At 42.9% G+C, this 57671-nt stretch carries 53 protein-coding genes; 30 read left to right on the top strand and 23 right to left on the bottom strand.

The features are described 5' to 3' along the window. The first annotated feature begins 193 nt into the window (after window positions 1–193). From dnaA to gyrB, 4 genes are all read left to right on the top strand, one after another. Window positions 194–1849: a chromosomal replication initiator protein DnaA gene (dnaA, locus tag WA381_RS03100; protein ID WP_039228897.1), complete on the top strand. Its 1656-nt coding sequence runs from the start codon at window positions 194–196 to the stop codon at window positions 1847–1849. A gap of 32 nt (window positions 1850–1881) precedes the next feature. Next, window positions 1882–2982 (top strand): DNA polymerase III subunit beta, encoded by a 1101-nt coding sequence (gene dnaN / locus WA381_RS03095; protein ID WP_012516526.1) that lies wholly within the window; start codon window positions 1882–1884, stop codon window positions 2980–2982. A 125-nt stretch (window positions 2983–3107) separates the two neighbouring features. After that, window positions 3108–4196, top strand: a complete 1089-nt coding sequence (gene recF, locus WA381_RS03090) for a DNA replication/repair protein RecF (RefSeq protein WP_156085674.1) — start codon at window positions 3108–3110, stop codon at window positions 4194–4196. 8 nt (window positions 4197–4204) lie between these two features. Beyond that, window positions 4205–6625, top strand: coding sequence for a DNA topoisomerase (ATP-hydrolyzing) subunit B (gyrB, locus tag WA381_RS03085; RefSeq protein ID WP_039234384.1), 2421 nt, complete (start codon window positions 4205–4207; stop codon window positions 6623–6625). Between the two features lie 358 nt (window positions 6626–6983). Here the strand turns inward: gyrB and WA381_RS03080 are convergent, their stop codons facing one another. Genes WA381_RS03080 through WA381_RS03050 form a run of 7 tightly spaced genes read right to left on the bottom strand, consistent with a single transcriptional unit; the run spans window position 6984 to window position 15063 of the window. Continuing rightward, on the bottom strand, window positions 6984–7457 hold the full coding sequence (locus WA381_RS03080) for a type II toxin-antitoxin system death-on-curing family toxin (protein WP_156085675.1): 474 nt from the start codon (window positions 7455–7457) through the stop codon (window positions 6984–6986). Between the two features lie 16 nt (window positions 7458–7473). Then, window positions 7474–8487 (bottom strand): DNA-binding protein, encoded by a 1014-nt coding sequence (locus WA381_RS03075; protein WP_136782395.1) that lies wholly within the window; start codon window positions 8485–8487, stop codon window positions 7474–7476. Beyond that, on the bottom strand, window positions 8480–8689 hold the full coding sequence (locus tag WA381_RS03070; RefSeq protein WP_136782394.1) for a hypothetical protein: 210 nt from the start codon (window positions 8687–8689) through the stop codon (window positions 8480–8482). Before WA381_RS03070 ends, WA381_RS03075 begins: the two co-directional genes overlap by 8 nt. Before the next feature lie 40 nt (window positions 8690–8729). After that, the gene (locus WA381_RS03065) at window positions 8730–10073 is read right to left on the bottom strand and encodes a restriction endonuclease subunit S (protein ID WP_156085676.1); all 1344 of its coding nucleotides are present in this window, start codon (window positions 10071–10073) and stop codon (window positions 8730–8732) included. Further along, on the bottom strand, window positions 10066–11700 hold the full coding sequence (locus WA381_RS03060) for an HsdM family class I SAM-dependent methyltransferase (RefSeq protein WP_136782392.1): 1635 nt from the start codon (window positions 11698–11700) through the stop codon (window positions 10066–10068). Before WA381_RS03060 ends, WA381_RS03065 begins: the two co-directional genes overlap by 8 nt. Before the next feature lie 33 nt (window positions 11701–11733). Further along, entirely contained in the window at window positions 11734–14847 is a 3114-nt protein-coding gene (locus tag WA381_RS03055) for a type I restriction endonuclease subunit R (protein WP_136782391.1), read from the bottom strand. 12 nt (window positions 14848–14859) lie between these two features. Then, window positions 14860–15063 carry a helix-turn-helix domain-containing protein gene (locus WA381_RS03050; RefSeq protein ID WP_136782390.1) on the bottom strand — a complete coding sequence of 68 codons (204 nt, stop codon included), beginning with the start codon at window positions 15061–15063 and terminating at the stop codon, window positions 14860–14862. A 498-nt stretch (window positions 15064–15561) separates the two neighbouring features. Between WA381_RS03050 and WA381_RS03045 the strand changes: the two genes are divergently transcribed. The 5 genes from WA381_RS03045 (at window position 15562) to WA381_RS03025 (ending at window position 21544) form a co-directional block, all read left to right on the top strand. Then, on the top strand, window positions 15562–15939 hold the full coding sequence (locus tag WA381_RS03045) for a helix-turn-helix domain-containing protein (RefSeq protein WP_136782389.1): 378 nt from the start codon (window positions 15562–15564) through the stop codon (window positions 15937–15939). Between the two features lie 167 nt (window positions 15940–16106). After that, window positions 16107–16850: a TnsA endonuclease N-terminal domain-containing protein gene (locus WA381_RS03040; RefSeq protein ID WP_156085677.1), complete on the top strand. Its 744-nt coding sequence runs from the start codon at window positions 16107–16109 to the stop codon at window positions 16848–16850. Next, window positions 16804–18735, top strand: coding sequence for a Mu transposase C-terminal domain-containing protein (locus tag WA381_RS03035; protein ID WP_197044374.1), 1932 nt, complete (start codon window positions 16804–16806; stop codon window positions 18733–18735). The genes WA381_RS03040 and WA381_RS03035 overlap by 47 nt, the downstream gene beginning before the upstream one ends. After that, entirely contained in the window at window positions 18732–19706 is a 975-nt protein-coding gene (locus WA381_RS03030; protein ID WP_136782386.1) for a TniB family NTP-binding protein, read from the top strand. Before WA381_RS03035 ends, WA381_RS03030 begins: the two co-directional genes overlap by 4 nt. Continuing rightward, window positions 19703–21544, top strand: coding sequence for a TniQ family protein (locus WA381_RS03025; RefSeq protein WP_156085679.1), 1842 nt, complete (start codon window positions 19703–19705; stop codon window positions 21542–21544). The genes WA381_RS03030 and WA381_RS03025 overlap by 4 nt, the downstream gene beginning before the upstream one ends. Before the next feature lie 474 nt (window positions 21545–22018). Here the strand turns inward: WA381_RS03025 and WA381_RS03020 are convergent, their stop codons facing one another. Both WA381_RS03020 and WA381_RS03015 read right to left on the bottom strand, forming a co-directional pair. After that, window positions 22019–22846, bottom strand: a complete 828-nt coding sequence (locus WA381_RS03020) for an ImmA/IrrE family metallo-endopeptidase (protein ID WP_136782384.1) — start codon at window positions 22844–22846, stop codon at window positions 22019–22021. Further along, the gene (locus WA381_RS03015; protein ID WP_136782383.1) at window positions 22836–23204 is read right to left on the bottom strand and encodes a helix-turn-helix domain-containing protein; all 369 of its coding nucleotides are present in this window, start codon (window positions 23202–23204) and stop codon (window positions 22836–22838) included. Before WA381_RS03015 ends, WA381_RS03020 begins: the two co-directional genes overlap by 11 nt. Window positions 23205–23291: 87 nt before the next feature. Between WA381_RS03015 and WA381_RS03010 the strand changes: the two genes are divergently transcribed. The 7 genes from WA381_RS03010 (at window position 23292) to WA381_RS02980 (ending at window position 28660) form a co-directional block, all read left to right on the top strand. Beyond that, window positions 23292–23516: a DUF2188 domain-containing protein gene (locus WA381_RS03010; RefSeq protein WP_136782382.1), complete on the top strand. Its 225-nt coding sequence runs from the start codon at window positions 23292–23294 to the stop codon at window positions 23514–23516. 164 nt (window positions 23517–23680) lie between these two features. After that, a complete protein-coding gene (locus tag WA381_RS03005; RefSeq protein WP_136782381.1) occupies window positions 23681–24016 on the top strand; it encodes a YegP family protein in 336 nt (111 codons plus the stop codon). Window positions 24017–24102: 86 nt separating this feature from the next. Beyond that, window positions 24103–24621, top strand: coding sequence for a lecithin retinol acyltransferase family protein (locus WA381_RS03000; RefSeq protein WP_136782380.1), 519 nt, complete (start codon window positions 24103–24105; stop codon window positions 24619–24621). Between the two features lie 13 nt (window positions 24622–24634). Then, window positions 24635–25483: a hypothetical protein gene (locus WA381_RS02995; RefSeq protein WP_156085680.1), complete on the top strand. Its 849-nt coding sequence runs from the start codon at window positions 24635–24637 to the stop codon at window positions 25481–25483. Further along, window positions 25480–26097 carry a hypothetical protein gene (locus WA381_RS02990; RefSeq protein WP_136782378.1) on the top strand — a complete coding sequence of 206 codons (618 nt, stop codon included), beginning with the start codon at window positions 25480–25482 and terminating at the stop codon, window positions 26095–26097. The genes WA381_RS02995 and WA381_RS02990 overlap by 4 nt, the downstream gene beginning before the upstream one ends. A 1064-nt stretch (window positions 26098–27161) precedes the next feature. Beyond that, window positions 27162–27479: a hypothetical protein gene (locus tag WA381_RS02985; protein WP_231506370.1), complete on the top strand. Its 318-nt coding sequence runs from the start codon at window positions 27162–27164 to the stop codon at window positions 27477–27479. A 44-nt stretch (window positions 27480–27523) separates the two neighbouring features. Further along, complete coding sequence (locus WA381_RS02980) at window positions 27524–28660, top strand: hypothetical protein (protein WP_231506371.1); 1137 nt, start codon at window positions 27524–27526, stop codon at window positions 28658–28660. Between the two features lie 67 nt (window positions 28661–28727). Here WA381_RS02980 and WA381_RS02975 read toward each other — a convergent pair whose 3' ends face one another. The 3 genes from WA381_RS02975 to glyQ form a co-directional block, all read right to left on the bottom strand. Then, window positions 28728–29171, bottom strand: coding sequence for a hypothetical protein (locus WA381_RS02975; protein WP_139125413.1), 444 nt, complete (start codon window positions 29169–29171; stop codon window positions 28728–28730). An 84-nt stretch (window positions 29172–29255) separates the two neighbouring features. Then, window positions 29256–31334 carry a glycine--tRNA ligase subunit beta gene (glyS, locus tag WA381_RS02970; protein WP_156085681.1) on the bottom strand — a complete coding sequence of 693 codons (2079 nt, stop codon included), beginning with the start codon at window positions 31332–31334 and terminating at the stop codon, window positions 29256–29258. A 2-nt stretch (window positions 31335–31336) separates the two neighbouring features. Continuing rightward, window positions 31337–32242 carry a glycine--tRNA ligase subunit alpha gene (gene glyQ / locus WA381_RS02965; RefSeq protein WP_014947716.1) on the bottom strand — a complete coding sequence of 302 codons (906 nt, stop codon included), beginning with the start codon at window positions 32240–32242 and terminating at the stop codon, window positions 31337–31339. Between the two features lie 146 nt (window positions 32243–32388). Here glyQ and WA381_RS02960 point away from each other — a divergent pair, with 146 nt between their 5' ends. Continuing rightward, entirely contained in the window at window positions 32389–32997 is a 609-nt protein-coding gene (locus WA381_RS02960; protein WP_156085682.1) for a DNA-3-methyladenine glycosylase I, read from the top strand. A gap of 112 nt (window positions 32998–33109) precedes the next feature. Here the strand turns inward: WA381_RS02960 and WA381_RS02955 are convergent, their stop codons facing one another. From WA381_RS02955 to WA381_RS02940, 4 genes are all read right to left on the bottom strand, one after another. Beyond that, window positions 33110–33571 carry a DUF2489 domain-containing protein gene (locus tag WA381_RS02955; protein WP_039222303.1) on the bottom strand — a complete coding sequence of 154 codons (462 nt, stop codon included), beginning with the start codon at window positions 33569–33571 and terminating at the stop codon, window positions 33110–33112. Between the two features lie 19 nt (window positions 33572–33590). Then, complete coding sequence (gene yihI / locus WA381_RS02950; protein ID WP_014947719.1) at window positions 33591–34094, bottom strand: Der GTPase-activating protein YihI; 504 nt, start codon at window positions 34092–34094, stop codon at window positions 33591–33593. 127 nt (window positions 34095–34221) lie between these two features. Further along, window positions 34222–34923: a class I SAM-dependent methyltransferase gene (locus tag WA381_RS02945; protein WP_156087306.1), complete on the bottom strand. Its 702-nt coding sequence runs from the start codon at window positions 34921–34923 to the stop codon at window positions 34222–34224. A gap of 300 nt (window positions 34924–35223) precedes the next feature. Continuing rightward, on the bottom strand, window positions 35224–35847 hold the full coding sequence (locus WA381_RS02940; protein ID WP_014947721.1) for a c-type cytochrome: 624 nt from the start codon (window positions 35845–35847) through the stop codon (window positions 35224–35226). Between the two features lie 174 nt (window positions 35848–36021). Here WA381_RS02940 and yihA point away from each other — a divergent pair, with 174 nt between their 5' ends. After that, window positions 36022–36657, top strand: a complete 636-nt coding sequence (gene yihA, locus WA381_RS02935) for a ribosome biogenesis GTP-binding protein YihA/YsxC (RefSeq protein WP_014975249.1) — start codon at window positions 36022–36024, stop codon at window positions 36655–36657. A gap of 416 nt (window positions 36658–37073) precedes the next feature. Here yihA and polA read toward each other — a convergent pair whose 3' ends face one another. Beyond that, the gene (gene polA, locus WA381_RS02930) at window positions 37074–39866 is read right to left on the bottom strand and encodes a DNA polymerase I (RefSeq protein ID WP_156085683.1); all 2793 of its coding nucleotides are present in this window, start codon (window positions 39864–39866) and stop codon (window positions 37074–37076) included. A 421-nt stretch (window positions 39867–40287) separates the two neighbouring features. On the opposite strand from polA, the gene elbB reads away from it, so the two are divergent. Both elbB and WA381_RS02920 read left to right on the top strand, forming a co-directional pair. Beyond that, the gene (gene elbB, locus WA381_RS02925) at window positions 40288–40941 is read left to right on the top strand and encodes an isoprenoid biosynthesis glyoxalase ElbB (protein WP_156085684.1); all 654 of its coding nucleotides are present in this window, start codon (window positions 40288–40290) and stop codon (window positions 40939–40941) included. A gap of 265 nt (window positions 40942–41206) precedes the next feature. Next, the gene (locus tag WA381_RS02920; protein WP_014947725.1) at window positions 41207–42658 is read left to right on the top strand and encodes a TrkH family potassium uptake protein; all 1452 of its coding nucleotides are present in this window, start codon (window positions 41207–41209) and stop codon (window positions 42656–42658) included. 114 nt (window positions 42659–42772) lie between these two features. On the opposite strand, the gene trkA is transcribed toward WA381_RS02920, so the two are convergent. From trkA to def, 4 genes are all read right to left on the bottom strand, one after another. Beyond that, on the bottom strand, window positions 42773–44152 hold the full coding sequence (trkA, locus tag WA381_RS02915; protein ID WP_014947726.1) for a Trk system potassium transporter TrkA: 1380 nt from the start codon (window positions 44150–44152) through the stop codon (window positions 42773–42775). 64 nt (window positions 44153–44216) lie between these two features. Continuing rightward, window positions 44217–45536: a 16S rRNA (cytosine(967)-C(5))-methyltransferase RsmB gene (gene rsmB, locus WA381_RS02910; RefSeq protein ID WP_156085685.1), complete on the bottom strand. Its 1320-nt coding sequence runs from the start codon at window positions 45534–45536 to the stop codon at window positions 44217–44219. Window positions 45537–45538: 2 nt separating this feature from the next. Then, on the bottom strand, window positions 45539–46489 hold the full coding sequence (fmt, locus tag WA381_RS02905; protein ID WP_156085686.1) for a methionyl-tRNA formyltransferase: 951 nt from the start codon (window positions 46487–46489) through the stop codon (window positions 45539–45541). 8 nt (window positions 46490–46497) lie between these two features. Beyond that, window positions 46498–47007, bottom strand: a complete 510-nt coding sequence (gene def, locus WA381_RS02900) for a peptide deformylase (protein ID WP_014947729.1) — start codon at window positions 47005–47007, stop codon at window positions 46498–46500. A gap of 216 nt (window positions 47008–47223) precedes the next feature. Here def and WA381_RS02895 point away from each other — a divergent pair, with 216 nt between their 5' ends. From WA381_RS02895 to WA381_RS02865, 7 genes are all read left to right on the top strand, one after another. Continuing rightward, a complete protein-coding gene (locus WA381_RS02895; RefSeq protein WP_014947730.1) occupies window positions 47224–48297 on the top strand; it encodes a LysM peptidoglycan-binding domain-containing protein in 1074 nt (357 codons plus the stop codon). A gap of 39 nt (window positions 48298–48336) precedes the next feature. Beyond that, window positions 48337–49446, top strand: coding sequence for a DNA-processing protein DprA (gene dprA, locus WA381_RS02890; RefSeq protein ID WP_156085687.1), 1110 nt, complete (start codon window positions 48337–48339; stop codon window positions 49444–49446). Window position 49447: 1 nt separating this feature from the next. Next, complete coding sequence (locus WA381_RS02885; protein WP_014947732.1) at window positions 49448–49924, top strand: DUF494 family protein; 477 nt, start codon at window positions 49448–49450, stop codon at window positions 49922–49924. Window positions 49925–50009: 85 nt separating this feature from the next. Beyond that, window positions 50010–50552 (top strand): DNA topoisomerase family protein, encoded by a 543-nt coding sequence (locus tag WA381_RS02880; RefSeq protein ID WP_014975256.1) that lies wholly within the window; start codon window positions 50010–50012, stop codon window positions 50550–50552. A gap of 45 nt (window positions 50553–50597) precedes the next feature. After that, a complete protein-coding gene (locus WA381_RS02875) occupies window positions 50598–51203 on the top strand; it encodes a Sua5/YciO/YrdC/YwlC family protein (RefSeq protein ID WP_156085688.1) in 606 nt (201 codons plus the stop codon). Next, on the top strand, window positions 51200–52132 hold the full coding sequence (gene hemF / locus WA381_RS02870) for an oxygen-dependent coproporphyrinogen oxidase (protein ID WP_052247444.1): 933 nt from the start codon (window positions 51200–51202) through the stop codon (window positions 52130–52132). Before WA381_RS02875 ends, hemF begins: the two co-directional genes overlap by 4 nt. Window positions 52133–52368: 236 nt before the next feature. Continuing rightward, window positions 52369–53049, top strand: a complete 681-nt coding sequence (locus WA381_RS02865; RefSeq protein WP_156085689.1) for an OmpW family outer membrane protein — start codon at window positions 52369–52371, stop codon at window positions 53047–53049. 124 nt (window positions 53050–53173) lie between these two features. Here the strand turns inward: WA381_RS02865 and WA381_RS02860 are convergent, their stop codons facing one another. Then, the gene (locus WA381_RS02860) at window positions 53174–53605 is read right to left on the bottom strand and encodes a group II truncated hemoglobin (RefSeq protein WP_014947737.1); all 432 of its coding nucleotides are present in this window, start codon (window positions 53603–53605) and stop codon (window positions 53174–53176) included. Between WA381_RS02860 and aroE the strand changes: the two genes are divergently transcribed. Next, a complete protein-coding gene (aroE, locus tag WA381_RS02855; RefSeq protein ID WP_156085690.1) occupies window positions 53604–54428 on the top strand; it encodes a shikimate dehydrogenase in 825 nt (274 codons plus the stop codon). The two genes, WA381_RS02860 and aroE, sit on opposite strands and share 2 nt — an antisense overlap. Before the next feature lie 137 nt (window positions 54429–54565). Beyond that, a complete protein-coding gene (locus tag WA381_RS02850) occupies window positions 54566–55510 on the top strand; it encodes a hypothetical protein (RefSeq protein ID WP_156085691.1) in 945 nt (314 codons plus the stop codon). 35 nt (window positions 55511–55545) lie between these two features. On the opposite strand, the gene WA381_RS02845 is transcribed toward WA381_RS02850, so the two are convergent. After that, complete coding sequence (locus WA381_RS02845; protein WP_156085692.1) at window positions 55546–56079, bottom strand: gamma carbonic anhydrase family protein; 534 nt, start codon at window positions 56077–56079, stop codon at window positions 55546–55548. A 176-nt stretch (window positions 56080–56255) separates the two neighbouring features. On the opposite strand from WA381_RS02845, the gene WA381_RS02840 reads away from it, so the two are divergent. Beyond that, on the top strand, window positions 56256–57299 hold the full coding sequence (locus tag WA381_RS02840) for a UDP-N-acetylglucosamine 2-epimerase (protein WP_014977872.1): 1044 nt from the start codon (window positions 56256–56258) through the stop codon (window positions 57297–57299). The last annotated feature ends 372 nt before the right edge of the window (window positions 57300–57671 follow it).

The following is a 57671-nucleotide window of genomic DNA, read 5'->3' as shown; positions in this document are numbered from 1 at the left end:
GGGATCGCCATTTACATTGTGTTGATAAAGTAAGATAATCCACAGCGATTAAAACGATAACTTAATTTCTCGCTGCTACCCAACACTTCCAACGCTATTTTCTTCTAATGGCGCTTTTTAGTGCCTGCTTTCTTTATGCTTGGCTTTTCAGGAGTTGGTTTTTCTAGCGAGTTACGGGAGCTAACTACGTACCATGTCCTTGTGGAACCAATGCCTTGAAAGATTGCGTCAAGAATTACCAACGCAGCAGTTTAGTATGTGGATACGACCGCTTGTTTGTGAAGAACAACAAGGCGTGGTTGCACTCTATGCTCCCAATCGTTTTGTACTTGATTGGGTAAGAGACAAGTACCTGAATAATATTACCGCACTACTAAAAGAGTTTGCCGGAAGTGACGCACCACAATTGCGTTTAGAAGTGATGAATCGTCACAGCGTAAGCCGAAGTCAGCCTGTAAGTACCAGCGGATCTTCACCTGCTCCAAATACGCCTAATAATCAACCAAGTAAGCCTAGTGCACCTGCGGGCGGTCAAGGGTATCAGAACTATAATACTAGTAATCAGCCTGTTCACAGCGGCAGTAATGGGCAGCACACATCGTCTTATTCACCAATGTCGAATAGCGGTATGCCATCATCGGCAAGCCAAGCGGGTGATCAAGGACAAAACAATGCGTTTTCAAAATCACCTTCATACACACAGGGTATGGATCTAAATGATCGCGGTGCGCAAAACCACGACCGTAATGGATATAATGCATACGCAGATCAAGCGCCAAGATCGTCTACACCGCCGAAAGTGATCCCGATCCCTGAGGCGATGAAGCATAAAAGTAATATTAATCCGACCTATCAATTCGACAACTTTGTCGAAGGTAAATCTAACCAGCTAGCACGTGCGGCTGCAACTCAAGTTGCAAATAACCCAGGCGGTTCTTACAACCCACTGTTTATTTACGGTGGTACGGGCTTAGGTAAAACTCACTTATTACATGCAGTGGGTAATGGCATCGTAGCTAATAACGGTGACGCTAAAATTGTGTATATGCATTCAGAGCGTTTCGTGCAGGATATGGTTAAGGCACTACAAAATAACGCGATAGAGGACTTTAAGCGCTTCTATCGCAGCGTTGATGCGTTACTTATCGATGATATTCAATTCTTTGCTAATAAAGAGCGTTCACAAGAAGAGTTCTTCCACACGTTCAATGCGCTTCTTGAAGGTAACCAACAAATCATCCTTACTTCTGATAGATATCCTAAAGAGATTGATGGGGTAGAGGATCGATTGAAATCGCGCTTCGGTTGGGGTTTAACTATTGCTATAGAGCCACCAGAGCTCGAAACCCGAGTGGCTATTTTGATGCGCAAAGCGGCAGAGAACCGGATTCACTTACCTAATGAAGTGGCGTTCTTTATAGCTAAGCGATTGCGTTCAAACGTACGTGAGCTCGAGGGTGCACTTAACCGTGTTATTGCTAACGCAAACTTTACCGGTCGCCCTATCACTATTGATTTCGTTCGCGAAGCGCTTCGAGACCTTTTGGCGCTTCAAGAAAAATTGGTAACCGTTGATAATATTCAGAAAACCGTCGCAGATTATTATAAGATAAAAGTAGCTGATATTTTGTCTAAACGACGTAGTCGTAGTGTGGCGCGTCCTCGCCAAGTCGCGATGGCGCTGGCCAAAGAACTTACCAACCACAGTTTACCTGAACTAGGAAACGCGTTTGGTGGACGAGACCACACTACGGTTTTACACGCTTGTAGAAAAATAGAGCAGCTAAGAGAAGAAAGTCATGATATAAAAGAGGACTATAAGAACCTCATTAGGACTTTGTCTTCCTAACACCACGACCTTAGAGGCGAGATAGCACTGCGATGAAATTTACTATAAGCCGCGAACAATTTTTACAACCCCTACAGTTGGTATCTGGTGCTGTAGAGCGTAGACACACACTGCCAATTCTTTCCAATGTTCTCATCAAAGTAAGTGAGGACGCACTTTGGCTTACTGGTACAGATTTAGAGGTAGAACTAATTTCTAGTGTGAAATTAGAAGGTGAATTCACGGAAGGTGAAATTACTGTTCCTGCTAAAAAGCTGTTTGATATTATTCGCGGTATTTCTGAAGGAACAGATATTCATTTCTCGTTAGACGGCAGCAAAGCACTTATTCGTGCCGGTCGAGGTCGTTATACGCTTTCTACTTTATCTGCCAACGACTACCCAAATCTAGAAGACTGGGAAGGCGAAGTTGAGTTTGAATTATCGTGCAGTGATCTAAAACGTCTTATCGATGCAACGAGCTTCTCAATGGCTCAACAAGACGTACGTTATTACTTAAATGGTATGTCCCTTGAAACGGAAGAGAATATCATTCGTACCGTTGCAACAGACGGTCACCGCCTTGCACTTTGTCGCCTAAACTATGAGACCGCTTTGCCATCTCGTCAGGTAATTATTCCACGTAAAGGCGTGTTAGAAATTTCTCGTCTTATTAGCGAAGATGACAAATCTCTTAAGGTGCAAATAGGCGCAAACCATCTTCGAATTTTCTCAAACGATTTCATTTTCACTTCGAAATTAGTTGATGGCAGATTTCCTGATTATCGCCGTGTTTTACCTCAAAATGGCGACAAGGAAATTATTGCGAGTAAAGCTGTATTAAAAGAAGCTTTTTCACGTGCGGCCATTCTATCTAACGAAAAGTTTAGAGGCGTACGATTAAACTTGTCTTCTGGTGAGCTTAAGATAACGGCTAATAACCCAGAGCAAGAAGAAGCGGAAGAAATCGTTGATGTTCAATATCAAGGTGACGATTTAGAAATTGGCTTTAACGTTGCCTATCTAATTGACGTATTGAATGCGCTTGGATCTGATGGCGTTAAAGTGAGCCTATCAGACTCAAACGCGAGTGCGCTAATCGAAGATGATGCTGATGACGCCGCGTTATACGTTATTATGCCAATGCGACTGTAGTCACTACTACATTAAGTGTTTGCAGCGTTTCGCATATTCCACGTTATTTTGTCATTTAAATTATCAATTCAAGAAGCGATGAGTGTTGATACTCCTCGCTTCTTTTCTTTCATCAGTGTGACCTCATGAAACTGGACCGCGTCCAGATTACACAGTTTCGTAATCTTACTTCCGTATCACTTTCTCCTTCACCAGCGTTGACTATCATTAAAGGCGTTAATGGGAGTGGGAAATCCTCGTTAATCGAAGCACTTTATTACCTAGGCTTTGGACGTTCTTTTAGAACAAATAAACACAGTTCGGTTATTCAAAATGAGAAGGACAGCTTCAGTGTTTTCGCGTCATGCAAAACTGAAGAAGGGGATGAATTAAAGCTAGGTTTTCAACGAAGTAGAAATGAGACATTCACTTGTAGTATTAACGGTGAACATTCAAATAAATTATCAGATTTAGTTAGCTTGGTACCACTTCAACTTTTTACTCCGCAGAGTACTGACCTTATAATTGGTTCGCCTTCCGAGCGTCGACGTTTTTGTGATTGGGGATTGTTTCACGTGGAACATCAGTTTCAATCACTTGCTAATCAGTATGGTAAATTTTTAAAACATAGAAATGCCTTACTGAAACAGCAGGCAAATTTAAGCGCACCACAAAATCAATATTGGGAGTCTCAGTTCTCAGAACTGGGTGAGTCTCTATCGGCTACGCGTCAGAAATATGTGGATACCCTTACGCCTATTTTTAAGCAATATGCGCAAGAATTTCTTCCTAACTTCGATGTGGAATTAAGTTACTATAAAGGGTGGGAAAAAGATGTCGGTTTATCAGAAAGCCTAGTTAAAAAACGTGAGTATGATGGTAAAATAGGACACACCTCTTCTGGGCCCCATAAAGCCGATTTAAGGCTTAAAATGAATGGAGTAAACGCCCAGGAGCTTTTATCGAGAGGGCAGCTTAGAATGGCTGTGGCAGCGCTTCAAATGTCACAGACTAAGCTATTTAATAAGGCAACGCAGCGTAAAAGTATCTTTTTACTTGATGATGTAGGTGCCGAACTAGATGCCGATAAAAGAGAACAATTTATTGATGGGTTGCTCAAAATGGATACGCAGGTTTTCGTTACTGCAATAGAATCCACGCAGCTCGCTTTTATACAAAAATACAACGAAAAGAAAATGTTTCACGTGGAACATGGAAGCGTGAAAGAGGAGTAAAAGCTAGTATGTCAGCAGAGAACAACTACGACTCGTCCAGTATTAAAGTACTTAAAGGATTAGATGCCGTAAGAAAGCGTCCTGGTATGTATATCGGTGATACTGATGATGGTACCGGATTACACCACATGGTTTTCGAGGTGGTCGATAACTCTATCGATGAAGCACTTGCTGGACATTGTTCTGAGATTACTGTGCTCATTCACAGCGATGGCTCAGTATCTGTGTCTGACGATGGACGTGGTATACCAACTGAATTGCACCCAGAAGAGGGTGTGTCTGCAGCTGAAGTTATTATGACGGTTCTTCACGCCGGCGGTAAGTTCGACGATAACTCTTATAAAGTATCGGGCGGTTTGCACGGTGTAGGTGTATCAGTAGTAAACGCACTTTCAAGCCGACTGAAGCTTCGTATTCGTCGCGGTGGTAAAGCGCATGAACAAGAATATCATCATGGTGTTCCACAGGCGCCACTAGCCGTAACAGGCGATACTGACAAAACGGGAACTATGATCCGTTTCTGGCCAAGTTCAGACACCTTCACAGATACGCTTTACCACTACGATATTCTTGCTAAACGTCTTCGTGAACTATCATTCCTGAACTCTGGTGTGTCTATTCGCTTAAAAGACGAACGCGATGGAAAAGAAGACCACTTCATGTACGAAGGTGGTATCAAAGCGTTCGTTGAGTACCTAAATGAAAAGAAAACACCTGTTCACCAGAAAGTGTTTCATTTCAGCAGTGAACAAGAAGACGGTATTGCAGTAGAAGTAGCGATGCAATGGAACGATAGCTTCCAAGAAAACGTGTTCTGTTTCACCAACAATATTCCTCAGCGCGACGGCGGTACTCACTTGGCGGGCTTCCGTGGAGCGTTGACGCGTACATTGAATAACTACATGGAAAAGGAAGGCCTGAACAAAAAGGCTAAAACGAATGCCAGTGGTGACGACGCGCGTGAAGGTCTAACCGCGGTTATTTCCGTTAAAGTACCAGATCCAAAATTCAGCTCACAGACTAAAGACAAGCTTGTATCTTCTGAAGTTCGTCCAGCTGTTGAATCGGCAATGAATGAAAAGCTAGCAGAGTTCTTATTAGAAAACCCAGCAGAAAGTAAAATCATTGCAGGTAAGATTATTGATGCTGCTCGTGCTCGTGAAGCTGCACGAAAGGCCCGTGAAATGACACGCCGTAAAGGTGCGCTCGACTTGGCTGGTCTGCCGGGTAAGCTAGCTGACTGTCAGGAAAAAGATCCTGCACTTAGTGAATTATACATAGTGGAGGGTGACTCTGCGGGCGGTTCAGCTAAGCAGGGGCGTAACCGTAAAAATCAAGCTATTCTGCCGCTTAAAGGTAAAATCTTAAACGTTGAGAAAGCGCGTTTTGATAAGATGCTTTCTTCTCAGGAAGTTGCGACGCTTATCACGGCACTAGGTTGTGGTATCGGTCGTGACGAGTATGACCCTGAAAAATTACGCTATCACAGCATCATTATCATGACCGATGCTGACGTAGATGGTTCTCACATTCGTACGCTTCTACTCACATTTTTCTATCGTCAAATGCCTGAAATCATTGAGCGTGGATATGTATATATTGCACAGCCACCGCTATACAAAGTGAAGAAGGGTAAACAAGAGCAGTATCTTAAAGATGACGATGCGCTAACTAACTACCTAACATCAATCGCAATTGACGGTGCGTCTTTGCACACCAGCGATGAAGACCCAGGTATTAGTGGTGTAGGCCTTGAAAACCTTGTTAAGCAGTACCAATCGGTAGAGAAGATGATTGCACGTATGAAACGTCTTATGCCTGCATCTATCCTCTACAGAATGCTTTACACGCCTACGCTAAACCTTGAAGACCTTAAAGATCAATCTGCACTAGAGCATGTGGCGAAACACTTCGTAGAGCAGCTTACAGAGCGCGAAAACGATGGTGCTACATACCGTTATGAAATTCGCACTGATGCTGAGCTTAGCGAGTACTACATTACAATCATTATGCGTATGCACGGTATCGATTATGAGTACGTTATCGATCATGAGTTTATCGAGTCGTCTGAATACCAGCGTCTTAAAGAGCTTAACCTTGCCATTAACGACATGATGGGCAAAGACGCCTATATTCAGCGTGGCGAGCGTAGACAGCCAGTTGAGTCTTTCAAAGAAGCACTAGAGTGGCTAATGAACGAAGCGAAACGCGGCCAATACATTCAGCGCTATAAAGGGCTAGGTGAGATGAACCCTGAGCAACTATGGGAAACCACCATGGACCCAGAAAGCCGCCGTATGCTTCAAGTTACCATTGAGGATGCCATTGGTTGTGACCAGCTGTTCACTACATTGATGGGTGACCAAGTTGAGCCTCGTCGAGAGTTTATCGAAGCTAACGCGCTTAAAGTGGAAAACTTAGACGTGTAGATTATTTATGTGGGATCTCATAATTGTTTCCAATTTGTCTCACATCGTTTCCATGAGTTCTCATAATTAATGCAAAAGGGCGCCTCATTGCGATGCGCCTTTTTTTATAAACAAGGAAAAGACAAATAGATATATAGTTACGAGGCTAAGTAATCTAAGCAATTATATAACTGGGCGGTAGTTTTTTTCTTGAAGCGCAGAAACGAGATAATTTTCATCGCGCTGATTACTAAAATTGGAATGGCCGCTGGTGTAGATTTACAAAAAAGTATCATACTTTAACGACTGTAACTTATTGATTTTATTTAATCGCTACTTTTAGCAAATAATAAAAATATCATACCTTTGAAGTAACTGCTTAATGATAGTCCTGATTCAATCGTGCAGCAGCCTCCACGATGGCTAGTTTTAGCTCTTCTGAATACTCATCTTCATAAATCAGAGAGCTAATGATTTGATGAAGCAGAGCTTTACTCACAACATTGTCAGCGACCCATACGACGATGTTTTCCATTTCTTTGGCAAAGCGTTTTACCACATAATCAAAACCGTTTAATTCAAGAAAATAAGCGCCTAACACCAACGATGATCTTTTATTGCCATCATTAAAAGCATGGTTTTTATTAATGGAAAATACCAAGTGGGTCAGCTTGTCCTCCATTTCTGGATAATACCAGTCATTTTGTATGTGCTCTATAGGACTTGCTAACTGACCAATATCCTTGGTACCAGCTAGCCCACCAGAATGCTCTATAATCCAATCGTGAACGCTAATCGCATGCGCCACATCGAAATAGAAGAACTGTAAGCCTGATTCTGTAGAGTCGCTCATAGCTACATTCCTTTGCTTATCGATCTTTCAAGCGTTTGAGTACAGCTAATGTTTCCGGATCACTCAATTGCTCTTCCAAAGAACGGCTCTTCTCACCCAAGAAACGATCAAAGTCAGCTTCGGGTACAGATTGAATATAAGCTTCCAGCTTTTCGTGCAAGGCATCACGGAAGCACAAATCGCGGCTGGCCATTTTAGTTCTGGCATCCAAAATCAGCGGTTTGAACAGAGGGTGACTTTCAAAACTCGCAAACAGGCTCTCCGCCTCTTTCTGCGAAAGTTTACGGCCTAAATTATTGCTGGCTTGCTCTAGTTCATGAGCAATACCTGATTCGTAACTGGCAATCAGATTAAGTACTTCTGAATACAGCGTCTCACGGATGTTGGTTTTCGTTGCTAGGTTTAACACCTTTTTATATTCAGTCGCGTCTTCATGGAAAATGCTTTGGTATATCAAGTTCGTAAAGCGTGCATAAGTCCATTTATTGACCTCTACATACTTATCCAAAGCATCAGTGAACTGGCGGCGGTGGTTTTCTTCTTGCAGAGCAGAGACAAGATAGTTCTCATCACGCTGATTAATAAACTTGGTGTGACCCCCAGCACGCTCAGCCATTACATCCAAGACAATATCCAGCAGGCGCGAGCGTAGTATGCGAGCCGGTTCACTTTCGGTTAGGAGCATGCCGATATTAAGCACTGCACGAAAACTGAACACACCCAATACACTCGTTTTGGTACCATAATTAATTACGGTACCATCAAGTGACTCTTTGAATTCTTTAAGCTTTTTCCCTCGAAGCAAGGTGTAACCATTAACTTTTAACTCGTCAGCATGGCTAACAAGGTACTTCTCAATGGTACTCTCGCTTACATCATACAAGGCAACCACCTGTGCTTTGGTGAATACGGTCTCACCTTCAAAGTTCACACCACCCAAACCCAAGTGCTGCTCGGCTTGTTGCAGGGCGTAGCGGTTGTTAAGGATATTTTGGCGGTCATGGGATGATGCGGTTAGGTCCTTAGCCATTTACAGCTCCTTTTGCCCATTTCGTTAAAGCCTCTCGAAATAACAACAAATCAGTCCACTGTTCAAAATGCCGCAATAATCCATAGATGGCATAGCTACTATAGGTTTTACCCATATTATTAAGGCCGCAGATTACTGTTAAATCACCCAGCTCAACGGTGCCGTTATCAATACCGCCTAAGTGTGCAAAGTTAAATTTCATGTTGCCTCCTGATTAAGCGGTGTGGTGTTATTTTAAACATTTAGCTCGCCTCTCCAACGGTGACTTGGCCGTTCATTAGCATGGGGAGAAGCCAGTCACGGAGCGACTCCAACCTAACATTTTCTTTAAGCAGAGTTTGCTTCTGTTGTTCAAGTGAAGCCACGAAATCAAAAAATTGCTTAGCTAAACCCAGCGGAGGAATAGGTACTTGGTGCTTAGTTACAAATGAGTCAAATAATAAGTTTTTAATTCCGCTTGTTTTCCCTTCCCATCCAAACAATACACCATTGTCATATAGGTCGTTCCAAAGGTAAGCAAAACAATAGAATAAGTCTTTATTACGCAGGGATATTGCTTTACAAAAATTTGAGCAAATTAATGGATGGGTAAACCGATCCAACACATCATCAGTTATATAAGCTATTCGCCCTGTAGACTGAGTCGGACTACCGCCAGATATTTCGATTACATAATCGAATGGAGCTAGGAGCTTATGGTCATTTTTTTGAAGAATGTATCGATTCGGCGCGTTAATTTTGCCGTTACCATTCAAACCATTGATATCCGCCCCTCTTATACAATCAACTTGAAGAGTATAGTTTCCTTCTGGTTCTTCCTTCCCCCAATCTCCAGTTTTGTCTGACTTTATCAAGCTTGCTAAAGTATCAACTTCCCACCCCAGCGGTATTTCCCGCTTTAGGGTTGGGTTGTAGACCATTTTTCCACCGGCGGTTTTGTAGGGTTTGCCCTGACCTTGTGGAGAGTCGTCGGGGAAGTCGAACTGTACAAACCAGTAGTCGTACAGGGTTTTGGCCATGGTTTCCAGTTCGGCGTTGATACGGTTGTTGAGTTCGATTTTATTGTCTAAGTGACTTAGTAATCTACCAATCTGTATCTGATAATCTTTTTCAGGCAACTCAAATTCAAGTGCTTTTATCACACTTAAAGGGGGAAAGTTGGGGATAGTAGAATCGCCCTTTTTTCCAACAATCATGTTTACGATAAGCGCTTTAAATAAATAATAGAAATAGTTATCGTCAACTTTTTCTGAATCTAATCTTATCCTGAGAAGAGCTTGGTTAATCACCCCTTTTTCTATGTTCTCGCTAAGTTGATGAATAGCACCGTAATTAACTCCCGAACAAGAAACTAAAAAATCTTTTGGCTTTACTTCAAATCTATACATTTTCTTTTTAAAGTAATCATTCGAGATGTAGTATCTACCAATACTTTCATCGTTGTTAAGCACAACACCTTGCTCATATACTTTATATGTATCACACGACTTCTCGACAAAAATATCCTTTTTTAGATCACCCCCAAAAGGCCCTCGTAGAAAACCATCTTTCTGTTTTACAATATCTTGGAATCGAACTTTACTCATACTTCAACCCCGCCAACTGCTTTTTAATCTCCGCTCCTAATTCACGCGATTGGTTAAACAAGCTATCTAAATTACTGGTAAAGACCTGCATCTTTTCCGCAAACTGCTCTGGGGTAATATCCACATACTCGATTTTGACGTCGAAGTACTGGCCCGCACTTAATGAGTAATTTTTGGCTTCGATGTCGCTATAACTCACGGCAACGGAGAAGTCCTCCACCGTTTCCTTAGCGTTAAATACATCAATAATTTGTTGCTCTTCTGCTGGCGTTAGTACAGTTTTTTGGTTTTTGCCGTCTTTGACTTTCTCGCCCAAGTTTGAGGCGTCCACCAGTACCACATCGCCATCGTTGCTGGCGTCGATAAACAGAATAGATACGTTAGTACCTGTGGTGGCGAAGATATTTGATGGCATGGAAACTACGCCCGCCAGCATTTTGTTTTTGACCAAATGCTCACGGATCTTTTTGTCGATACCGGATTGTGCGGTGATAAAACCTGTGGGCACAACGACTGCGGCTTTACCGCCCGGTTTAAGTGAAGCAATAATGTGCTGCAAGAACAATTGGTAGATTTCCATCTTGTCCTTAGCTTTGGCTTTGATTTTGGGAATACCGGCAAAAAAGCGTTCTTTATTTTCTTTGCTGTCCAGCTCATCTCTAAAGTCACTGAAGTCGAGCTTAAACGGCGGGTTAGAAACAATGTAATCAAAGCGTTTTAACTCTTTGCCGTCTTTATGGTAAGGGTGTTGCACGGTATTGCCTTGGATCACATTCGGAATTGAGTGCACCAAATTATTTAAGATCAGGTTTAATCGCAGTAGATTGGATGACTTTTGTGAAATGTCCTGGGTGTAAATGCTACAGCGGTTTTCACCAATGGCGTGCGCCACGTTCATTAACAAGGTACCTGAACCTGCCGATGGATCGTAACAGGCCACGTTACGTACTATACCACGTTGCTCTTTCGGCACTAAAATTTCCGCCATAATGCGTGCTACCGCATGAGGGGTAAAATACTCGGCGTATTTGCCGCCGGAGTTGCTGTTGTAGTCTTTGATCAGGTATTCAAAAATGGTGGCGTAGAAGTCGAATTTTTGCGTGAAAATTCGCTCAAAGCTGAACTCCACCAGTTTGTTGATAATGGCGCGACAAAAAGCATCGCGTTTGGAATCGTCAGCGATGTATTGGCTAACGCGGTCGAACAGCACCACTTTTGCTCCGCCATCGGTTTTTACAGCGAATACATCGTTATTAGTGATGGCAATGTCGATTAAGGTGTCATCAAATAGTTTGGCAAAATCCGGCGCGTTTTGTTGGCTAAACAGGTAACTGATAAAGTGCTGTGGTTTTAGCCGTGCGGTATCCCCGCCCATTTGCAGTTGCAGCATGTCGAGGTCGTCTTCACCCATGGCTGCCAGCGCTTCTTCCCACTTGTCCGCCTTGGAGATGTTGTCATCGAGCTTTTTAGCTTCAAAGGCAAATTTGTCGTTTAAAAACTTATACAAAAACGTTTGGGTAATGATTTTAAATTCGTTACCGTCGTTACCTAAACCATAGTTGGCACAGATGCTTTTTAAGCTATCAATCAGGGTTTTGGTTTTTTGCTGAAATTCTAATTCAACCATTTGGTTATTACTTCCTAATCAGTTTTACTCGCATTACCACGCTTGGCTGCCAGTATTAAATTCTTTTAAATATTCGGCGACGATAAGGTGATTAATGTATCGTGAGGCGTCGGCGTTGAGTTTGATGTTTTGTTCTTTCATAAAGCGGCCAATCACCAGCGGCATCATTTGCCGTTCAAAGTAGCTTTCGTTATCCAATACTTGGTTGTTGTTGAGCACTTGCTCGTCGGCGTCTTGTTTTACGCCTGCCAATGCTTCGAATATTTTCCGTTCAGATTCGCTGATGTCGTTTTGGCTTTGTTGGCGCTCTTGCAGGCGTTTGTGAATACGTGTGTATTTGGCATCGCCTAAGTATTTTTGCCGCAGTTGGTTGTTTTGGCGGTTGAGCTCTTTCACGCGGTCATGAATTTTATTCAGCGCGTCTATGTTGGCCACCATTTCATCTTGAGTTACTTCGCTTAAGTTTTTCTTCTTAAACAGCCGCTCTAGCTCTTCTTTTAAGCTAATAAACAGCGGGTCTTGCTGATCAAAATTGCTGGCCAAGGCTTCACGAGTTTGGCGCAGGGTGTTTTTCAGTTTGTCGGCCAGTACCAGTTCTTCTTCGCCGATTTTTAAAAACTTGAATATCACCTCTTCTAATGCGCGGTTGAGCAGGTTACTGGTGTCTTCACCGCTTTCTAAGTCGTTTTTAAGATTGAGTAAGTCCAAGTGATTACTGGTTTCACGGTAAAGCACGTTGAGCTTGGCAAAATCCAACTCATCAAGAAAGTCATACTCGCCTTGCAACCGGACCAAGTTATACAAGCTGCGAGCATCGGCTAGGGCTTTCTTTAGCGCCAGTACGGTGTCGCGATCTTGTATTTGGCTAATTTGGTTGCAGAACTCTTCCATGTTGTCGGTATCAAAACGGAACAGTACGTCTTTGATATGCTCGATTTCTTGTTTGATCTCTTCCTGAGATTTAAACAGGTGTGAGTAGTGCTCCATCTCATCGCCAAGCTCCGCCTGTAATTCATCGAAATAGGCTTTGTTTGTGGCATCGAACTCTTTACGAATATCAGCAAAATCGACCACATAACCGTAGCGGAAGTCTTTGTAAGTACGGTTCACTCGAGTCAGTGCTTGTAGCAAGTTGTGTTTGCGGATCACCCGACCAAGGTAGAGCTTTTTCAGGCGCTTGGCGTCAAAGCCAGTGAGCAGCATGTTGTAAACAAATAAAAAGTCGATTTTGCCTGCTTTAAAATCTTCTACCCAGTTTTTGCGTTCTTCTTTGGTGCCGATGTCGTGCAGAATCAAGGCGGCGCTTTTTACTTTTTTTGCTTGTTTAACAGATTCCGAATAAGCCGTTGGCATTGGTTCGGAAGCTTCTAGAACTTCGGATTTTGAGCTAGTTGTTTTCGGCAGAATAGGCGTATCCGCATAAACACCACTGAAAATTTCAAACATATGCTTGGCTTGGTCTGAGCTGTCACAAATAACCATGCCACCAATCGTTGCATCGTTTAATGCGCCACGGCTTTTTTCAAAATCACTGACAATGTAAGCCAGCATTGGCTCAACAAAGCTTGGGTGGGCGTAAATCAGCTTGCGATCCACATCGCCCATTTTCACTTCGGCTTCTTCGAGGGCTTTTTGCAGTTCAATCTTGTATTGTGTGCTGATCTCCTCACGAATGAGCCGCAAGGTGTAGCCGTCGGCAATGGACGCGTTGTAATAGTACTTGTGAATGTAATCACCAAACAAGGCGCGTGAGTTGTAGTCATCCCCCAATAGCGGCGTACCGGTTAAGCCTATTTTTATGGCGTTGCTGTCTGACTGGCTCAAGTTGGCCAAAAAACTGCCCTTGGGGTTATAGCTGCGGTGTACTTCGTCTAAAAAGTACACGCGCTGTATAGTTACGTCATAGTCTTTGGTGCTAACTACATCAGGGTCATCTTTAAACTTTTGAATATTCACCACAGTGATTTCTGGCTTGCCAGAATGGTTATGGATCACCTGTGTGGCTTTGATGTCACGGGTAAAGGCATCCCGTGAGTTGATGGTGTGTACGGTTAAAGCACGGGCGGTAAATTCGCGTTGCGCTTGTTGCAATAGGTCTAGGCGGTCAACAATAAAGTAAAACTTTGGAATGACCTGTTGCTTTTGGAAGTAGTCGGTTAAAAAGCGTACGTTGTAAAACGTTAGGGCGGTTTTTCCACTGCCTTGGGTGTGCCAAATTATGCCTTTTTTAACGCCGTCGCTGAGCTTGCGCTCAATGGCTTTGGTGGCAAACAACTGAGGGTAACGCATGATGTGTTTTTGTAGCCCGTCTGACTCGGACACATACGCTAATGCGTAACGCAAAATAAAGGCTAAGCGTTCACGACTGAGTAAAGAGGTACAAATGCGGTTAGTTGGGCGCTCGGGTTGCTTGTTGGTTTGGAACTCTGGATTACTGTGGATCACTTCCAGATTATTGTCTTTTAAGACTTTTAGCTCGTCATCATCCGATACGGGCTTCAGCAAGGCGGTTAAGTTTAAGATTTCTTCTTCGCGGAAATAATTAAATACCGGCTTATGGTAGGAACTGCTGGCATAGAATGCACCTTGTACAGGTTCTGGATCGCCGTCGTCGTACTCCATGTTATTGGAGAAAATCATAAACTGGGTGATGTTGGCAAAACGTTTGAATTTAGAGTTTTGAAAGCGTTTATTGATGCGGTCACGCTCAGCCAAAATACCTTCGCGGTTATTGGGCTTTTTCACCTCAATAAACACCAGCGGCATGCCATTGATAAGCAGCGTGATGTCTGGGCGGAATTCTTCATCGCCGTTTTGACACGTTAGCTCGGTAACAACATGGAAGTTGTTGTTATTGAAGTTTTCAAAGTCGATCAGCTTGGTATTTGAACGCTCTGACAAGCGCTCAAAGAAGGCTTTGCCTAGGTCTTCGTTATCAAGTAATAGTTTGACATCTTCAAGCAAACGACCGGCTTCAGCATCTTCAATACCAGGGTTAATTTTTCCGATAGCGGTTTTGAATACGTCAGGGAAGATATTAGTGTCGAGGTCCCAGCTTTGCCCCTTGAGTGATAGATATTGGTAGCCGAGGCGCATTAAATGCAAAATAGCTGGAATTTTTACGCGAGAATCTTCATTAAATTTCATAACATTCCTTGTTTATTGTGGTGTCATCTCAAGTAAGTCACCAACCTGGCATTCAAACAGCTGACAAAGTTTTTCGATCGCACCCAAATCTACTTTCTGGGCAGTTTCTTTGTACAGTAACGTGACTGTTGCGCGGCTTAACCCTGTTTCTCTGGCTACATCGGCAATACGCATCTTGTGCTCGCCCATCATTCGGGCGAGGTGACAGCGGATCATGGCTCTGCCTCTGTTGTGTTGGTTGTACATTACCAAAGAGCATATCACGATTTTAATATTTAATTAGCATCTTGTGAGTTGAAGTTACATTATGCACGGTTGGCTATCAGAATAGCCTCGATGTTTCATAACAAACATATCATCATCTTGAAAAAATTAGTGTGTATATTTTTTTGCTAACGAAATGTCTTTTTTAGCTTAACCGGTAACGTGTTTTAAAAATCGATACTGTTGTCGTTTTATCTCGCTTGCGAATGAATTGCAGTAGCGGAGCGGTCTGTAGTCAACATTGTATTAACTGCGACAACTCCTATGTTCCTTTCAGATACCATTCATATTATTCCTAAGTTTGAATCTTAACGAGTGAATTTGGGTGTGTATGTTAATATACACATTATGCTTATAATTCAGTAGTTTATAAAAATACTAATTGCGGTGACGATCATTACCAATATAATAAGTGCAAATTAAACTACGCCATCAGTTGAAGTCGCACACTTGACCCCTTTTTCCAAAACACTTGAAACACTCCGACGCAATAGAGACTTGAGTCAAACAGATTTGGCTTCTATGGTGGGTGTTCGTGCAAACTATATAAGCACGCTAGAAAATAGCCGCAAGTTACCTTCCGAAGCGCTCCTGGAAAAAATTATTGATTGTCTTCGTTTAAATCAAAACGACACTGAACGACTGAAAAACGACCTTGAACTTAGCCGTTTTAGCCTAAGAGCGCCTAATAATGCATCAAGGGAAGAGTTTGAACTGTTGTATATGATGAAAGACTACGTTGGTAATCTTACATCAAGCCAAATACAGCTAATGAAAATGGCATTGAAAATAGAAGACGAAATAAAATCAGAGAGAGGTATCTTATGAGGAACTAGCAGGACCGACTGGAAGCCGGCCCGACTAGAGATAGCAAGTACATAATACTTACCCTCGCAAGCAAGATTATGTACCGCCTATCTCTCGTCGTCAAATCCCTGTTTCCAGCATCACAATAATCAGAAATTAATTATTGCCATTATTGGTAAGGGATAATCATGCGAAAAATTAATGATTTTGCTGTGACGGCAACGTTACAGCTTGCGTCAAGACAAAACGCAGTTAAACCGCACATAAGAAGCAGAGAGCCTGTCAGCCGATCGAAAGGTCGGGTTGTTGGTTACTATGCGTCTTGGAAAAACAAGAGGCCTGTTGCCTGGGAGTCACAGCTAGAGAGAGATGCGTGTGCACTGTTTGAATTTTCAAAAGGAGTAGTTGCCTATTTCGAACAACCAGAAAAATTCGAGTTAAAAGAGGAAGGTAAATCAGTCAGCTATACACCCGACTTCAAGCTTAGCTTTAGATGCGGAGGGGTGGCATACGTTGAAATCAAACCGGAAAGCTATCTAAAAGACGGTTGTCTGAAAAGTAAATTAGCGAAGTTTTCAGAGATAATTCGGCTAGAGAAAAAAGCGGATTTCTTTGTTCTCACTGAAAGAGAGATACGTGTAACTAACTTCCAAACTAATCTCACCATACTGAAACACTACAGCAAATTAACAATCAGTAATATCGAAGTAAGCGGGATGAAGGCGTGGTTACAAGAAAAGCGTAAAGCGCCTATTTTTGCACTTTCGAAGATGCTTGGTTCATCGCCTAAAGCTTTTGCATTCATTGCTCATGGACATGCTCAAGTCGACCTTAGTCAACCCCTGTCTGAAACGTCAATGACATTTACCAATGAGGATAACAGCGATGAAAGTATCATCTTTTCATGCCGGTTCGCACCTGACTTTGAATAGCAAAAGCTTCAAAATTGTTCGCAAGGTTCAAAACAAGGTGTACTTGGAGAATATTGAAAACTTGAACGTTATTGTCAAACACGTTGAAGAATTATTGCAACTTCACACTAAGGGAGAATTGAGCTTGATAGGTGTCAATGCTAGTTCCACTCCGAGCGCAAGATTTAGTAAAGACTTGCAATCTTTGGATCCGGAGCACAGAGACATCGTTTTTTATCGACTCAAGTTTATAAAAAAAGCTATACAACTACTTGGGAAACAGCCTACGACTGTTGGCTTACAGAGCGTGATAGCTGAGACAGGCCAAACTTTCGGCTTAAAAAAAATTCCATCGATGGATTCGGTTTATAAATGGTGGAAAAGATATCACTGCTCCGGTGGCGATATCATGTCACTACGAAAAAGGAGGCCAGGAAAAGCGGGTACACGCCGCTTCGGTTCAATAATCATAGATGAAATTAAAGCGATTATTGAAGAGGAGTATCTTTCTAATAATAAACCCACACCGTCGCATGTTTATCGGCTGCTCGAACATAAAGTAGAGCTTCTCAACAGGCTGAGACCGACGCCACTCAAATTCCCTTCAAAAGCTCAGTTTTACAGAATAATAAACGGACTTGACCAATACCAAACGATGTTACATCGGCAAGGTAAAAAAGTCGCAGACAAGCATTTTCGTTCGACGGGAGCAGGACCATCGACAAGTATGATTTTAGAGCGAGTAGAAGTTGATCATTCGCCTGTTGACGTTTGTTTAGTTGATGAGGGTGCAGGAGTTGTTCTAGGCCGGGCTACCATCACATTGCTAATTGATGTGTATTCTCGAATGATACTTGGGTTTTACATAGGGTTTGAGCCTCCCTCGTTAGTTGCTGTGATGAGGGCTTTACGCCATGCAATTTTGCCCAAAGAAAGCAATGCACCCTATCTAAATGATGTTACAGGCGAATGGACTGCGTATGGTATTCCAGTGAATCTCATCTGCGATAATGGTTCAGAATTCCACGCAGAAACATTTAAACGACTATGCGCAGAACTGAGTATCAATCTTCAATTTTGTCCTAAAGGTGAGGCTAGATACAAAGGCACTGTGGAAAGAATGGTGGGAACTATTAATAGAGAAGTTTGCCATCATTTACCAGGAACGACATTTGGCTCAATACAGCAAAGAGGAGACTATAAATCTGAAGATTATGCATGTGTGACAGAAAAAGAACTCAAAAGCTTTGTATCCCGCTGGATTGTTGATATCTACCACAACCGAGTCCACACAAAGACAAAAAGGACTCCTCTTGCAATGTGGAACGAAGGGCTTGAGTCTGTGTCCCCGATTTTACCCGAAAGTGAAGCGGCACTGGCGTTTTGCATGACACATGAGGAAACAAGACGTTTGACTCACAAAGGCATTGAGATTTTCAGTATGTTTTACAACTCGGCAGACTTGCGAGCCTTAAGATGCAGAAGACATGATAACTATGACGTTATTGTGCGTGCCGATCCTGAAGATTTAGGTCGAATATGGGTCTTGGATGATAAAAATGGAGACTATATTTGTGTTCCAAGTATTACACCTGAGTACGCAACTGGATTATCCCTCAGACAACACAAGCATATAAGAAAAAATCTCATCGACAAGGGGCTGGGTGAACAGAATAAAAAGGCAGTCTTGGAGCACGTTTACAGGCTTAACGAAGATATCAAATCGCTTAAATCGAATAGATTACAAAAGAAACGAAGAAAGGCGGCACAACTCACGCAACCTAATCAAAATAGCTCTTCCCAAGAGCGCCTACAACCAGCACCGCTCGAAGACACTGTGTTTGACAGTTTTGAGTCATTTGATGTCGTCCAATTCGCTTCAGCTACCTTGGATGAGGCGCTATGATGATTAGCGAAGAGAACATTTTTAAGCATATCGCCAAAACCAAAAACACTATCGTCGTTCATCCATCTTATCAAAAAGCCTCTGAACAAATTGAAAAAGCGTTGAGGGCGAAAATTGCTGCGAACGTGAGTAAAAATATATTATGCCTTGGAGATCCTGGTACAGGTAAAACAACACTCAAAAATCACCTGAAGGTCAAATATCCACCAATGAATGATTCTGTGTGTATAGCACAGCCACTTGTGTGTGTAGAGACGCCGTCCAAGCCCACTGTAAAAAGCATGGCCGAAACGATTTTAGTAGAGCTCGATGACCCTAATTTCTATCGCGGTACTGCAACGCAAAAAACCAATAGGATAAAGGACCTGTTTAGAGAAAAGAAAGTGATGATGCTGATTGTGGATGAGCTTCAGCATTTTGTTGACCACTGCGGACCGTCTACAGCAAAAGAAGTCTCGGATTGGCTGAAATCACTTATGGAGGACTCGAAAGTTTGTTTCGTTTTGATGGGGCTGAAAAGAAGTATTACCCTCCTTTCGATAAACACTCAACTGCAAAGACGGTTTAGCCAAAAAGTGTACCTGCCGCCTTTCTCTATCACTGATCCAGAAAGCACCAAAATCTTTGGTGGTGTCATTTTACAATTAGAACAAAGCTTGGCGACTAAGAGTCCTCTTGCGCTAACTGAGGACTTAGTAAAAAGATTCTATTTTGCGACGATGGGGATTATTGATTACGTCACAAAGATATTGATCACAGCCTATGAAATCGCAATGGACATGGGGCATGAGGGGATAACTAGTGAAACACTTGAATTAGCCTTCAACGAAGCGATTTGGCAGGAATGCAAAAGGTCTAAAAATCCATTTAGTAATACATTCACTTGGGAATTTTTGGATAAGCCGAACATGCCGTTCCACGATGCAGTAGAACGGGATTCCATGCGACAAACCAAGGGGGGCTTCAAATGACGTTGAAAAAGCCTCCTATACACCCGCCGATAGAGGCTGGCGAATCCCCATTGTTTTATCTAAAACGGCTTGCTTTGTTAAACCACTATGATTCACATACTTGGCTGTACAAAAATGCTGAAGATAGGGTTTCAAGAAATTTGAGTCAGCTCGTCGACTACCTTACCGAAGAGGATTGGACAAAACAGGCTGAGCAAGATGAAGCAGCACTTCGCATCTTCCAGTTAGAGAATTTCCACTTAGTTAAAAAAGCTAGGTTTTGTCCTATTTGTATCAGCGAGGATAAAATATGGAGAGCTACTTGGCACCTTAAAACCTCGGTAACATGCGTAAAACATGAGGTTAATTTGGTGGATGTTTGCACAACATGTTGTGCAGACACAGACCTCTTCAAAGCTAAACTTCACGAGTGTGTTTGTGGTGCACCGTACGGTGAGCAAAGTACTGTTAGAGCATCTAAACAGCTACTAGAACTTCAGCGGTTTATTGAGGACGGTGCTGTACCTGAACAAAACAGAGAGCAGCTTATGCCGGCTGACCATGAGTTAACTCTTGAGGAGCGAGTATCGCTAGTCAGCTTGTTCTCGCGGCTTACACCAAACCACGATGTTAAAAAAACAGGTACCAGTACAAAATTAAATAGTATGCAACAAGCACTCGATGCCCTCCAGGATGTCGCTCGCGGTTTGCTTGGGGGCAAGGCGATGTTTATTGCTTTGCTTGGTGTTTTGCAAAAGATGGGCGGCAAAGGTCACAAAGTTGACCAACTCACTATCTTTTACCGATCTTTTTATAAGGAAGCAAAAAAAGCGTGCTTTCAACGGTACAAAGATGTTTTAGAAGCAGAAATTACGAAACGTAGTGTCTATGCGACAAAAAGAAATAGCTTGTTCAGTGAGGAGACAATCAATGGGAACGTTTGGCTCCCATTGAAGGTAGCATCTAAAGAGTATTCAGTTGCAGTATCCAAACTCAGGCTTGCGACAAAAGAGGGATTAATCGCTTGCGATAGACAGAAAAAAGGCGGGAGAACCTTTTCACTGATATACCGTCCCCATTTAGAAACGCGTCTTAGCTTTTTGCTGGAGCAACTCAATGCTACAGAAGCTGCTATTTTACTTGGGGTTACGAAGTCTCAAATGCAGCTAATGTGTAACAGCGGAGTGTTCTTATCCGCTGTTCCGCCAGAGCCTGGACGATGTTCACATTGGAGGATTGCAAAAAGTGAGATAGTCGAATATTTGAAAAGTCTTACGCCAAAGAAAGTTAAGTTGATGCCCAAGTCGATTCTTTTACCTGTTGCCATGAAAAAATACGGTGGTGATATACCCAACTTATTTTTAACTATTCTGCAAGAATGCAGAGTCGGCAACTTATTGTCTTACTTAGACGATGAGGCATTAGGTATAAGAGGCCTGGTACTTTGTCATCGTGATTTAATCAGTCTCATTAAAAGGATCACTCCAGACCACCACATTTCAGCAACAAGAATGGCGGGCAAATTGCAATTACATCCTGAATTCATGTCGCAGTTAGTAAAGCATAAGCTCATCAAGAGCTACGAGACTGACAACAACTCTGACGAGAGAGTGATTCCGTTAGAGTTTGCCCACAAGTTTAAGACGCGATTTGTTATAGGGGCGAAACTGGCCAATGTCCTTGAGATGAGCCCCAGGGATTTATATCGACATCTAGCTGAACTCGGTATTATGCCCTTTGACCATGATAAAAACTATAAGCTCAGGAGTAAGTTGTATCAGAGGTATCAGTTTGTGGATGCACCGATGATTTATGCCTATGTCCGTAATCTTTTAGATTGGAATGATGTAAGTTTTTAACCGAACTTTTCGTGGTCAGCATGCGATGGGGTTCTGTTAATTAACCCTGAAAAAGAAAAGGACCAGTAATGTCGGGTTCAGCACTGTCTCATTAATGGGGAAGTGGACACAACCCCTTAAATGTTTTACTAAAGCCTGATTTGTTATCATATTATGAAACGTTTCGGTACGTCTATTTTTTCGAATTTTTGTTAAAATAGATGATAGGGGATTATATTCATGGCTAGTAAAGCCGACTACGAACGATTGCCTGCAACAGAAGTTTAGTATCAAATGAGTCGATATCAATGTTGTTAGAATAGCAACGATAGTGTGGCTAATAACACTTCATAAATTTCTGTGTTTTGAAGTAAGAAATAATGCCGATATTTCAATACAGTCAAGATATTTACTTCTAGCACCGAGTAACCAAAACGACTAGCTGCCCCAGTGCTTGCTAAAAAGAAACAAGGTTTGAAACGAATTCAATCAAAATTATGTATTTTTTAAATCCATTACTTTCAAAAGAGTAGTTGCATACCCATTCTCCTGAACAAAAGTTTCTTCTAAGATTGTCTTTCCGATACAAGATTCTTGTTTAACAGAAAACCAAGTGCTCAATCTCACTTCATTACTATGGAATTTTTCAGAGCTGTTAAGGTTGATTTTTGCTAGCTGGCTATCGGCTGGAACGCTTGAGCTTTTGTTCGCAACTAACCAAAAAGGGTTCGAATCGCAGTTTAACCCATACAAGATGGTGCGATTATATGTGTAGACGACAGCCAAGTGATCCTGATGCAAATTTATGTAGTTGTTTGCACAAGCCTGAAGACTAACGTCAAAAGTACTTTTAAGGTCGACTATATTTTGAATATTAGAACTTGCAGAAATAAGTTGCCGCTCATTAATCAATTTGGGCGGCATCAAGAGTAGTGAGGCAAAAAGGTTTGCTTCGGCTTCCATATCGACGTATTCGTTATGAGCGTCTCTCTTAGCCATATCCTTTACAGTGCATTGCATTCTATGACCATGTCTTGGTATTAAGAAATGCCCCAATTCGTGGGCAAGGGTAAAACGGCGCTTTGTAGGGATAATGTTTTCACTAATCGCAATTATCCCTTCAGATTTAACATCATTAGCAATTAAAGCCCCCTCTATTCCCTCTAAAGGAAGGTACTGAATATCAGAAATCCCAACTTGAGAGGCGATGTGCTCAAGATTAATAGGAAATTTTACATTAGGATTTTGATTGAAAATCTCTTCGGTAATATCTTGTGCGGTTTCGTAATCTGCCAATTCCAATAAATTTAGATTAATTTGCATCTCGATTTTTTTTGTCCAGTTCCTTGGCTAAGTTATCCAATATTAACAAATCTGAATCAGATAAGTTCTTTTCTGCAATACTACGAGCAAATGCCTGTACTCTGTCGTTTTCACTAGTATCGTCTGTAAGAAAGTCTATGGTAACACTATAGTATTTTGCTAGATTTTTTAGAAGCTCGAGAGAAGGGTTCTTAGATGTACCTCTTTCGAGTTCCCATATGTGAGGCTTAGAAGCGCCAACACTGTTAGCAACCTCTTGTAGAGATTTTCTTTTACTTAGACGTAAGTCTTTTAATTTTGAACCCAATGACATTCTTATAAAATTCCATTCTTTCACACGGTAAGATAAATCTAACATAGGTGTAATATTTTGTCTTTACTTTTTCTTGTCGTTAGATTAATCTAACGATGGTGTATTTGTTTATCTTCTTTATTAGGTGTGTATATGAATGGTAAAAATCAACACGTAGTGCCCCATGTTAACGGTTGGGCTGTAAAAGGCGCTGGCAACCAGCGCGCGACAGAAGTTTTCTCGACTCAGACTGACGCTATTCGTAGTGCAAGACAAATAGCGCAAAATCAGGGTTCTGAAATGCTAGTTCATGGAAAAAATGGACAGATTAGAGAAAAGAGTAGTTATGGAAGCGACCCATTTCCTCCAAAAGGATAACGCTCAATCAAATGAGCGCTCCTTAGAAGAAATATAACAATCTCAGACGATAAAGATTGTTATTAACGCATAGAACAATTGCTCATTAGCGATGGTGTAGGAGCCTAAAGTTTGAGTGCTTGTTCTGATCATGTCAATAATATTTAAATTTAGGGAGCCGAATTATGGCTGAAAGATATGAAATATTCTTAGGTTCAAATCGACAATACTATTTTAGATTGGTCGCACCAAACAACGAAATAGTCCTTCAAAGTGAAGGTTATACATCCTATCAAAGTGCAGAAAATGGTGTTCATTCTTGCCGCTTGCACAGTCCATATGACAACAATTATCGACGCTTAATAAGCTCCGCCAGCCATCCGTATTTTACGCTAGTAGCATCTAATGGCAAAACAATAGGGGTTAGTGAGACTTACTCTAGCAACCAAGCAAGAGAAAATGGAATTAGTTCTGTAAAGCGTTATGGACCAAGAGCGAACGTGATAAGAAAAGCGAGTTAACTTGTAGGTTGGCCATGCACTAAAAGTTCATGGCTTACTTATTTTTCTCTCGTATCACAATTAAAATTCTTTGAAGGAAGTTAATTATGAAAAAGAACGATTATCGACCAGGAGAAGTTATTGTTACTGATTTCCTTGGATATCAGCACTGGTCCATTGTGAGTGACCGAAAGTGTGATGACAACCAATACAAGCTAATTTCGGCGACCAGACGAAATGGCACCGTGAAAGAAGAGAAATTTGATACGGTGACCCAAGGCCGTCATTCCTATAAAGTCGGCGATATAGGTAAACCAGAAGATTTTCTTTTTTTAATTGATCGAGCTCGAGGATGGATCGGTCAGTGGGATTACTCAATACTCAGTGCCAATTGCGAACATTTTGTAAACCTTATTCGCTTAGATAAAGCGAAATCTCGACAACTAGAAAATACTCTTTTGTGTAGTGCTATAACTCTGTTGTTAGTCTCCGCTTCGTCTAAGAAAATAAGTGTAAGCTCTATGCTATGTTTATTGGTTATATCCGGAGGTATAGCTGTTTATGCCTCTCGCGGCCAACCTGCTGCAAGTAATTCTTTAAATCATAATGAAGGCAATATTGGATGATGAGGAGACTTACATGAGAAATATGAATTCCATAGTAAATGAGTATTATGAAGTTTTCGTATCGACGCGTGGTTTGTTTGCTAAATCTCCGATTTTTTTCGCAATGTTTGCAATAGCATCTATGTTTGCATTATTCACTACTTTTGCAATGGTCGGTCTGCTTGAAGTCGAGTGGTATGTGTCGTCAAAAAGTTCTAGGTTTGCATTTTTCGTAGTGAGTTTTCTACTTGCAGTGGCTATAAGCATTAAGCTTTCACTTGAAAAAGAAGAGTTAAACGTTGAGCGCGCGAAGAAGTTTTTAAGTTCTAGAGAAGACAAAATATATCAGCTAAAAACTAAATGGTTTGAAACATGTGTTGCGCCTAAAAGCACAGACTATTTGAAACTCGCGGAATCGCTTGATAAGGCTTCTCTTTTAAGAGAAAAGTACAGAGGGTTTAGTGACCTATCAGTAAAAGACTTTGTGAATGTGGTCTTTGCAGAGGATTCAAAGCCGCGAGTGTTGGCAATGTTTCTCATGCTTTCTGCAATGGTAGCTACATTGAGTGTTAAAGAAGACGTAACATTAACATCGGTATTGGAGTTTTACGGTCAAGCATCGCCAGAACAACTAGTATGGATATTTTTCTATTTTCCCACAGTGATTTTTATTGGTTACTTAGAAGTAAAGTATTTTCTAATTGCTATCGCAAGAGCGACGGAGAGGTTTTTCGAAAGATTTAACGGGGAAAATGTTTATAGCAAAAGGAGAACTCGAATTTTTATTAATGAGTTAATACGGCAATGTTCTCTAGAAAAACCGCGTATAAAGCATGATGGAGAGTTGTATAAATTGTCAAACCGTGAGACTGAAGCTGCATGATTTCTATTAGCCGAGAGTATCAAAAACTCCGCAAAAGTGATTTTTCAGTAAGCATGGAAGAGGTAAAACAACCACTTTCGGTCTTTCTCTACTGGTGTATTCCAGCGATATTGTCGGTCTACTTTGTAAAGTGGCTAGACGGAAAGGGGCCTGCCAATTATTTGCAAACAGCAATAGAACAAGGAGTTGGTCCGATACTCTGGAATACGCTAGCTTGCTTTGGTTTGATTTTGATGAGCTTTTCTTTCGCGTTTCCAAGGAATCAACTGCTTTCCGATGCTGCCAGTACGTTATTGAAAAATGTGTATGCAATTGGTTGTTTAAGCTTTGGCTTGTTGCTTGGGCAGTTTTTAACTTTAATACCGGAGATCCACGGACAAATAGAAGTATGGCGATTTTGGATATTGGTGCCCCTATCTGGTTATTTGCTCTTCGTCATTTTTGTACTGAACTTTGTTGTTTGGTATTTGAGTTACCTTGTTGGCTGGGGAAGCAGATATAACTTGAAACTGAGGCAGTTAAATTGGGTGGTTCGCTCTTTTGTCAGTTTTTCTTTTGCCGGAATAGTTTTCTTATTGCTGTGGATTGAGCAAGACTCACAATTAGTGCCTTAAAGCATTCTCAATGTTCTTTGAAGCTTTTTTTAGCCTGATTTTTTTAATTAGTGCTTAGTTTGTTACTGAAACGTCAATTCTAAATTTGATTGTCTGCAACCATTATCTATGAGTTTAGGCATTACTAATGCGATAAAGGCAACGTTAAACAAACTCGTTATGAGAAACAAGGAGTTTATGAATCAGTTATCATGAAAAATGTTTTAAAGGGTGTCGGTGACGAATTATTCAGAATTTGGTGTAATGACATTGAGTTCATTGAGCGGAATATAAACATTGGTGATGAGCCGGTGTTGTTGAAATTTCCGCCGACGCATAACGGTAAATTACGAGAGTGGCAGGCGGCAGAGATACTTATTTGTAATGGGAGTGCTCGGATAAAAGCACTCTGAGCTTGTACATCCGAGTATGTTGTCCCTCTGATTGTTCTGACAACACCTTTGGCGACATGTATATGGTAAGGGATTTAGAAGCAATTATGAGAATCTTTGCGGAATTTAGAAGAGATTATGAGAATTTCAGATTCTGAAAAATTCTCATAGTTAGCGCAACGCTTTTAAAAACAGGTGTTCTTTTTTGCAAGGATTATGAGATCCCACAATTTATTTAATGATGCATATTTTAAAAACGACCCAGGTAGGGTCGTTTTTTTTGTGTACGAAAATGTATCTTAACGAAATATTGAAGAGCCTTACAAAAGAGTAAAAGTTGTTCTAGTATAAATTTATGTAACAAGCTGATAAGTAGTCTTATCAACTAAAACAGGGACATATAAATGACAGGACGTTTGTGTATTATTTCCATCTTCGTTGCGTTTTTAATAATAGGCTGTTCTCATTGAAAAAGCGAACATCATTCTTGATACCAAAGTTAAAGGTATTTTTCTAGAAGATTTAAACCACATTTCTTATGCGAGTGAAATAGCACTTCGTGCTAAGCAAGTATTTATTGATGCCAAAATTAACCTTAAGAGCGAAAGCTTAGCAGCCCTTGATAATCGAATTGGTTCTTATGTAAATAGTGCAGGCCTAACAGCAGTAAAGCTGCTGCACCAGTCAGTAGATATGACGGTAAGCTTCAAGAAAGACATAGAAGATATGCCACTACAGCCACTAACCAGTAATAGTACGTCGACAAGTGACGGCATGGTGAAATTTTTGGCTAAGCAATACAGCGTTGATATTAAATCATGTTGTATATCTGATTTGAAAGATATCGCCATATTTTTGAGTCAAGTAGACGAGCTGGAGCATTACCCGTTGAGAAAAATGATTGCGAATGTAGAGGTAAGATTATCAAGTGTCTTAAGGCACCCTGAAACCGCGAAGAAATACAAAAATGAAATAAATGCGATAGGTGAGCAATATAAAAATACTCAATAAGCAAATAAACGTTAAATAATGGACATAAAGGGATGGAAAATATTATGGAAAAAACAGTCATTGCATGCATGGGATTGCTAATGCTCCACACGGTACCAAGCGCATTAGCACAAACTAATTATAAGATTGTAGATAATGCCGATAAATCGGTAACAGTGACAAACGGAGCAGAAAAAGAAACCGTGCTAGTCATTGAAGACGAGGTAAAGTTTTCTATATCTCGAACACCAAGTATCAATAAATCCCAGCCACCGCTACAGAACAATAATATCTCCCTTAAAGGTGGTGTATTTGGCTTAACAATCAATGAAAGTGTAACAAGTATGCTGAGCGTACTCGGTACACCTACGTCAACGTATAGCGTTAACAAAGACACCGTGCTGTATTCTTATGGGAGAAACCTTTGGGTGGTGACCCACAAAGGAATAGTAAAAAAAGTAACTACAGAAAATCACTGGGTATCAACAACCCTTACTAATTCTATTGCCTTTGATAATCGGTTTAACAGCGATTGGCTTATAGAAGAGAAAGTCGGCTACGAGACTAAAAAGGCGGAATTATTAAAACAGTTGCCTGAAGGGAATCAAATTGAAAGAGGCAAATACCGATTTACTCTTAAAAAGAAAGCTGATGTAAATCTTGATGTAATAATAGATTTGAAAATTATAAACGGTGAAAAGGAATGGCTAGTTAACGGCTTCGAGTATGGATATACGGATACTGCTTATATAAAAGATTCAAGCAATGAAACTGAGAAGGCACATCAATACAATGAAGTTATCGCCTTTGTTGACAGTAAGCGTAAACAGGGTGACACCATAACGATAGAGCAATTAGATGAGCAGGGCTTTCGTCCAATTTTTGATGCTTATGCGGATAACGGTGATGTTATTCAAGTATATGGCAATCATCTTGTACTGAACTTTAGTTATCAAGAACTAAGTAAGTTATCTGTTTACGAAAGTGTGTTTAGAAACAAACAGAATCTAGAAGATTGGAAGTTTGCAGAACACTATTTTGAACAACCTAGCACTGAGGTTAAGGCGCTTTACGGTGATGAAATAATGGGTAATGACGATTATTGGCAGGTATTTCTAGATGATGCAAAGTACGATCTATATTTCGTTGAAAACGATGATGGGACAATGATGCTAGCCGAACTTGAAATAGAATTCTTTTAAATACCTGCTGCGAAAAAGACTAAAAGCGATCTTTCTCGCAGAAGGTGAATAGTCAAGCCGAAGCTAACTACAATTTAGACACGACCAAGGCGACTTCCCCCGCACTTGCTGCTGTTGCTGTAAAGCGATAGGTGCCAGTTGAGGAGGGGGTAAATTGCAAGTTCTCTGAGCCCTGTTCACAGACTAAATAAACAGTGGAACCTAACATTACAGGCTGCCCTTTATATTTGCCGCCACAGCTTTGTGAGGGCGTCCATTTTGCATCTGACAACCTAAAATCATAAGGTTGTCCGTCGGCTATGAGTTCAACGTCCACTGTCCAGCCTGAATTTGATCGTTTGAACTTGTAACTAGGGTCAGCCTCCCACCAGTTAAATACACCTCTTAGGAACATGTTTTCGAATTGAATGCGAGGCACGTCCGGTGCTATTTCTGGAATTTTAAAACTTCCACTGCTTGAGCATGCTGAAAGTGCTATGCACATAGAAGCAATAGTTAGTAACTTTTTCACAGCGTCTCCATTTATAAAAAAGCCCAACGTTAAGGCTGGGCTCTTTGTTTTTCGCGGCATAAAACCGCATTAACTCTGACTAGCCTACGACTTCGCGAGAATAGATATATCTGCGGTAGTAAGGAAAAGTTGCCTTAAAAGCGACAGTAAAGCAAGTCGGTTATTTTTAACCGCTTCGTCATCAGCCATAACCATTACGTTATCGAAGAAGTTATCGATTACATTACGTAAGGTTGCAAGCGCAGTAAGAATACGCGTGTAGTCCTGTGAAGGAACAGCAATATCAACTTCTTTCTGTGCGGCTTTCAGCTCAACGTAAAGCGCTTTTTCAGCTTCTTCAGCTAACAGTGACTCATCAATATTCACTGTGTCTGTCACTTCAACGTTCTGCTTAGCAAGGATGTTTGCAACACGCTTGTTAGCGGCAGCTAGCGCTTCGGCTTCTTCCAGTGCTCTAAACTTATCTACCGCATGAACACGGGCTAAGTAGTCAGCTGGTTTAGTAGGGCGACGAGCAGCAACGGCCTGAATAACATCAATGGCGATAGCTTGATCTTGTAAAAGCGCAGTAAATCGACCTAATACAAAATCAACCACCTGAGATTGGGTTTCAGCATTCGTTAACTTATCGCCATATACATTGATAGCTTTGCTCACTAACGTTTCAAGATCTAGCGGCAGTGACAGCTCAGTAACAATACGTAAAACGCCTATCGCTGCACGACGAAGTGCAAACGGGTCTTTATCACCCTTAGGTAACTGGCCAATACCGAAAATACCCACTAGGGTATCTAGTTTGTCAGCAAGCGCGACCGATGCGCTAACGCCTGAACTAGGAAGTGCGTCACCAGCAAAACGCGGCATATACTGTTCATAAAGCGCTTCAGCAACAGGCGCATCTTCACCGTCGTTTAGTGCATAGTATTTACCCATAACACCTTGAACGTCTGGGAACTCCATAACCATGTTCGACATTAAATCGGTTTTAGCTAGAAGACCTGCTCGTGCAGCTTGTGTTTCATTCGCATCTATTTGCGAAGCGATAAACGCCGATAGGGCAGAAATACGCTCAGACTTTTCTTTTAGCGTACCAAGCTGCTTTTGGAACAATACGGTTTCTAAGCTTTCAAGGCGGCTTTCTAATGTTGTCTTTTTATCGCTGTTAAAGAAGAACTCGGCGTCTGCCAGGCGAGGGCGGATAACCTTTTCATTGCCAGAAATAACTTGAGACGCATCGCGACTTTCAATATTCGTTACGAATAAGAAAGTGTTTGAAAGTGCACCATCGCTATCTAGCAGCGGCACATATTTTTGGTCGTCTTTCATGGTATAGATAAGCGCTTCTTTCGGTACTGCTAAGAAAGCCTCATCAAACCCAGCTTGAAGTACAACCGGCCACTCTACAAGTGACGCGATTTCTTCTAGTAAGTCTTCATTATAGTCTGGCTTAAGCGACAAGCTTTGCGCTGCGTCTTCAAGCTGCTGACGCACTTTATCTTTACGCGCCTCAAAATCTGCCAGCACATATTGTTGCTCTAGGGCAGAGGCGTAATTGTCAGCATGATCCAGTTCAAAGCGACCTTCGCCGTGGAATCGGTGACCCTGAACTACGCGGCCGCTTGTTAGGCCCAATACAGAAACGTTAACCACCTCGCTTCCGTAAAGCACGCAAAGGGTGTGAACCGGGCGTATAAACTGAGTGTTGTAATTACCCCAACGCATTGGCTTTGGAATAGGTAGCTTGCTTACCGCTTGGTTTATCAGCCCTTCTAGAAGCTCTGCAACTGATTGCCCTGGAACGTGGGCTTTATGAAGTAACCACTCTCCTTTGTCAGTTACAAGGCGTTCTGCGTCAGCAACGTCAATGCCGTTACCGCGAGCCCAACCTTGTGCTGCTTTAGTGGGATTACCGTCGGCGTCAAACGCGGCTGATACTGCTGGGCCGCGTTTCTCTACTACTTTGTCAGCCTGACCTTCAGCAAGACCTGAAACATAAACGGCTAAGCGGCGAGGGGCTGCAAACCAGCTGACTGAATCAAAGCTTAAGTCAGCTTGCGTAAGCGCAGCTTCAAACTGCGTGGCGAAGGCTTCACCTAAAGACTTAAGCGCTTTTGGTGGGAGTTCTTCAGTACCTAATTCAACTAAACAATTTTCTGTACGCACGCTTATGCCTCCTTGTTACATAGTGGGAAGCCAAGTGCTTCACGTGCTTGGTAATAGCTTTCTGCACACGCTTTGGCTAGCGTTCGAACGCGAAGAATATAGCGCTGGCGTTCAGTCACTGAGATAGCATGACGAGCATCAAGCAAGTTAAATGCGTGTGACGCTTTCATAACCTGCTCATAGGCAGGAAGTGGGAGGTTGTTTTCGATAAGCTTTTTGCTTTCTGCTTCACATTCGTCGAAGGTTCTAAATAAGGCTTCAACGTTGGCGTGTTCGAAGTTATACGTCGATTGTTCTACTTCATTTTGATGGAACACATCGCCATAGGTCACTTTGCCCATAGGGCCGTCAGTCCAAACTAGGTCGTAGATACTATCTACACCTTGGACGTACATGGCGAGTCGCTCTAAGCCGTAGGTAATTTCGCCGGTAACAGGCTTACATTCAAGGCCGCCAACCTGCTGAAAGTAGGTAAACTGTGTTACTTCCATACCGTTTAGCCACACTTCCCAACCTAGACCCCACGCTCCCAGCGTGGGTGATTCCCAGTTGTCTTCTACGAAGCGAATGTCATGAACCAGAGGATCAAAACCTAACTCTTTCAAAGAGCCCAAATACAACTCCTGAATATTATCAGGTGAAGGCTTAAGCATTACTTGGAACTGATAGTAATGTTGTAAGCGGTTTGGGTTCTCACCGTAACGACCATCAGTTGGTCTACGGCACGGTTGAACATAGGCGCTACTCATTGGCTCTGGACCTAAAGAACGTAGGAACGTCATAGGGTGAAAAGTACCGGCACCCACTTCCATATCCAGAGGCTGAATAATAACGCAGCCCTGACGCGCCCAATAATCTTGAAGCGCAAGGATCAACCCTTGAAAGGTCTTAATATCGTATTTCTGCATACATCCGCTGCTTATTAGTTATCTGACTTAAAATAAAGGTGGGATAGTATACAATTTGTGAGGCATAGTATGTAGGTGTAAAGGGTGAAAAAACGTCACGAATAAAGCCAATATGCCACTTCACAACAAGGATTTAATCTAAAGCCATGCCCAATCAAACAAAAATAGAAAAAAATACGCCTTTGCATCGCTGTGGTTGGGTGAGCAGCGACCCTATTTATTTAGCGTATCATGATAACGAATGGGGTGTACCCGAGCTAGATAGTCGCGCGTTGTTTGCTAAGTTATGCCTCGATGGACAACAGGCTGGTTTATCTTGGCTGACCATTTTGAAAAAACAGCAGAATTTTGAACAGGCATTCTATCAGTTCGACCCTGAGAAAATTTCGAAGATGGGCCCCGCTGATGTCGACAGGCTGATGCAGGACAGCGGCATAATTAGAAACAAACTCAAGATAGAGTCGGTTATCAAAAATGCCAAGGGTTTTTTAGCTATCGAAGCGTCGCAGCCATTCAGTGATTTTATTTGGCAATTTACAGATGGACGTACGGTCATTAATGCGTGGGAAGACTTCAGGCAAGCACCCACATCAACTGATGCGTCTAAAGCAATGTCAAAAGCACTTAAAAAGCACGGATTTAATTTTGTAGGTGAAACGATTTGCTATGCTTTTATGCAAGCTGTGGGTATGGTCAATGACCACGAAGTAGGGTGTCATTGCTACGAACGTACCTGCGAGCTCGCGATAAAGTGACATAGGCAAAGGTAACCGGGTTAAAAAAATGGCCGACTACATACTGTACTCGGCCATTTTCGATATTGATTGCATTAGTTTTTATCTTTTAAATCAGCGTCGCGCTTACTCGTTATTTAGTGGCTACGAGTGTCTCACAATACGCCTTCAGCGGTGGTAATTCGTCCAGCACCTTAGATTCGTATTCCGATTCAATCTGCTCGCGAGCGATATCTTGCTTTCTTCGCTCATTCTTAGGTAGCTGTTGCCTTGCTTCTAAAATCGCAAAACCGCTTACCTCTGTGAATAGTGCATGAATGTTGGGATACTGCGCTTTAAAATCAGGCGGAGTACTTATTGGAAGCGCGTTAAGCAAGTTCACGATGCGAATTACGCCTTCTGACAAATCACATTGCTGCTGCTCCATCGCCTTAGCTATTACTATAATACTGTCGGTTATAGTGGCTACGCGCGACTGCCTTGCCGCTTCTTGTCGCTCTTTTTGTTGTTTTAACATAAACAGCAGTTTGCCTGCGTAAAAACCTAGCGCAAGAATAATTAGTAGCGCGATGCCTGAAAGTACTGCCCAAAGCATGACTCTTTCCCGTTTTTTATTAGTGCTTAAAGTCGTCGATATTAATAGCGTCTAAATCATTAAACGGATCCATATCGTCGTCTTCATCATCCTCTTCTACTATTCCTAGTAGGTCACAAAGAATGCGGTGGCGTGCCATCTTCTCGTCGACATAAGCTTGTTGCTCACGGGTGAGCGGTTTATCGTCGTCAAGTTTGTCGAGTAAATCTGACAAGCGTTGATCTGCTTCAAGCGCTGCCAGTTCTTGGGCTGGTGTGGCGTACTTTTTCTTTTGAGCAGGGGTGGGCGTCACTGCTTTTACAAGCTGAATAGGCTTTTTACTGCCGTGGCGCGGATCTTTATTCTCAGCACTCTTTTTGCCCGTCACTTTTTTCTGTTCAACATTGTGGCGATTACCAGCGGGCTTACCTTTATGCTTTTTAGGGCGAGGCGAGTCTGATTTACGGTTTTCGCTTGGTTTAAAGTCAGGATCTTTACGAACGCCGATTAGGCCGACTTTACGTGATTTCTTTGAACGTGCCATAATTTCCAAATAACAAAGAGAGTGAAAAAACAGCGCTATTATAGCGCGAATTAGTGTCTACGTATTGATCTTTGGGTATGCAGTGCAAAATCAATACGGGGAACATAAAGTATTACGGGAATTTGTTTCAGCGCTTTCTCAATAGAGCGACATCGCTGGCAGGAAAAGTGACATCATAGCCATCTCGTTGTGCCAAATATTGAAAGGTTGCTTCGCTGAAAAAGCTAACGTGGGTGACGTCGTTTTTATAGTGCCAATTTGCAAACCTGGCTTTATCAAGTACGCGCTTGGTCATGATGGCAAGAACGCCACCAGAAGCTACAAGTTTGTTAAATAGCGCCCATTCCACATGAGGGGCGTGAAAGTGTTCTATAGCCTCTGTACATGTCACTACGTCATAGCTTTGCTCAAGTACCGATAAGTTGTGTGCATAGAAGGGATCGTACATATTCATCCTAACGCCTTCTTCTTCCAGCATACTTGCTAAAACAGGCGCAGGGCCACAGCCAAAGTCTAGTCCTCGGAGTTCACCAAATTTCATGTCTTTTATAAAAGGTGTAAGTGGCGTTAAAACCTTTCCTAAAAACTTTCGATACCCTTCGTCTTCAAAGCTATTCTCGTGAAGGTCATATTCCTGCTTTTCTACTTCTTTAGATGGTAAGAATTCAGGAGAAACATAAACGAGTTTGCATTGATTACATTGAAGGTAATCGCGCTTTTTATCTGAGTGATAGTGAGATGGCGCGTTAGCGCTTTTGCATAAAGGACAGTACATAGGAAAGTGAACAATAATAAGGGGCTTAAAAAAGAAAAAGGTGATGGTTCTCACCATCACCTTACATTGTATGAGTGTCAGATGACACCTCTCCCGTTATACACTTCTATGTGTATCTTGCTTCCCTAGCCGTGCTCCCCTTATTTTTATTGTTAGCAGAGCTGTATTGTTGTTTTTGGCCCTCGTGGCTCTTTATCCCGTCTTCCATGCTGCATTTTTATTATTATTCTTGTTATTTAGCTTGTAGCTTTTCAAAGGCACCTACAAACTACGCCGTTAGATTACACGAATAATTTCAAAATACAACTTTTTCGGTAACAAATTTTTAACAACAATATGCAAAAACGGTAATGCTTAGTGTAAGCCCGCGATATAGTTAGATAAAATCTCAATATCTTCGTCGGTTAATTTCATCGCAATATCACGCATCATGCCATTCATGTCATTGTGACGTTGGCCTGAACGGAATGCTTTCAATTGAGCTGCAGTGTAAGTTGCATGTTGACCGCTGATATCAGGGAAACCTGCTAAGCCCATGCCGTTGCCCTTAGGACCGTGACACGCGATACATGCAGTTACGCCTCGAGACTCGTCGCCACCTTGGTACAATGCACGGCCAGCTTCAACGTATTGCTCTGGTGTTTCACCCGCCTTTGGCTCTTGGCTTGAGAAATAAGCGGCTAGGTCTTTCATGTCTTGCTCTGAAAGTGGGGCAGCCATGCCGTTCATCACAGCATTGTTACGACCTTCCTCGCCACCTGTTTGAGAGGCAAGTTTAAATTCGGTTAATTGCTTAACAATGTACTTCTCATGCTGGCCAGCAATCTTTGGGTTCATGTCAATCATGCTGTTGCCATCAGGGCCATGACAGGCTGCACATACTGCAGATTTCGCTTTACCTGCCTCGGCGTCGCCTTCTGCCATAGCAGTTGCGCTTAAACCTAAAGACATACATACCAACAAACACAGTTTTTTCATAATAAATCTCTTAAATGGATCCAACGGCTCGCGTGATATACGTGATATCATGCGTATTTTACACATTTAACGCGTCAGAAAAACCTATTCCATGATAAAACTATGGTTTTTAGTTGGTTTATTCATTAAAAAACTGTAAACCGAAGGTTGAGACGCATGTGGAGGTAAGTCTAGATGTCGTATTACACCAAAGCAAAATTCTTTACGAGCGCACCTGATATTCGTCATTTAAAGAATGATACCGGAATTGAAGTAGCGTTCGCGGGCCGCTCTAATGCGGGTAAATCGAGTGCACTTAACACGTTAACTCGTCAGAAGAACTTGGCAAGAACCAGTAAAACACCGGGTCGCACCCAATTGATCAACGTCTTTAAATTAGAAGAAGACTTACGCTTGGTTGATTTGCCAGGATATGGCTTTGCAAAAGTGCCAGTAGCCATGAAAAAGAAGTGGCAGGCGTCACTTGGTGAATATCTTCAAAAGCGCAAGTCCCTTAAAGGATTAGTCGTTTTAATGGATATTCGTCACCCCTTCAAAGATTTAGACCAAGATCTTATCCATTGGGCAGTAGCCTCAAATATTCCAGTACTGGCACTTCTCACTAAAGCCGACAAACTTAAAAGCGGTAAGCGAAAGGCACAGCTGTTAATGGCGCGTGAAGCTGCGATGGCATTTATGGGCGATGTTACCGTGCAAACCTTCTCGTCATTAAATAAGCACGGGTTACCCGAATTAGAGCGTATTTTGGATACGTGGTTTGGCTTAGATAAACAAGACGAAACAGAAGAGTCTGATAGCGAAGTACAGTAGCGCAATTCACCCTTACCGTTTGTGCTGATCTGACGTGCCCGATGGATAGGTATGATGGGGTGTTAGAAAAAAGAACGCCCCGCATAGAGCGAGGCGTAAACTGAGAGAAAACACATAAAAACCGTAGATATAGAGTCGTGATAAATAGAGAAGTTCAGAAAAACTAAAATAAAATTCGCTTTATTTTTTAAGTTATTGATATTTATGGATTATTTGTTTTCCGCAGATATAAAAAAACCCCGACAAAACTGTCGGGGTTAAAGCAAAGGTTTGAAAACAGCTTTCTCACCTCTGTACCCTACATGTGTAATATTACAACAAAGTACAGAAAAGGCAAGGGTGTTATGTAATTAAATTACCAAATTTAATGAATATAACGCGCCTTTTAATGTAAAAACTGTAATCTAATTACCAAACTAGTGCGCTTCATCCCAGTTTTCGCCCACACCTGCCTCAACAACCAGCGGAACATTTAGCGTAGCTGCGCTTTCCATAAGAGCAGTAATAGTAGAGACATAGGTTTCCACTTTGTCTTCTTTTATCTCAAAAACCAATTCATCGTGCACCTGCATCATCATTGTCACATCATCAGATGCATTTTTCCTAATCCAGTCATCAACTTTGATCATTGCCATCTTAATAATGTCTGCCGCTGTGCCTTGCATAGGCGCGTTTATCGCTGCGCGCTCTGCGCCTTTTCTACGTGCACCATTACTGGCTTTAATATCAGGCAAATAAAGTCTGCGACCAAATACGGTTTCTACATAACCTTTTTCTTTCGCGCTCTCACGTGTTGAATCCATGTACTCAAGCACGCCTGGGTAGCGCTCGAAGTAAAGATCCATATATTTTTGTGCTTCATTACGTGGAATATTAAGTTGCTTCGACAACCCAAAGGCACTCATACCGTAAATTAAACCAAAGTTAATCGCTTTTGCACTGCGACGCTGTTCAGTGGTTACTTCATCTAGTGGAACACCAAACACTTCAGACGCTGTAGCTTTATGAATATCTTTGCCATGTGCAAAGGCGTCTAATAGACCCTTATCACCCGAAAGGTGAGCCATTATTCGCAATTCAATTTGCGAGTAGTCGGCAGCGACGAACTTATTTCCTTCTCTTGGTACAAATGCCTGACGTACGCGGCGACCTTCCTCATTTCGGATAGGGATGTTCTGTAAGTTAGGATCGGTGGAAGAGAGTCGTCCCGTGGCGGTTACTGCTTGGTGATAAGAAGTATGCACTCGACCCGTACGATGATTGATCATCTTAGGAAGTTTATCCGTGTAGGTATTCTTTAGCTTGGTTAGGCCACGGTATTCCATGATCTTCTTCGGCAACGGGTACTCAAGCGCAAGTTCTTGCAGTACGTCCTCAGAAGTAGACGGCGCCCCTTTAGGCGTTTTCTTTATGATCGGTAGCGACATTTTTTCGAACAAGACATGTTGAAGCTGTTTAGTAGAACCTAAGTTGAATGGCTCGCCAGCTTCCTCATGTACTTCACTTTCAAGCTCGGCAATCCGGGTGGCAAGATCCTGGCTTTGCTGACGCAGCCTTTGGCTGTCTATCAATACACCTTCCTGTTCCATACGAGAAAGTACACAGGCTAGGGGAACCTCAACATCTATCAATAGATTTTTAAGCTCAGGAATTTCTTTCAACTTCGTCCAAATAGCGTTGTGTAAGCGAAGCGTGATATCAGCATCTTCTGCGGCATAAGGCCCAGCTTCTTCAAGGCTAATTTGATTAAACGTTAGCTGCTTTGCGCCTTTACCCGCAATCTCTTCGAAGTGAATAGTTTTATGACCAAGGTAGGCTAGGGCAAGTGAGTCCATATCATGGCGCTGCGCGGTACTGTTTAGTACATAGCTCTCAAGCATGGTGTCAAAGCCAATGCCGTTTAAGGTAATGTCATAGTTCGCTAATACGTTTTTGTCGTATTTTATGTGTTGACCTACTTTGATCACGGTGTCCGATTCTAAAATAGGTTTTAATGCGTCTAATACGAATTCTCGTGATAGCTGGGCGGGTGCATCTGGGTAATCGTGAGCAACAGGCACATAAGCTGCTTCACCTTCCTCTATACAAAATGAAACACCAACTAACTCCGCATCCATGTAGTTAAGGCTGGTTGTCTCGGTATCAAAAGCGATTAGCTCGGCTTTTTCTAGCTTCGCGACCCACGCATTAAAGCGTTCCTCATCAAGCACTGTCTCATACTTCGACTTATCTATCTCTACCGATTCACTTTGTTCGCTCTCTTCTGCGCTATCGCTTTTTTCTTCGTTGGTGTTTGCATTGGCACCAGAGGTATCTCCGCCGGCTATTAGCGCGCTTACTTCTGCATGCCAGCGTTTGAACTCGTATTCGGCAAACAGATCGCGAAGTTGTTCGTTATCGGCTTGGCAAGGCATAAGAGCTTCGACATCATAGTCAAGGTCAAGATCGATGCTGATAGTAGCTAGGGTATAAGAAAGCCGAGCTTGCTCTTCGTATTCCTGCATTTTAGCCGCCATCGACTTACTGCCTCTAAACGACAGATCTGCAATTTTATCCAGGTTCTTATATATGTCGTCGATACCGCCAATACCGTTTAACAAGGCTTGTGCACTTTTATCACCTACACCAGGTACACCTGGGATGTTATCGACTTTATCGCCTTTAAGCGCAAGGAAGTCGATCACAAGCTCAGGTGGAATACCAAACTTCGTATTTACACCTTCGACATCCATCAGTTGGTTTGTCATGGTGTTGATTAAGGTGACATGTTCATTTACTAGTTGCGCCATGTCTTTATCGCCGGTGCTGATAAGGGTATCAATACCTTTTTCTGTGGCGTGTTTGGCTAACGTGCCAATCACGTCATCAGCTTCTACACCCGATTCAACAATAACAGGTAAACCCATTGCCTTAATGATGGCGTGCAACGGTTCGATTTGGCTTCTTAGCTCATCCGGCATCGGAGGACGGTTCGCTTTGTACTCTTTATAGATGTCATCGCGAAAGGTCTTGCCTTTAGCATCAAAAATCACCGCCATATGCGTCGGGTTGTATTGTTTGATCAAGCTTTTAAGCATGTTCACAACACCATAAATAGCACCGGTGTCTTGGCCTTTTGAGTTGGTTAATGGTGGTAAACCGTGAAAGGCACGAAAAAGATATGACGATCCATCGACAAGAATAAATGGAGGCTTTTTAGAATCAGGCATAGATGGCGATTTTCCAATAGAGAATATGAGCGCAAGGATGCCACAGGCTAGGGCAGATCGCCATATCATGAAGGAACATTAAGGTCGATAGCGGATCGCATTTCGCCTGTGGATAACTTTGTGATCTAAAATTTTGGGCACAGTGATCCGGATGATCTTTGTCAAGTTAAAGATCACCTTTCAAATCAAGAAAAATAAGGGAATGAGACTTAGGTGTGAAAACAGCGTACCTGCTACTTACCATTCCATTTTATGTGGATAACTTGGTGTACGTTTATTTTTGGTTTAACCAAGTTGGTCAAGTAATGTAGCATAACCATTAACAATGTATACACGTATTATTAAGAACTTTTTTTGAACAGTTGTGTGTTTAATAGCCAAATTTTGAATAAGTAGATGGCATAGCGTCTAGGAGGACAATATGAAACAAGTAGCCGTTATTTTAAGTGGTAGTGGTGTGTTTGACGGGGCTGAGTTACACGAAGCGGTATTGACACTTTTAGCCATTGAGCAAGAAGGCGCGTCTTACCAATGTTTTGCTCCAGATGTAAACCAACTGCATGTAGTCAATCACTTAACCGGTGAGGTATCAGAAGGTGAAGCACGAAATGTGTTAGTAGAATCGGCCCGTATTGCCCGAGGTGATATAAAACCCGTGACTGAGTGCGACGTAACTGCTTTTGACACACTTATTTTACCTGGTGGCTTTGGCGCTGCGAAGAACCTGTGCACGTTTGCTGTAGACGGTGAAAATTGTACCTTTAACGAAGAGGTGCTGACAGTGTGCAAAGCCTTTGCACAAGCTAAAAAGCCCGCAGCGTACGCGTGTATTGCACCTGCGCTAGCAGCAAAAGTGTATGGCAACAAAACTAAACTGACCATTGGCAATGACGAAGCCACGGCTGGTGGGTTGAATGCCTTAGGAGCCACGCATGTAGAGTGCCCAGTTGATGAGGTGGTTGTTGATAATGACGCAAAGCTTGTTACTACACCTGCGTATATGCTGGCGCAAAGCATTAGTGAAGCCAATGGGAGTATTACTAAAATGGTTAAAACCGTGCTTGCTATGAAATAGGAAACTAAAAAATAAAAGTGGTTGGTTTTTTCCTAGTGAAAAGATCAGGTGCCTTTATGTGTAATTAGCCTAATGTAGTGGGGAGACAAAGGTTTCCCCTTGTTCATTATAGTCCTATAATCAAAACCCTATGCGTAACGTATAGGATTTCATCTACCTTGTTTCACGTAGATAGATTCGCTTTTTGAAACCATATCAAAAAGCACATTGTAACTAGGGCTCAGTAGTCCTTATGCGCACTATAAAAATAAAGGCATAACAAACAATGCACTACCGTGCCATCATACGAATACTTGGGTTATTAATTGCGCTTTTTAGCGTAACCATGATCCCACCCGCTATCGTGTCGTTGATTTATCAAGATGGCAGTGGCCTGCCTTTTATCCTCGCATTTATATTTTGTGTCATCGGCGGTATGGCATTGTGGTATCCCAACCGTCAGCAGAAAAATGACTTAAGAGCACGAGAAGGGTTTCTGATTGTTGCGCTGTTTTGGTCAGTACTAGCAAGCGTGGGGGCAATTCCACTTATCTTGCTAGAGCAACCAAGCATGACGGTAACCGATGCTTTCTTTGAGTCATTTTCTGGCCTGACTACCACTGGAGCTACGGTTATTGAGGGGATAGATTTTCTTCCTCACTCAGTACAGTTTTACCGTCAACAACTTCAGTGGTTAGGTGGCATGGGTATCATCGTACTCGCAGTTGCCATTTTACCTATCCTTGGAGTAGGGGGAATGCAGCTTTATCGGGCAGAAACTCCTGGCCCAGTTAAAGATAATAAAATGACTCCGCGTATTGCCGATACGGCAAAGCATTTGTGGTACATCTACCTATCCATAACCATTGCATGTGCCGGTGCATACTGGCTTGCGGGAATGAATGTTTTTGATGCGATTTGCCATTCTTTCTCAACGGTTGCTATTGGTGGCTTTTCGAACCACGACGCCAGCTTAGGCTATTTTAATAGTCCTATGGTAAACGTGGTGTGTACCGTGTTTTTGCTTATTGCTGCGTTAAACTTCTCATTACACTATGCGGCGGTGAGCTCTCGTTCGGTTAAAGGCTATTTTAACGATCCAGAGTTTAAGGCGTTTTTTATCATTCAAGCCTCACTCATCGGGATTTGTTTCCTAGTACTTACGCTATCAGGCTACTATAGCTCGGCAGAGCAGGCTTTAGACCAAGCTATGATCCAAGCGGTATCTATTAGTACCACTGCAGGGTTTGCAACCACTGATTTTTCAGTCTGGCCGGCATTCCTCCCTATTATGCTTATTTTTTCAAGCTTTATCGGCGGGTGCGCAAGTTCTACAGGTGGGGGCCTAAAAGTAGTACGCGTCTGCTTACTGTTTTTACAAGGCAAGCGTGAGGTTGATAGGCTAATTCACCCGAAAGCGGTATACAGCGTTAAGTTTGGCGACCGTGCCATGCCTGACAGAGTAGTAGAGGCCGTATGGGGGTTCTTTTCAGCTTATGCAGTGGTGTTTGTTATCATTATGATAGGCTTGATTGCCACGGGTTTAGATAACCTAAGCGCCTTTACCGCTACTGCGGCCATGCTGAATAACTTAGGTCCGGGATTGGGCAGCGTAGCGGCCAACTATGCTGATGTTACTGACGCAGGCAAATGGATACTGGTGATTGCCATGGTATTTGGGCGACTAGAAGTCTTCTCATTGCTGGTCTTGTTCTCACCTACGTTCTGGCGCAGTTAACAATTAAACCGGTAATTTTGATACGAGCTAAAAATAAAGGGCGATAAATATCGCCCTTTATTCTTATGTCTTCAACTTTTAATCTTGCGGCACCTATGACGCTTTGCAAAAGCGCTAGCCAAAGAAAAATGCGCTGGGTTGGAACAGCTTTTCCACGTCGTTGATGTACTTCTTATCAACCAAGAACAAAATTACATGGTCGTTTGCTTCAATCTTGGTATCGCTGTGAGCAATAATCACCTGATCGTCTCGAACAATAGCCCCAATCGTAGTACCTGGCGGTAGTTTAATATCGCCTATTTGTTTGCCAACCACCTTAGAGGTATTTTCATCACCGTGTGCTATCGCTTCAATAGCCTCGGCAGCACCTCGTCGTAATGAGTACACGTTTACAATGTCACCGCGACGTACGTGAGTCAGTAGCGCCGAAATAGTGGCTTGTTGAGGTGAAAACGCGATATCTATCTCACCGCCTTGCACCAAGTCCACATAAGCACTTCGCTGGATAAGCACCATGGCTTTTTGTGCACCCATACGCTTTGCCAGCATGGCTGACATGATATTCGCTTCATCGTCGTTGGTAACGGCTATGAAAGCGTCAACTTGCTCGATGTTTTCTTCACTTAGCAATTCAGGGTCAGACGCGTCACCGCTAAATACAATGGTTTTATCTAAGTTGGCAGATAAATATTTGGCCCTTTCTGGACTGTATTCAATAAGCTTAACGTTATGATTGTGCTCTAACTTTTTCGCTAGGCCTGCACCAATCAAGCCACCACCGGCTATCATAATTCGTTTGTAGCTTGATTCGAGCTTTTGAAGCTCACTCATTACCGCGCGAATGTGCTTGGTAGCGGCAATAAAGAACACTTCATCATCGGCCTCAATAACCGTGGTACCTAACGGGCGAATAGGGCGGCCGCGTCGGTAAATGGCAGCAACCCGAGTTTCAACGTTAGGCATGTGGTCTTTAAGCGCAGATAACGCGTGGCCTACCAATAAGCCACCGTAATAGGCTTTAACCGCAACAAGGCTGGCTTTGCCTTCAGCAAACTCAACCACCTGAAGTGCACCCGGGTAGTCGATAAGACGTTTGATGGCCTTAGTTACCAACTGCTCGGGAGCGATAATGTGGTCAACGGGAATGTCTTGCTGCTTATATAGCTGCTCTTGGTAAATGATGTACTGTTCAGAGCGTACGCGAGCGATTTTAGTGGGGGTTTTAAATAGGCTGTAGGCCACCTGACAGGCCAACATATTGCTTTCATCACTATTGGTTACGGCAATCAGCATATCTGCATCTTCCGCACCGGCCTTACGCAACACATCAGGGTGTGAGCCCACGCCTGTTACTACTTGTAAATCAAGACGGTCTTGAAGTGCGCGCAATATAGTGGGGTCAGAGTCAATAACTGTTATTTCGTTATTCTCACCCACTAAGTTTTCAGCAAGTGTTCCGCCTACTTGGCCGGCCCCTAAAATGATGATCTTCATCGTTATTATTTTGCCTTCATATTCGTGCAAGTCTTAACTGTGTGACGTTGCACAACTATTGAACTCAGTCTGCTGACTTTACCAGCCTCGCATAATAGAAACCATCCATTTGTTGCTCTCCTGGCGTTATCTGGCGCCCGGGTTTATCAACGGTTTCTGTTTTCACTATGGGCGATAACGAGGCATTTGGAGTGTCGGCGAGAAACTGCTGTATTTGCGCCATGTTCTCTTTTGGCAAAATAGAACATGTTGCATAAAGCAGCGTGCCGCCTGGCTTTAATAGACCCCACAATGTTTCTAATATGCGCCGTTGAAGCTGTGCTAAGTTGTCGATGTCATTGGATTTTCGAAGCCAGCGAATATCTGGGTGACGTCGAATCACGCCGGTAGCAGAGCAGGGGGCATCCAGTAATATTCTGTCGAAGGGTTTTCCGTCCCACCAGGTATCAGGATTAGCTGCATCACCTTGCTTAATATCGACAGTGTGCTTAAGGCGAGTCATATTTTCTTCTACCCGTTTTAGGCGGGTAGCATCAGCATCAAGCGCTAATACGTACTGTGTATCAGGTGCAGACTCAACAATGTGCCCTGTTTTTCCGCCTGGTGCGGCGCAACAGTCTAGAATGCGTTCGTTCGCTTGAGGCTTTAGGTAATGCGCAGCTAATTGCGCTGCCCCATCTTGTACCGCAAAGTGACCTTTTTCAAAACCAGGCAGGGCAGTAATGTCTTCTCGCTTAGTCAGAATTACGGCATCAGCATGGTTTGCGCTAAGGGAATATTCAACCCCTACTTTATCTAACGCCTGAGTAAATGCTGCCAAGGATGTTTGCAACTTATTTACGCGAAGCCAAATGGGGGCCATGGCATTCGTTTCAGTACGTACCTGCTCGGCGTCGTCACCATAGGCGTTCTCTATTGCCTTAAACAACCACTTTGGCAAGCCGCTGTTTATGATTGCGTCGTCTACAGGTTTGTCTGCAAGGTTCTCTCGCTGAAAATTACGCAGTACCGCATTAACTAACCCTTTTAACCCTGCGGCATTTAAATAAGATGCTGCGGCGACGGTTTCGCCAACGGCGGCGTGGTTGCTAACGCGGGAAAAATTAAGCTGGTACAAACCAAGAAGAATAAGATGTTCTATGACTTTCTTGTTGCCTTTTAGAGGCCTATCCAACAAAGAGCGCAGCCAGTGCTGTAAAAGGGGAAGGCGACGCATTACCCCTAGTGACATCTCTTGAATCCATGCGTTATCTTTGGCGTTGTGTCTGCGCTGAACGCGTTCTAAGCACTCACGCGATGACTTGCCTTGCTCTAAAATTTGATAGATGACCCACGCACAATCTGCGCGCAGGTTCTTTTGTTTGGGAAGGGGTAATGGTTTCACGTTTAGTCCGCTTGTGTCAGACAACGGCCCACTTCAAACCACGTTTGGCGAGCATTGATAACGTCTGACGCTGGAAGCGCCTTTTTGCCAGGAATTTGAAGAGATGTAATGCAAAGCGCATCGCGCCCCGTAGCGATAGTAATGCCCTCTTTATTGGCACTGATCACCGTACCTGGCGTGGCACCTTTATTTAAAGGAACAACGCTGGCAGACCATACTTTAACGTTCTGATCTTCGACCTGCATCCACGCTACAGGCCAAGGGTTGAAGGCGCGGATATTACGCTCTATTTGCTCAGCATCGTCTGCCCAATTAATCAGGGCTTCTTCTTTTGATAGCTTTTTCGCGTAGGTCGCTTGAGAGTCGTCTTGTTTGGTGGGCGTGTAACGATCAAATTCATTAACGACCTTAACCAACGCTTGTGGTCCTAGCTCTGCTAGCTTTTCATATAAGGTGGCGCTGGTATCTTCAGAGGTAATAGGCAATGTTGCTATGTGAAGCATGTCACCCGTATCTAAACCTTCGTCCATTTGCATTATGGTTACGCCGGTCTCAGCGTCACCCGCCCAGATTGAACGCTGTATTGGTGCCGCGCCTCGCCACTTGGGCAGAATAGAGCCGTGCACGTTAATGCACCCTAGCTTAGGTGCATTTAACACCGCGGTAGGCAGTATCAGTCCGTAAGCAACAACTACCATTAAATCGGCATTGAGCGAGGCTAATTCTTCCTGAGCGTCTTGAGCTTTAAGCGACTGAGGCTGGTAAACTGGAATGGCGTTTTCTTCTGCTAATACTTTAACCGGACTGGCGGTAAGCTTTTTACCTCGCCCTGCGGGTCTATCAGGCTGAGTGTAAACAGCAATGACTTCGTGCTCGCTCTCGAGTAACGCTGATAGATGTTTAGCTGCAAAATCCGGAGTACCGGCAAAAATCACTTTCAATGGAGTTGTCACGTTATTCCTTAGGCTTTTGCAGCAAGACGCGCTTCTTTCTCAAGCTTTTTACGAATACGTTGGCGCTTAAGCGGTGAAAGGTAATCAATAAACAATTTGCCTTTTAGATGATCCAGCTCGTGCTGAATACAAATCGCTAACAAACCTTCTGCATCCAACTCAAAGCTTTCGCCATTCTGATCTAGCGCTTTTACGGTAATTGATTCGGCGCGCTCAACTTTCGCGTAATTACCCGGCACTGATAAACAGCCTTCTTCGCTAATCGTGGAGCCATCTTTACGAATGATTTCAGGGTTAATAAATACGCGTGGCTCGTTTTGATCTTCCGATACGTCCATTACAACAACTTGAACGTGGCGGTTAACTTGCGTTGCAGCAAGGCCAATACCGTTCTCGTCTTTCATGGTTTCGAACATGTCCGATACCAATTGTTTAATTTCGTCGTTAACCTCTTCAACCGGCTTAGCTACCGTGCGAAGACGTTCATCAGGAAAACTTAATACGTCTAAAATTGCCATTTCTCGCTTACTTCACCTTTTCGCTGTATAAATTCATATACGATCTAATTGCCAGCACACTTTACAGTGCTTATTAAGTTACTATTCTAACGTATATCGGGCTGTTTCGTGCAGTTTTTTACCGAAACCCTATTAGAATACCTAGTTATGCCGATATAGTGCTATTGTCTGAAAAATCAACAATGAGTGACAGTGAATAATTTGCAGGTGGTTAATTTGAAAAAGCGATTGATTTACGCGCGTCGTGCAGCATTGTTTATCTTAGGTGTACTGCTTTCTTTGCCTACCTTTGCGCTGCAGCTAAAAGAGAGCGCGCCAGAAACCTACACAGTAAAGCGTGGGGACACGCTATGGGCAATCGCTAACGTTTTTCTCAATGAGCCTTGGCTCTGGCCTGAATTATGGCGAACCAACACCCAAATCGACAATCCACACCTTATTTACCCGGGCGATGTTATCGTCGTTGGGTATGTTGATGGGCAGCCTGTATTAAGTGTAAAGCGCGACAAGCCTTCCTATAAGCTTTCTCCGGCTACCGATAAGCGAGTAAAACCGAAGCCTGTTGATGTGTTGTCGTGGACAACTATCTCTCCATTCATTAGGCAACATATGCTGCTAGACGAGGAAAGCTATGCTTCGCTACCTAAATTGCTGGGTAATCAGGATGGAAACGTAAGGTTTGCGTCTGATGATTTTGTGTTAAGCCAGCAACAATTCAGTACCGACGATCAGTACAGAGTAGTAAGAAAGCACGCTACGATTAGAAATCTTGATGGGGAAATCCTTGGTATTCAAGTTACCCATGTTTCAACAGCTTCACTAGTGGAAAAAGATGAAGGTAGCAACACGATGTTGCTTTTCATCGACGATGCGAACCAAGAAGCTAAGCGCGGTGATAAGTTAATGGCGGGTGGATTTGAACATCCTGAAGGCTTTGAACTTGTTCCGGCTACTTCGCAGCGAGGCGCAATAGTTGGAGATTTGCATGATCACGATTTACTTGGCAAATACGACGTTGTCATTCTTGATTTAGGCAGTATGGAAGTAGCGCCAGGTACGGTCCTGGGGCTTTACTCACAAGGTCCAGCCATTATTGACGAAGAAAGTCCACGCTATGTAGATGAACCCGGCGCTAACACTGGTGGTGAGTGGTTTATCGATACAGTATCGCAACCCGCGCTTAAAGTAGGTGAAGTTGTTGTGTTTAAAACATTTGATGCGGCAAGTTACGGATTAATTACGCGAGCGAATAAGGGGATAAAGCGCGGCTTCATTGTCGCCAAGCCTTAAACGTTGCATGGTTCATTGTCGCTCGCATTAGGAGCGATAATGGCACCACAATCTTCTCAGTTAGACAGCGAAACATTAGCATGGATAGCGCTGGCTTCCGCTCAGCGTGTATCACCTAAACTTTGGCTAGAGGCTCTCGAAAAATATCAACTTTCTACTGTCGATTTAGGCAGCAACACGTCTTCGCTGCCTAACGAGGTTAAACAACTCACCAACAACATTTCACCGCCTCTTATTGATGCAGCAATAAACTGGCTGCAAGCGAGCGACAATAGACACATCGTGCCGTTGTCATCGCCTCACTATCCAGAATTACTTAAGCAATTGGATAGTCCGCCCCTCGCGCTATTTGCCACGGGAAACAAAGCGCTATTTCAAAAACCACAGATTGCTATAGTGGGAAGCAGAAGGGCCAGCCTTCAGGGTAAGCGTACCGCAACCGACATTGCTTATGGGTTATCTAGTAGCGGAGTTGTAGTGACGAGCGGCCTTGCCATGGGCATTGATAGCGCCGCACATCAAGGCGCCCTGTCTGGTAGCACCGGAACCATTGCGGTAATGGGTACGGGACCTGAAAAGGTATATCCGGCTAAAAATAGTAAGCTCTATGAAGCTATCAACAATGACGGAGGTGTCACCGTTACAGAGTTTTTTCCGGGGCAGGGACCTAAGCCTTGGCATTTTCCAAGGCGAAATCGAATTATCGCAGCGTTATCCCTTGGAACCTTAGTGGTAGAGGCAAAAATTAAGAGTGGCACCTTGATAACTGCAAATTTGGCCGCAGATATGGGGCGGGAAGTATTCGCTGTGCCGGGTAATATCGCTAACGCTTACGCTGAAGGTTGCCACTGGTTAATCCAACAGGGCGCCAAATTAGTAACAGATATAAGCGATATTCTAGATGAAGTTGGCGTTCAGCCTGTACAACTAGGCTTGAATGTTGACGAGCAAAACGAAAAAAGTACAGCGAATAGCTTGGCAACCGATAAATTATTAGCTAGTGTGGATTATGACATCACCGCTATTGATGTCATAGCCCAGCGCAATGCCATATCTGTATCGCAAGCAATGGCATCATTATTAGAATATGAGTTGCGCGGTTTAGTGGCCGCTGTCCCTGGTGGTTACGTTAAATTGAGGGGAAAATAATATGTTCGATATCCTCATGTATCTGTTTGAAAACTTCATTCACAGTGAAACGGAAATTCGTGTTGACCAAGACGAGTTAACGGAAGAGCTTGTGCGCGCAGGATTTCATCACGATGAGATTTATAAAGCCCTCGCATGGTTAGAAAAGTTAGCGGCACTGCAAGAGACGGACATCAAACCGTACTTTTGCAAAGGTATTAGCACTAGCTTAAGCCGTATTTACACGCATGAAGAACAAATGCGTTTAGATGTGGAATGTCGCGGTTTTCTTATGTTCTTAGAACAGGTTAATGTGTTGGATGCCTCCACACGCGAAATGGTTATAGATCGCGTTATGGAAATCGATTCCAATGAATTTTGCTTGGAAGACCTGAAGTGGGTTGTGCTAATGGTACTATTCAACGTACCTGGCAAAGAGAAAGCCTACGCACAAATGGAAGATCTTTTGTTCGAAGAGCCAGATGGTGTTCTGCATTAATGCAGTTGTAGTCACTGGTATTTGAATCTTTACTTAAAAATGCGCTGTGAAATTACAGCGCGTTTAAGGCCTTAACGTCCAATACATGTCTAAAATAGACCATTCACTCTTTTCAGCGCACGAGCATGCTCTCGATGATAATTTCGGAGATTGCCCCGAGTGCGGTAAACCTCTTCATATAAAGAACAGTAAATCCGGCCCTTTTATCGGGTGTACGGGCTATCCGGAATGTAGCTTTAGTAAGCCACTTCACGATAAACAAACCACCATACTGAAAACCTTAGACGGTGTAGCCTGCCCTGAATGCGCATCCGACTTAGCCATAAAGAAAGGGCGGTTTGGCATGTTTATCGGCTGTACCAATTTTCCTTCATGCCATCACATAGAGCCCATTAAAGAAAAAGAAGATACTTTGGTGGATTGTCCAAAGTGTAAGAAAGGGCATCTAATCTCGCGTACTAACAAATACGGCAAACAGTTTTTTGCGTGCAACCATTATCCACAATGTCGATATGTGCTAAATTTCACGCCGGTTAATGAAAGCTGCCCAGACTGCGGTTGGGGAGTATTGATAGACAAAAAGGGGCAGTTACAGTGTCCTCAGCCTAGTTGTGGCTTTAAAAAGTAATTATACGAACAACTATACGAAGAACTATACGTAGAGATTAAAACCATGTCTGATATCCAAAATGGGAACGTAAACACGTTTACCCCCGTTGAGGCTAACTCACCTGAAGTAGACCCTGTTGTTGCCGCATTCCAAGCTGGCAGTTTAATCGTTTATCCAACCGAAGCGGTGATGGGCATCGGATGTGACCCCGACAATGAAGCCGCTGTAAATGCGCTGTTAGAGATAAAACAGCGACCGGTAGAAAAGGGCGTGATCTTGATTGCTGCAAACTACAGTCAGCTACTGCCTTATGTTAACGATAACGCCATTCGCCCTGACAGACGCACCGATATTTTTTCGAGCTGGCCAGGCCCTAATACTTGGCTATTACCTAAGTCGTCATCTGCGCCAGTTTGGTTAACCGGCAAGCACAGTAAAATAGCGGTGCGCGTAACTAGTCACCCTGTAGTAGTGGAATTGTGCAACAAGTTAGGTAAACCGTTAGTTTCTACAAGCGCTAACCTGACCGGCCAACCGCCAGCCACCACCACTGAAGAAGCAAAAGCCGTATTCGCTGATTCCGTTTTCTATGTCGAAGGGGAAGTAGGCGGTGCAACTAAACCCAGTACCATTCGCGATGGTGACACAGCAGAGGTAATAAGAGCATGACATCAGCAGAATTACTGGACGGTAAAAATGCCGCTGAAGTAATAGAACAAGTAAAAAGCTATTTACTAGGGCTGCAAGACACCATTTGCCAAACCCTTGAACTTGCCGATGGTAAGGGCCAGTTTGTTGAAGACAGCTGGCAGCGAGAAGAAGGTGGCGGTGGCCGTTCTCGAGTACTAAAAAATGGCGCGGTGATTGAACAAGGCGGCGTTAACTTTTCTCATGTGTTTGGCAGTCAAATGCCGGCTTCAGCAACGGCTAATCGGCCTGAGCTTGCGGGAAGAAACTTTCAAGCAATGGGTGTATCACTCGTTATTCATCCACATAACCCTTATATCCCAACGTCACATGCTAATGTTCGCTTTTTCATTGCAGAAAAAGAGGGTGAAGCACCTATCTGGTGGTTTGGCGGCGGCTTCGACTTGACGCCATTTTATCCGTTTAAAGATGACGTTTTACACTGGCATGATACTGCTAAAAAATTATGTAAGCCGTTTGGCGATGATGTTTACCCTAAGTACAAAAAGTGGTGCGACGACTACTTTTACTTAAAGCATCGCAATGAAACTCGCGGAGTGGGCGGTTTATTCTTCGACGACCTGAATGAATGGGGCTTTGAACAGTCATTTGCATATATGCAGGCTGTTGGTAATGGCTTCATCGATGCTTACGTTCCTATTGTTGAACGTCGTAAGCAAACCGATTTCGGCGAAAGAGAGCGTGATTTCCAACTTTACCGCCGGGGCCGTTACGTTGAGTTTAACCTTGTATTCGACCGAGGCACTTTATTTGGACTGCAAACCGGCGGGCGTACTGAATCAATTCTAATGTCGATGCCGCCGCTCGCGCGCTGGGAGTATTGTTATACACCTGCACCGGGTAGCGCCGAAGCCAAGCTGACAGACTGGTTAAAACCTACTGATTGGTGATTAATTATTAAATAAGGCTGCGCTTAAATCCTTAAGCGGACCGCCGATAGCAGCTTTCATCTTTAACGACTAAAAAAACGCCGTATTAACGTTAATGCGGCGTTTTTTTTTGATCTATATCAAGGTCGAATATCTTCAGTGTTTCAGTGAGTTATCAAGCTTGCGCTGGATCAATGTTTCTCATAACTACAGGCGTAAAGTAGCCCTATCTTAGTTAACCACAAAAGAGACACATCATGCGCAAACACTTTTTATCTGCATCTGCACTTTGCCTTACTCTTGCTGCACTCTCACCTTTAGCTAGCGCTCACCAGCAGGGCGACTGGATTGTTCGTGGCGGTCTTACTACCGTTGCTCCTGACGAATCGACTTCTAACATCGTCGCGGGTGGAACTGATCTTGGCGTGACCCTTAATATCGATAACGATACTCAGCTAGGTTTAAATGTAGCGTACTTTATTACTGACAATATTAATATCGAGCTGCTTGCCGCAACGCCGTTTAAGCACGACGTTAATTTTTCTGTAGCTGATCCGTTAGGGACGGGTAATCAGCTTGGTGAAGTCACGCATCTTCCTCCTACGCTTACCGCAAACTACTATTTTAATGATGCCAGCTCTGCGTTTCAGCCATACATTGGTGCAGGTATCAACTATACCTTTATCTTTGATGAAGAGTTTACAGGTGCGAATGAAACAGCTGGCTTAAGCGACCTATCGCTTGATAATTCATTTGGCTTGTCAGCACAGGTGGGAATGGATTACCAAATTGATACCAAATGGCATGTTAATGCATCGGTTCGATTCATTGATATAGATACCGAAGCAACCTTCAAAGTGGGTGATGCTGCTGGAAAGGTAAGTGATATTGAAATAGATCCTTGGGTGTATACCTTATCGGTGGGTTACACATTCTAATTCTTAGTTTCACGCCTTATTAACTATTAAGCTTTCACAATTGCACTACTTTATGCGCCATAAAGAGCGTAGACAGTAACAGGGGAGTTGCGCGTTAAAAGGTTAATCCTTTCAACGCGCTTTTTTATTTTGTATTCACCATGTGATTGGCGAGTTGATCAAGTGCGTCTATCAACTGTTGAGCTAAGGCGATATCTTCAACCGTTTTAAACATGGCTTTTCGCATGCAGTACATCCACTGCGCTTTTAACTCCGGTGTTACGGTATAAGGTAGGTGGCGTGCACGCAGACGCGGGTGGCCATACTGCTGCTGATAATCATCAGGACCACCAAGCCATAAACTTAAATAGAGAAAGAACACGTGGCGAATTCTGTCTAATGGCTGGGGGTGAATAGCTAGCAATTCATTGGCGAGTGGATCGGTTTCCATAATGTCGTAAAACGTATTTGCTAATTCCCGTACTTTCTCCTCTCCACCTATACGTTCATATGGTGTACTCTGCGAAGCACGATTATCGCTTTTCTTCTTTATATTAAATAAGTCTCGTATTCCCATGAAAAAATTCGCTGTATTCGGAAATCCTATTGCACAGAGTTTATCACCAACTATCCATCAAATGTTTGCTGAACAAGTGGGAGAAAAGATTTCTTATGAAAAGATACTTGCGCCAGTAGACGGTTTTGTAGATGCCGCCAACGCGTTTTTAGCTCAGGAAGGCGCGGTAGGTTGTAACGTCACCATGCCTTTTAAGCTTGATGCATTCAACTTGGCAAAGGTAGACGACCAAGCAGCCAAAGATGCACAAGCTGTTAATACGCTAATGAATGGTGACAGCGGAGAAATATGGGGATACAACACTGATGGTGTAGGGCTGGTAAACGATCTGCTTAACAGCGGTGTGGAAATTAAGGGTAAGCGCGTGTTGCTTATTGGTGCCGGCGGCGCAGCCCGTGGCGTAATTTCCCCGTTATTAAAAGCAGGGGCCGCCTCTTTAACCATCACCAATAGAACCAAAGCGAAAGCTGAGGAAGTGGCAAGTGCCGCTTCAAACGCTAAAGTGCAGGTGGCTGCGCTTGAAGATATCGCAGATGTTGCGCCTCATATTATTATCAATTCAACAGCCGCCAGTTTAAGCAATGAATTGCCGTGCCGTTTAAATGATGGTGTTTTACAAAACTGTGAAGTGGTGTACGACATGGTTTATAAAAACTCACCCACGCGCTTTATGAGAGAGGCGGCCGAACTTGGTGTTAAAACACAAATAGATGGGTTAGGGATGCTGGTTGAGCAAGCGGCTGAAGCATTCTACATATGGACGAACAGACAACCACATACAAAAGTCGTTATTGAATATCTAAGAAAAATCGTTGTTGAATAGGTTTAGTTAAGGAAATGGTTGCTGCCCCCTTCGTAGTTTGATATTTTCACGATAGTTGGCGAAAGTGATTACTTGTATTTACTCGGTCGCCAATAGTCGCTAAGGACTTACAGTAAAAGTTATAAACAAGGAAAGTCATGAAATCAATTTCTTCTCTCTTATTCACCGCTGGCCTGCTCATCAGTGCAGGTTATTCACATGCTACGACAAAGGTTACTGTTTGTCAGAGTAACTCAGCCTGTTCTGATTCTTCATTGAAAAGCCATGTTATTTCTGTCGCTCAAGGCGAATCAGCTGATGTAATTGTGTTGGACATTCTAAATGGAAAGAGTTTTCACTATGAGGTCGCTGTGATTGATGCTGGCGGGCGTGAATTCCCTGGTATGTATACAGTGGGAGCTCGAAAAGTATCAACTTTACCCGATGAGGTTACCATAGCTGCTGCAGAATTCATCGGGTTTAGTACCGATCCTCTTGGAAATACACTAGATGATGCATCTACGAAATTAAGTGTAGTCAACGGAAGGCCTGTATATATGCTTAGTGATGTATGGGACGGGCCCCAGAGTTTACCGGAATTGAGTCAGTCTATTTATCAAATAAATAGCGCAATCTCTTCTAAGCTTCAAAGAGCGGCTGAGCTTAGAAAAGTAGATGTTCAAGTTAGTTTGTCGGTGGCATTACAAGCTGCAATATCTAAGATAATTACGGGTTCCATTTCAGCCTCTGTCGCAGTAACTCAGTCCTCTTCAAATCAAATGACAGTATATTTTAAAGGTAATAATTATCTAACTGTTGCTGTGAAGTTAACCTACAATGGCGCGAATGGGGTTTCTGCAGAAGTCAAAGCACTGAGTGTTATTGATAATGGAGTAGTAGTATTTGAGATACCAGTGGAAAATGGAATTGCTAATCTTGAGGCCGTTTTCGGAAAAACTTTCGCGTATAATGGCAGTAATCAATCGTCTATGAGTAATTGGCTAGCAGGGTTGAACCTTGGGTTATCTTGGAATAGTCGACGCGGAACAGTAACAATAACAGATATTAATGATCCTGATATCGGCGAAGTCGAAGATCAATAAATCTTAAAAGCAGCATCCAGCATTGGATGCTGTTTTTATTTGAGGTACTCATCTTTCAATACAACATAGTTAACGGCAGACTGTTTCAGGAATGCCATTTCAGCGTCGTTGAGCGGTCTTTTCTTTTGCATGGGGTTTCCAACGTAAAGAAATCCGCTTTCTAACCTTTTGTTCGGCGGTACTAATGTACCTGCACCAATAAACACATCGTCTTCAACAACAACACCATCCATTACAATAGCGCCCATGCCAACGAGAATTCGATTACCCAACTGGCAGCCGTGCAGCATACACTTATGCCCAACGGTAACGTCCTCACCAATAATAAGTGGGAAGCCGTTGGGGTTTTTCTCAGATTTACGGGTAACGTGTAAAACACTGCCATCTTGAATATTAGAACGGGCACCAATACGAATTTTGTTCACGTCGCCACGAGCTGCTACCAGCGGCCAAATACTCGCATCATCTTCTAAAACTACATCACCGACGATTCTTGCCGAGCCATCAACATAGACATTCTTTCCTAATGTAGGAGAAACACCTTTAAAACTGATTACAGGTTGTGCCATAGAACTCTCTTTAAGCGAAATTATGCAGGACATGGTAAGCCTTTTTTAAAGAAATGCATAAAACACATTAACACTTGATGATTAATCTTGTTATCGATAGCTAGCTTCAATCTTTTAAAGCAACAATGCTGATATACTATAGAAAAAAATCAAAATGCTATTTCTACGGAGAGTTCATGTCAAAGCGCTATGTACTATTTGCGGCACTGCCTTATTCCTATTCAATATTGCGACCTATTCAATCTGAGATAAGAAAGCGTGGTGGTGAAGTAGCGTGGTATCTGGAGCATAGCTGTGAAGACTTGTTACTTGCCGATGAGAAAAGATTAGCAACAGTTGAAGAGCTTGTTGAGTTCAATCCCGACGCGACTTTGACTCCCGGTAATTACATTTATCATTTTATTCCTGGTATTAAGGTAGGCGTATTTCATGGCTACTTTATTGGTAAGCGTGGCGAACAGACCTATCAAGAAGATTCCCATTTCCGCATTCGCGGGTGGTTTGACTTAATTTGTACACAAGGACCAAGCAGTACAGCACCCTATAAAATTCTAGAACAGCAGCATGGTAGCTTTAAGGCTTATGAAACAGGATGGTGCAAGGTCGATACCTATATAAAAGGAAAACGCCCGCCGGCATCAAATCCTCCAACGATACTTTACGGAACAACGTTTACTAAAGGTATTAGTTCGGCCGAGTCGGTTTTTGAAACTATCGAGAAATTAGCTAAAGAAAGAGACTGGAACTGGATCCTTACATTTCATCCTAAACTGCACGGCTCCGAAATTGTGGAACGTTATAAACAATTAGCTGCGTCTATAGATAACGTTAAATATCTACATAACGTTGACTTAGACAGTGTGAACGAAGCAAGTGTGCTTCTTTGCGATAGTTCATCCATCATTCTAGAATTTATGATGCAAGAAAAACCGGTGGTGACGTTCCGCAATACTAATCCAGGTCCTCATCTAATAGACGTGACAGAAACAAGTGAAATTGAAGCGGCTATAGATTACGCGCTTACGAAGCCTATTGAAGTAATTGATGCAATAAATGCTTATGTAGATCTCCATGAGAAATACAGGGATGGTCGTAATAGCGAGCGCGTTTTAGATGCTATTGATGACTTTATTCTCAAATACAAAGGAAAGCTAAAGCCGCATAAGCCTGGAATATGGCGTAAATTTCAGATGAGAAAGAAGACGGGATACTGGAAATAGGGTGTTTTTGCTGAATAAACGAGCATTCAAAACGAATATGACACTTTTTTTAAAATAAGTGTTGACGTGAGCGCTCATTTCCCTAAAATTCGCATCCGCTTCGGGGGAAAAGCAAAACAGCAAGCCTCCTGAAGTAAGTCTCTACTACCTTTGTAGGCCAGTAAGGACGGGAGTTTAGGAGAGGCGCTTCAGAAAATAAATTTTCAAAAAGTGTTGACAACGAAAACTTCCAGCGTATAATGCGCACCTCACTCGAACAGGGTGAGTCACTAAGAAGCAAAGGCTTCTAGTGAATGTTCTTTAAAAATTTAGACAAGACAATCTGTGTGGGCACTCGTTAAGAGTGTCACAACGACGATTCATATTTCGATA

Origin of the sequence: Alteromonas sp. CH_MED4-4 (genome assembly GCF_037029575.1) — a bacterium.
Lineage (GTDB): Bacteria > Pseudomonadota > Gammaproteobacteria > Enterobacterales > Alteromonadaceae > Alteromonas > Alteromonas macleodii.
The sequence above is the reverse complement of the archived record's forward strand: the minus strand, read 5'-3'. Positions and strand labels throughout refer to the sequence as shown.

Excerpts from the sequence above, each read along its gene's own strand:
- trkA (WP_014947726.1), bottom strand. The coding sequence starts at position 44,152 with ATGAAGATCATCATTTTAGGGGCCGGCCAAGTAGGCGGAACACTTGCT.
- WA381_RS03030 (WP_136782386.1), top strand. The coding sequence starts at position 18,732 with ATGATGATTAGCGAAGAGAACATTTTTAAGCATATCGCCAAAACCAAA.
- WA381_RS03035 (WP_197044374.1), top strand. The coding sequence starts at position 16,804 with ATGAAAGTATCATCTTTTCATGCCGGTTCGCACCTGACTTTGAATAGC.
- WA381_RS03075 (WP_136782395.1), bottom strand. The coding sequence starts at position 8,487 with ATGGCTAAGGACCTAACCGCATCATCCCATGACCGCCAAAATATCCTT.
- WA381_RS03025 (WP_156085679.1), top strand. The coding sequence starts at position 19,703 with ATGACGTTGAAAAAGCCTCCTATACACCCGCCGATAGAGGCTGGCGAA.
- WA381_RS02980 (WP_231506371.1), top strand. The coding sequence starts at position 27,524 with ATGGAAAAAACAGTCATTGCATGCATGGGATTGCTAATGCTCCACACG.
- gyrB (WP_039234384.1), top strand. The coding sequence starts at position 4,205 with ATGTCAGCAGAGAACAACTACGACTCGTCCAGTATTAAAGTACTTAAA.
- def (WP_014947729.1), bottom strand. The coding sequence starts at position 47,007 with ATGGCAATTTTAGACGTATTAAGTTTTCCTGATGAACGTCTTCGCACG.
- WA381_RS02860 (WP_014947737.1), bottom strand. The coding sequence starts at position 53,605 with ATGGGAATACGAGACTTATTTAATATAAAGAAGAAAAGCGATAATCGT.
- WA381_RS02865 (WP_156085689.1), top strand. The coding sequence starts at position 52,369 with ATGCGCAAACACTTTTTATCTGCATCTGCACTTTGCCTTACTCTTGCT.
- recF (WP_156085674.1), top strand. The coding sequence starts at position 3,108 with ATGAAACTGGACCGCGTCCAGATTACACAGTTTCGTAATCTTACTTCC.
- WA381_RS03070 (WP_136782394.1), bottom strand. The coding sequence starts at position 8,689 with ATGAAATTTAACTTTGCACACTTAGGCGGTATTGATAACGGCACCGTT.
- WA381_RS03065 (WP_156085676.1), bottom strand. The coding sequence starts at position 10,073 with ATGAGTAAAGTTCGATTCCAAGATATTGTAAAACAGAAAGATGGTTTT.
- WA381_RS02990 (WP_136782378.1), top strand. The coding sequence starts at position 25,480 with ATGATTTCTATTAGCCGAGAGTATCAAAAACTCCGCAAAAGTGATTTT.
- WA381_RS03080 (WP_156085675.1), bottom strand. The coding sequence starts at position 7,457 with ATGAGCGACTCTACAGAATCAGGCTTACAGTTCTTCTATTTCGATGTG.
- WA381_RS02995 (WP_156085680.1), top strand. The coding sequence starts at position 24,635 with ATGAGAAATATGAATTCCATAGTAAATGAGTATTATGAAGTTTTCGTA.
- WA381_RS02955 (WP_039222303.1), bottom strand. The coding sequence starts at position 33,571 with ATGCTTTGGGCAGTACTTTCAGGCATCGCGCTACTAATTATTCTTGCG.
- WA381_RS03050 (WP_136782390.1), bottom strand. The coding sequence starts at position 15,063 with ATGATCCGCTGTCACCTCGCCCGAATGATGGGCGAGCACAAGATGCGT.
- WA381_RS03020 (WP_136782384.1), bottom strand. The coding sequence starts at position 22,846 with ATGCAAATTAATCTAAATTTATTGGAATTGGCAGATTACGAAACCGCA.
- yihA (WP_014975249.1), top strand. The coding sequence starts at position 36,022 with ATGTCGTATTACACCAAAGCAAAATTCTTTACGAGCGCACCTGATATT.
- polA (WP_156085683.1), bottom strand. The coding sequence starts at position 39,866 with ATGCCTGATTCTAAAAAGCCTCCATTTATTCTTGTCGATGGATCGTCA.
- WA381_RS02985 (WP_231506370.1), top strand. The coding sequence starts at position 27,162 with ATGACGGTAAGCTTCAAGAAAGACATAGAAGATATGCCACTACAGCCA.
- WA381_RS03040 (WP_156085677.1), top strand. The coding sequence starts at position 16,107 with ATGCGAAAAATTAATGATTTTGCTGTGACGGCAACGTTACAGCTTGCG.
- WA381_RS02885 (WP_014947732.1), top strand. The coding sequence starts at position 49,448 with ATGTTCGATATCCTCATGTATCTGTTTGAAAACTTCATTCACAGTGAA.
- WA381_RS02840 (WP_014977872.1), top strand. The coding sequence starts at position 56,256 with ATGTCAAAGCGCTATGTACTATTTGCGGCACTGCCTTATTCCTATTCA.
- WA381_RS02960 (WP_156085682.1), top strand. The coding sequence starts at position 32,389 with ATGCCCAATCAAACAAAAATAGAAAAAAATACGCCTTTGCATCGCTGT.
- WA381_RS02875 (WP_156085688.1), top strand. The coding sequence starts at position 50,598 with ATGTCTGATATCCAAAATGGGAACGTAAACACGTTTACCCCCGTTGAG.
- WA381_RS03015 (WP_136782383.1), bottom strand. The coding sequence starts at position 23,204 with ATGTTAGATTTATCTTACCGTGTGAAAGAATGGAATTTTATAAGAATG.
- WA381_RS02845 (WP_156085692.1), bottom strand. The coding sequence starts at position 56,079 with ATGGCACAACCTGTAATCAGTTTTAAAGGTGTTTCTCCTACATTAGGA.
- yihI (WP_014947719.1), bottom strand. The coding sequence starts at position 34,094 with ATGGCACGTTCAAAGAAATCACGTAAAGTCGGCCTAATCGGCGTTCGT.
- WA381_RS02920 (WP_014947725.1), top strand. The coding sequence starts at position 41,207 with ATGCACTACCGTGCCATCATACGAATACTTGGGTTATTAATTGCGCTT.
- WA381_RS02880 (WP_014975256.1), top strand. The coding sequence starts at position 50,010 with ATGTCTAAAATAGACCATTCACTCTTTTCAGCGCACGAGCATGCTCTC.
- elbB (WP_156085684.1), top strand. The coding sequence starts at position 40,288 with ATGAAACAAGTAGCCGTTATTTTAAGTGGTAGTGGTGTGTTTGACGGG.
- WA381_RS03055 (WP_136782391.1), bottom strand. The coding sequence starts at position 14,847 with ATGAAATTTAATGAAGATTCTCGCGTAAAAATTCCAGCTATTTTGCAT.
- dnaN (WP_012516526.1), top strand. The coding sequence starts at position 1,882 with ATGAAATTTACTATAAGCCGCGAACAATTTTTACAACCCCTACAGTTG.
- WA381_RS03010 (WP_136782382.1), top strand. The coding sequence starts at position 23,292 with ATGAATGGTAAAAATCAACACGTAGTGCCCCATGTTAACGGTTGGGCT.
- dprA (WP_156085687.1), top strand. The coding sequence starts at position 48,337 with ATGGCACCACAATCTTCTCAGTTAGACAGCGAAACATTAGCATGGATA.
- WA381_RS03000 (WP_136782380.1), top strand. The coding sequence starts at position 24,103 with ATGAAAAAGAACGATTATCGACCAGGAGAAGTTATTGTTACTGATTTC.
- dnaA (WP_039228897.1), top strand. The coding sequence starts at position 194 with ATGTCCTTGTGGAACCAATGCCTTGAAAGATTGCGTCAAGAATTACCA.
- glyQ (WP_014947716.1), bottom strand. The coding sequence starts at position 32,242 with ATGCAGAAATACGATATTAAGACCTTTCAAGGGTTGATCCTTGCGCTT.
- WA381_RS02850 (WP_156085691.1), top strand. The coding sequence starts at position 54,566 with ATGAAATCAATTTCTTCTCTCTTATTCACCGCTGGCCTGCTCATCAGT.
- WA381_RS03060 (WP_136782392.1), bottom strand. The coding sequence starts at position 11,700 with ATGGTTGAATTAGAATTTCAGCAAAAAACCAAAACCCTGATTGATAGC.
- WA381_RS02940 (WP_014947721.1), bottom strand. The coding sequence starts at position 35,847 with ATGAAAAAACTGTGTTTGTTGGTATGTATGTCTTTAGGTTTAAGCGCA.
- aroE (WP_156085690.1), top strand. The coding sequence starts at position 53,604 with ATGAAAAAATTCGCTGTATTCGGAAATCCTATTGCACAGAGTTTATCA.
- WA381_RS03005 (WP_136782381.1), top strand. The coding sequence starts at position 23,681 with ATGGCTGAAAGATATGAAATATTCTTAGGTTCAAATCGACAATACTAT.
- hemF (WP_052247444.1), top strand. The coding sequence starts at position 51,200 with ATGACATCAGCAGAATTACTGGACGGTAAAAATGCCGCTGAAGTAATA.